Source organism: Providencia sp. PROV255, from assembly GCF_028478065.1.
In the GTDB taxonomy this organism is placed as follows: Bacteria; Pseudomonadota; Gammaproteobacteria; order Enterobacterales; family Enterobacteriaceae; genus Providencia; species Providencia rettgeri.
Map to the genome: position 1 here is coordinate 1 of NZ_JAMPMI010000022.1, position 51073 is coordinate 51073.

General features: G+C 40.8%; 39 protein-coding genes and 1 pseudogene. 20 read left to right on the forward strand and 20 right to left on the reverse strand.

Going from position 1 to position 51073, the window contains the following annotated elements; genetic code table 11:
* Nucleotides 1-179 precede the first annotated feature (179 nt).
* The 3 genes from PR725_RS18410 to PR725_RS18420 are packed head-to-tail and all read left to right on the forward strand — an operon-like array spanning nucleotide 180 to nucleotide 3952.
* Nucleotides 180-1598: an MBOAT family O-acyltransferase gene (locus PR725_RS18410; RefSeq protein WP_109912626.1), complete on the forward strand. Its 1419-nt coding sequence runs from the start codon at nucleotides 180-182 to the stop codon at nucleotides 1596-1598.
* Nucleotides 1585-2754: an SGNH/GDSL hydrolase family protein gene (locus tag PR725_RS18415; RefSeq protein WP_272569953.1), complete on the forward strand. Its 1170-nt coding sequence runs from the start codon at nucleotides 1585-1587 to the stop codon at nucleotides 2752-2754. Before PR725_RS18410 ends, PR725_RS18415 begins: the two co-directional genes overlap by 14 nt.
* Nucleotides 2726-3952 (forward strand): SGNH/GDSL hydrolase family protein, encoded by a 1227-nt coding sequence (locus PR725_RS18420; RefSeq protein WP_115166486.1) that lies wholly within the window; start codon nucleotides 2726-2728, stop codon nucleotides 3950-3952. The genes PR725_RS18415 and PR725_RS18420 overlap by 29 nt, the downstream gene beginning before the upstream one ends.
* A 584-nt stretch (nucleotides 3953-4536) precedes the next feature.
* On the opposite strand, the gene PR725_RS18425 is transcribed toward PR725_RS18420, so the two are convergent.
* Together PR725_RS18425 and PR725_RS21895 are read right to left on the reverse strand one after the other, a co-directional pair.
* Complete coding sequence (locus PR725_RS18425; protein WP_196719080.1) at nucleotides 4537-4983, reverse strand: Ig-like domain-containing protein; 447 nt, start codon at nucleotides 4981-4983, stop codon at nucleotides 4537-4539.
* Between the two features lie 275 nt (nucleotides 4984-5258).
* A pseudogene (locus tag PR725_RS21895) lies at nucleotides 5259-5441 on the reverse strand (Ig-like domain-containing protein); the annotation flags it as partial.
* Here PR725_RS21895 and PR725_RS18435 point away from each other — a divergent pair.
* Entirely contained in the window at nucleotides 5393-5971 is a 579-nt protein-coding gene (locus PR725_RS18435) for an ATP-binding cassette domain-containing protein (RefSeq protein ID WP_231137024.1), read from the forward strand. The pseudogene PR725_RS21895 and the gene PR725_RS18435 overlap by 49 nt on opposite strands.
* A gap of 94 nt (nucleotides 5972-6065) precedes the next feature.
* Here PR725_RS18435 and gntU read toward each other — a convergent pair whose 3' ends face one another.
* The 3 genes from gntU to gntR form a co-directional block, all read right to left on the reverse strand.
* On the reverse strand, nucleotides 6066-7421 hold the full coding sequence (gene gntU / locus PR725_RS18440; protein ID WP_004915184.1) for a gluconate transporter: 1356 nt from the start codon (nucleotides 7419-7421) through the stop codon (nucleotides 6066-6068).
* Nucleotides 7421-7960, reverse strand: coding sequence for a gluconokinase (gene gntK / locus PR725_RS18445; protein ID WP_004915186.1), 540 nt, complete (start codon nucleotides 7958-7960; stop codon nucleotides 7421-7423). Before gntK ends, gntU begins: the two co-directional genes overlap by 1 nt.
* Nucleotides 7961-8390: 430 nt before the next feature.
* Nucleotides 8391-9386 (reverse strand): gluconate operon transcriptional repressor GntR, encoded by a 996-nt coding sequence (gntR, locus tag PR725_RS18450; RefSeq protein ID WP_109913062.1) that lies wholly within the window; start codon nucleotides 9384-9386, stop codon nucleotides 8391-8393.
* Between the two features lie 200 nt (nucleotides 9387-9586).
* Here gntR and PR725_RS18455 point away from each other — a divergent pair, with 200 nt between their 5' ends.
* The 7 genes from PR725_RS18455 to zur all read left to right on the forward strand — a co-directional run bounded on the left by PR725_RS18455 (nucleotide 9587) and on the right by zur (nucleotide 17157).
* Nucleotides 9587-10624, forward strand: a complete 1038-nt coding sequence (locus tag PR725_RS18455; RefSeq protein ID WP_196719078.1) for an ABC transporter substrate-binding protein — start codon at nucleotides 9587-9589, stop codon at nucleotides 10622-10624.
* Nucleotides 10621-11637, forward strand: coding sequence for a FecCD family ABC transporter permease (locus PR725_RS18460; protein WP_109913064.1), 1017 nt, complete (start codon nucleotides 10621-10623; stop codon nucleotides 11635-11637). Before PR725_RS18455 ends, PR725_RS18460 begins: the two co-directional genes overlap by 4 nt.
* Nucleotides 11634-12401: an ABC transporter ATP-binding protein gene (locus tag PR725_RS18465; protein ID WP_164528321.1), complete on the forward strand. Its 768-nt coding sequence runs from the start codon at nucleotides 11634-11636 to the stop codon at nucleotides 12399-12401. Before PR725_RS18460 ends, PR725_RS18465 begins: the two co-directional genes overlap by 4 nt.
* A gap of 11 nt (nucleotides 12402-12412) precedes the next feature.
* Entirely contained in the window at nucleotides 12413-13231 is an 819-nt protein-coding gene (locus PR725_RS18470; RefSeq protein ID WP_115166476.1) for a class I SAM-dependent methyltransferase, read from the forward strand.
* Complete coding sequence (gene modD, locus PR725_RS18475; protein ID WP_109913067.1) at nucleotides 13228-14073, forward strand: ModD protein; 846 nt, start codon at nucleotides 13228-13230, stop codon at nucleotides 14071-14073. Before PR725_RS18470 ends, modD begins: the two co-directional genes overlap by 4 nt.
* A gap of 132 nt (nucleotides 14074-14205) precedes the next feature.
* Nucleotides 14206-16200 carry a TonB-dependent receptor plug domain-containing protein gene (locus PR725_RS18480; RefSeq protein ID WP_196724043.1) on the forward strand — a complete coding sequence of 665 codons (1995 nt, stop codon included), beginning with the start codon at nucleotides 14206-14208 and terminating at the stop codon, nucleotides 16198-16200.
* Between the two features lie 441 nt (nucleotides 16201-16641).
* Nucleotides 16642-17157 (forward strand): zinc uptake transcriptional repressor Zur, encoded by a 516-nt coding sequence (gene zur, locus PR725_RS18485; protein ID WP_004915213.1) that lies wholly within the window; start codon nucleotides 16642-16644, stop codon nucleotides 17155-17157.
* Between the two features lie 158 nt (nucleotides 17158-17315).
* On the opposite strand, the gene lexA is transcribed toward zur, so the two are convergent.
* Both lexA and PR725_RS18495 read right to left on the reverse strand, forming a co-directional pair.
* Nucleotides 17316-17933 carry a transcriptional repressor LexA gene (gene lexA, locus PR725_RS18490; protein ID WP_004915217.1) on the reverse strand — a complete coding sequence of 206 codons (618 nt, stop codon included), beginning with the start codon at nucleotides 17931-17933 and terminating at the stop codon, nucleotides 17316-17318.
* A gap of 136 nt (nucleotides 17934-18069) precedes the next feature.
* A complete protein-coding gene (locus PR725_RS18495; protein WP_004915220.1) occupies nucleotides 18070-18444 on the reverse strand; it encodes a diacylglycerol kinase in 375 nt (124 codons plus the stop codon).
* Between the two features lie 126 nt (nucleotides 18445-18570).
* Between PR725_RS18495 and plsB the strand changes: the two genes are divergently transcribed.
* The 5 genes from plsB to PR725_RS18520 all read left to right on the forward strand — a co-directional run bounded on the left by plsB (nucleotide 18571) and on the right by PR725_RS18520 (nucleotide 25915).
* Nucleotides 18571-21054, forward strand: coding sequence for a glycerol-3-phosphate 1-O-acyltransferase PlsB (gene plsB / locus PR725_RS18500; protein WP_109913070.1), 2484 nt, complete (start codon nucleotides 18571-18573; stop codon nucleotides 21052-21054).
* 157 nt (nucleotides 21055-21211) lie between these two features.
* On the forward strand, nucleotides 21212-21364 hold the full coding sequence (locus tag PR725_RS18505; protein ID WP_162617350.1) for a transposase: 153 nt from the start codon (nucleotides 21212-21214) through the stop codon (nucleotides 21362-21364).
* A 605-nt stretch (nucleotides 21365-21969) separates the two neighbouring features.
* On the forward strand, nucleotides 21970-23937 hold the full coding sequence (locus PR725_RS18510; protein WP_198635390.1) for an inverse autotransporter beta domain-containing protein: 1968 nt from the start codon (nucleotides 21970-21972) through the stop codon (nucleotides 23935-23937).
* 50 nt (nucleotides 23938-23987) lie between these two features.
* Complete coding sequence (locus tag PR725_RS18515) at nucleotides 23988-24758, forward strand: ZirU family protein (RefSeq protein ID WP_272569959.1); 771 nt, start codon at nucleotides 23988-23990, stop codon at nucleotides 24756-24758.
* Nucleotides 24759-24850: 92 nt separating this feature from the next.
* On the forward strand, nucleotides 24851-25915 hold the full coding sequence (locus PR725_RS18520) for a hypothetical protein (protein ID WP_196719076.1): 1065 nt from the start codon (nucleotides 24851-24853) through the stop codon (nucleotides 25913-25915).
* 100 nt (nucleotides 25916-26015) lie between these two features.
* Here the strand turns inward: PR725_RS18520 and ubiA are convergent, their stop codons facing one another.
* The 3 genes from ubiA to pgi all read right to left on the reverse strand — a co-directional run bounded on the left by ubiA (nucleotide 26016) and on the right by pgi (nucleotide 29507).
* The gene (gene ubiA / locus PR725_RS18525; RefSeq protein ID WP_196719075.1) at nucleotides 26016-26870 is read right to left on the reverse strand and encodes a 4-hydroxybenzoate octaprenyltransferase; all 855 of its coding nucleotides are present in this window, start codon (nucleotides 26868-26870) and stop codon (nucleotides 26016-26018) included.
* 151 nt (nucleotides 26871-27021) lie between these two features.
* On the reverse strand, nucleotides 27022-27525 hold the full coding sequence (gene ubiC / locus PR725_RS18530) for a chorismate lyase (RefSeq protein WP_004915228.1): 504 nt from the start codon (nucleotides 27523-27525) through the stop codon (nucleotides 27022-27024).
* A gap of 335 nt (nucleotides 27526-27860) precedes the next feature.
* Nucleotides 27861-29507, reverse strand: coding sequence for a glucose-6-phosphate isomerase (pgi, locus tag PR725_RS18535; protein WP_004915231.1), 1647 nt, complete (start codon nucleotides 29505-29507; stop codon nucleotides 27861-27863).
* A gap of 369 nt (nucleotides 29508-29876) precedes the next feature.
* On the opposite strand from pgi, the gene lysC reads away from it, so the two are divergent.
* On the forward strand, nucleotides 29877-31253 hold the full coding sequence (gene lysC / locus PR725_RS18540; RefSeq protein WP_109913078.1) for a lysine-sensitive aspartokinase 3: 1377 nt from the start codon (nucleotides 29877-29879) through the stop codon (nucleotides 31251-31253).
* 61 nt (nucleotides 31254-31314) lie between these two features.
* On the opposite strand, the gene PR725_RS18545 is transcribed toward lysC, so the two are convergent.
* From PR725_RS18545 to metH, 3 genes are all read right to left on the reverse strand, one after another.
* The gene (locus PR725_RS18545) at nucleotides 31315-32790 is read right to left on the reverse strand and encodes a tetratricopeptide repeat protein (RefSeq protein WP_109913079.1); all 1476 of its coding nucleotides are present in this window, start codon (nucleotides 32788-32790) and stop codon (nucleotides 31315-31317) included.
* 163 nt (nucleotides 32791-32953) lie between these two features.
* Nucleotides 32954-33544, reverse strand: coding sequence for a hypothetical protein (locus PR725_RS18550; RefSeq protein ID WP_181937095.1), 591 nt, complete (start codon nucleotides 33542-33544; stop codon nucleotides 32954-32956).
* Nucleotides 33545-33613: 69 nt separating this feature from the next.
* Nucleotides 33614-37297 (reverse strand): methionine synthase, encoded by a 3684-nt coding sequence (gene metH / locus PR725_RS18555; protein WP_117163063.1) that lies wholly within the window; start codon nucleotides 37295-37297, stop codon nucleotides 33614-33616.
* A gap of 203 nt (nucleotides 37298-37500) precedes the next feature.
* Here metH and iclR point away from each other — a divergent pair, with 203 nt between their 5' ends.
* Nucleotides 37501-38331, forward strand: coding sequence for a glyoxylate bypass operon transcriptional repressor IclR (iclR, locus tag PR725_RS18560; RefSeq protein WP_004915246.1), 831 nt, complete (start codon nucleotides 37501-37503; stop codon nucleotides 38329-38331).
* A gap of 76 nt (nucleotides 38332-38407) precedes the next feature.
* On the opposite strand, the gene PR725_RS18565 is transcribed toward iclR, so the two are convergent.
* The 3 genes from PR725_RS18565 to PR725_RS18575 all read right to left on the reverse strand — a co-directional run bounded on the left by PR725_RS18565 (nucleotide 38408) and on the right by PR725_RS18575 (nucleotide 41325).
* On the reverse strand, nucleotides 38408-39295 hold the full coding sequence (locus tag PR725_RS18565; protein WP_109913082.1) for an N-acetylmuramoyl-L-alanine amidase: 888 nt from the start codon (nucleotides 39293-39295) through the stop codon (nucleotides 38408-38410).
* A 536-nt stretch (nucleotides 39296-39831) separates the two neighbouring features.
* Complete coding sequence (locus PR725_RS18570) at nucleotides 39832-40089, reverse strand: helix-turn-helix domain-containing protein (RefSeq protein ID WP_004915254.1); 258 nt, start codon at nucleotides 40087-40089, stop codon at nucleotides 39832-39834.
* 444 nt (nucleotides 40090-40533) lie between these two features.
* Nucleotides 40534-41325, reverse strand: coding sequence for an N-acetylmuramoyl-L-alanine amidase-like domain-containing protein (locus tag PR725_RS18575; protein ID WP_109913083.1), 792 nt, complete (start codon nucleotides 41323-41325; stop codon nucleotides 40534-40536).
* Between the two features lie 313 nt (nucleotides 41326-41638).
* Between PR725_RS18575 and edd the strand changes: the two genes are divergently transcribed.
* Entirely contained in the window at nucleotides 41639-43489 is a 1851-nt protein-coding gene (edd, locus tag PR725_RS18580; protein ID WP_184957495.1) for a phosphogluconate dehydratase, read from the forward strand.
* 27 nt (nucleotides 43490-43516) lie between these two features.
* On the forward strand, nucleotides 43517-44158 hold the full coding sequence (locus PR725_RS18585; protein ID WP_109913084.1) for a bifunctional 4-hydroxy-2-oxoglutarate aldolase/2-dehydro-3-deoxy-phosphogluconate aldolase: 642 nt from the start codon (nucleotides 43517-43519) through the stop codon (nucleotides 44156-44158).
* A gap of 67 nt (nucleotides 44159-44225) precedes the next feature.
* Here the strand turns inward: PR725_RS18585 and aceK are convergent, their stop codons facing one another.
* From aceK to metA, 4 genes are all read right to left on the reverse strand, one after another.
* Nucleotides 44226-45959, reverse strand: a complete 1734-nt coding sequence (gene aceK, locus PR725_RS18590; protein WP_196719072.1) for a bifunctional isocitrate dehydrogenase kinase/phosphatase — start codon at nucleotides 45957-45959, stop codon at nucleotides 44226-44228.
* Nucleotides 45960-46086: 127 nt separating this feature from the next.
* The gene (gene aceA, locus PR725_RS18595; RefSeq protein WP_004915268.1) at nucleotides 46087-47394 is read right to left on the reverse strand and encodes an isocitrate lyase; all 1308 of its coding nucleotides are present in this window, start codon (nucleotides 47392-47394) and stop codon (nucleotides 46087-46089) included.
* A gap of 56 nt (nucleotides 47395-47450) precedes the next feature.
* A complete protein-coding gene (gene aceB / locus PR725_RS18600) occupies nucleotides 47451-49049 on the reverse strand; it encodes a malate synthase A (RefSeq protein ID WP_110731448.1) in 1599 nt (532 codons plus the stop codon).
* Between the two features lie 364 nt (nucleotides 49050-49413).
* Complete coding sequence (gene metA / locus PR725_RS18605; RefSeq protein WP_004915271.1) at nucleotides 49414-50343, reverse strand: homoserine O-acetyltransferase MetA; 930 nt, start codon at nucleotides 50341-50343, stop codon at nucleotides 49414-49416.
* Nucleotides 50344-51073: the final 730 nt, after the last annotated feature.

Sequence of the window (51073 nt, forward strand, 5' to 3'; positions counted from 1 at the left end):
AGGCGGCAAGAGAGGCTATCCCTAGGAGCATACATAAGTATGTGACTAGGGTAGCTGAACGTAGCCAACAAAGTCACCGCTCGAAATATGACGAGCAATATTCTGATTGCATAGAAAAAGAGATCAAATATCATATACCCTCACCTTCTAACAAAATAATTAACATCTTTGAGTCTAATATGAATTTCTTCTCTTTTGAGTTTCTTGGCTCTTTCTTAATTTTTTTTCTTATTTATTGGGGTTGTCAGCCCAGTGCAAAACTACAGAATGGCTTATTAATCACTGCTAGCTATTTTTTTGTTTATTCATTTAGCCCTGACTTTGCTTATATTTTATTTAGCTACACACTGATCATTTATTTGCTTACCAATGTCGCAACTAATTGGCTCTCTAGTCGATGGATATACGGTATTCTTACCGCCGTCATTATTGGTTTCTTTACCACCTTTAAATATTACTCATTCTTTCAAGAGACTATCCAACAAACACTCGACAAATTTGGTTTTAGTGTTGGTCTTCCTATATTGGAAATACTCGCACCTCTTGGCCTCTCCTTTTATGTATTCCACTCGGTAAGCTATACGGTATCGGTTTGTCGCAAAGAAATTCCCAAAGCCGATTTCTTTGACGTGACACTATACCTTGCATTTTTTCCCAGCATCGTTGCGGGGCCAATCAATCGTGCGAAGAACTTTCTTCCTCAAATACAAGCTGAAAGCCGTGAGGTTTTAGATCCTCGAAAAGCCATATTGCTTATCTCATTAGCACTGGTGAAATTGTTTTTATTTAGCTCTTACTTATCTGAAAATTTTGTAAACCCTGTCTTTGATGCCCCTGTGGGTTACAGTGCGGGAGAGATTCTAATAGCAACCTATGCGTATGCTTGGAATATTTACTTTAACTTCTCTGGTTATACCAATCTGGTGACAGGCATCGCGTTATTATTAGGGTTTAGAGTTCCTGTTAACTTTAATGCGCCTTATTTAGCTGCAAATTTAAAAGAGTTTTGGGCTCGCTGGCATATCAGCTTATCAACCTTTATTCGCGACTACATTTATATTCCCCTTGGCGGTAACCGCAAAGGTTTTAGTCGTATGAATACTAATGTATTCCTTGCTATGGTCATTTCAGGGTTATGGCACGGTGCTGCAATGACATTTGTGGTATGGGGAGCCATTCATGGATTAGGGATTGTATTGCTCAATCTTAAGAATTTATGCATGGAAAAATTAGGATGGACCCAAGTGATCCCTAATAAAACATTATCAGTTTGGGTGTCGCGCATTATTACTTTCCATTTTGTCTGCTTTGCGTGGATTTTCTTCCGTAGTGCCTCATTTGATGATGCACTGCTAATAGTAAATCAAATCACTGCACCTGGTTTTATCGCTTCTATTAATGCAAGCTTGGGGCTATTAGTCGCATTTTGGCTACTACTGATTACCTACCCTTATTTTGTACAAGCCTACCATTATGTAGCGAAAAAATACCAAACTATTCCTTGGTATTATTATCCTATTCCGCTCGCGATTATTCTAACCATTATGTTTATGCTTTCTCCTTCAGGTATGCCGGGGTTTATTTATGCTAACTTCTGAGTTTAAAAATACCCTCATCAAGGTTGGTCAGATTTTATTTATTGTCCTCGTTGCCGGCCTATTATTAATTTGGTTGAATCAAAGCTCACTAGAACGATTTTGGCAGCAGAAATATCACCAAGATACCCCATGGGCAAAAATAGCGGGGAATCCTATCTGGGATTATGGAGCTTATTTACATGATGGTGCACTTGAAGCGGGAAGCCTATTTACTTACTACGCATCAGGGCAAAAAGCGCAAGAAGACAAGCAAGCGGCAGAAATCGCATTGGCCAATAAAGACAAAACACTCAGTTTTCCCACCGAGTTTCAAGTTGGCCTTCATTTTGTGAATGGCTATATTTATCCAGCTGAAAGCTTATCGATTACCTTCCCTGAACGCCTGAAACGACCACAAGCTAGGGAGAAAAACCCCAAAATTAACTTTGGTGGTTTTACTATCAAAAAAGATCAGCCAATCGTGCCAAAACATGTAGCCAATATTGAAAAAGGCCAACAAGTCCTGTTTGCGGGGGACTCCATGATGCAAGGTGTTGCTCCACATGTTAAAAACATGCTCTTGAAAAAATATAATATTGATAGCATTAATCTAAGCAAACAAAGTACAGGATTAGCATATCCACGCTTTTTCAATTGGCCACAAACCATTGCCAAGGCATTGAATGATAACCCGAACATTAAGGTTCTCGTCGTTTTTTTAGGACCTAATGACCCTTGGGATATGCCACCACAAACGGGTTATAAATACGTCAAATTTAAAAGTGAAGATTGGGAAAAAGTGTACCGTGAACGGATTAGTGATATAATATCGACCGCTCGCCAGCACAATGTTGATGTTATTTGGGTTGGCCCCCCTAATATGCGTAAAAATACGCTCTCCGATGGTATGAAATTCTTGAGTAGCCTCTACCAATCTGAAGTTGAGGATAACGGCGAAATTTACTTTTCTGTCAATGATGTCTTTAAATATAAAGGCGATACCTATTCTGACTATATCGGTGATGCAAGCAGTACAATTAAATTGCGAAGTGGTGACGGGATCCATTTCAGCGGAAAAGGCCAACAATTGATTGCTGAAAAAGTATTCTCACTCATTCATTTCGAAGAAGAGGAAGAAAAGGAACCTCATGAAACTGAACAAACTGTGTCAAGCTAAGTCCAAAATATTGGCGGGTAGCGTGATTGCGCTTTTATCGCTGGGCTTATTGTCTTGCCAGAACACATCAGACAAAACACGTACGACTAGCCTACCTAAAGGCCAGTCCGCGGTTGCACAAGGGCAGTTGATCAATAACGCAGAGCCTAATTTGCCACTGCTGGCGAAAAAGCTACGCCAAGGCAGCCAACAAGTGCATATCGTCCAAATTGGTGATTCACACACCGCGGCTGACTTTTTCAGTGGCAATTTGAGAACCTTGTTCCAGCAACGCTATGGGGATGCGGGCCCAGGCTTCATTCCACCTATTTCAGTACCGGGACAACGTACCGCAACCATTAACCGTATGAGTGAAAAGAAAGAATGGTCTCTGGCTTCAAGTCGTAAAGATGAGCGCTTTGATTACCCACTTGGTGGGCTAATTGCCGAACCACAAGCTGCCAACAGCAAAGTGGTGCTTAAGCCTTTACAGCCGGCGCTAGGGGCTTACCAGCTACAAACTCTCTATCAAAGCGCAGGAGATTCACAAATGCGTGTCGCTCCAGCTGTTTCCCCCAGCGTTGCATTACCCGCCACGGGGAACCAGTGGGTCTTTTCATCCCCTGTAAATACCCAACTTCCTGCTCAGGTTACTGTTAATAAAGGTAATGGGTTAAAAATCGGTGGGTGGTTAGTGCGTTCGCAAAAACCAGGGGTGATGCTTTCAGCGCTTGGGCTCAATGGTGCAACATTGAGTATGGCTGATAAATGGCAGCCACAGTGGAGCGAAACTTTAGCGCAAATGTCGCCTGATATGGTGATTCTAGCTTATGGAACCAATGAAGCGTTTAATGATACGTTAGATTTAGCCGCTTATGAGCAAAATTTACGTGCCAAAATCCGCTTAATTCGCCAACAAATGCCCAACAGCGTTATTTTACTTATCGGCCCGAATGATTCACTTAAATTTAATAATGCAGCGAGTTGCCAAGCACAAATGCCAGTAAATTTAACGAGTGTGATTCAAATTCAAAAGACGGTTGCTGCTCAGGAAAATACGTTATTTTGGGACTGGCAAGCCTTTATGGGTGGCCCTTGTTCAATTCGCACATGGGCAGCGCAAGATTTAGCCCGCCCAGATAATGTTCACCTTTCTGTTGAAGGGTACAAAAAGAGTGCTCAAGGTTTATATAGTCAGTTAAGCCAAATATTGAATTAATTACTGACTCAATGCACGATAAGGCAGAGGTATTTTCAACGTACCCTGCCTTTTTATTGACTACTATTTTTAATATTTATCGCCTAATAGTGGCTATTTCACTTTAGCTTTTTTCTTACTTATCTTTTTGTCACTCTAAAAATCCAATTCCAATTTTAAAGCTAAAATAATTATTTCAAATAAAAACAACAAATTAAAAACGTCACTCTCGGAATACTACTGACTAATTTCGAATTTATTTTTCCTTCTAAAAAACATAAAAAATCGTGACCATTAATTAAATCAATATACACCGCATAAAATTAGTATCCCTGCGTCCCTTCTAGTAAACCACATCGCATACGCTGAGGTTTATAAAGCAAGGAGGTAATGACAAACCGCTTTTCATCTTATGCAAGCTCAGGGTTTGTTGTTAAAAAATGGAAACCGTGAACAATTCTTTGACACAACCAGAATAATTTTACGGTAGTAATCGTAGGTAATATTTATTTAGGTTCAAAAATGTCGACTAATTTCTGTGTAAAATCGTTTCATACCTATATTGAAACCCTATCAAATAAAATAAAAAATAGCTTTTATCTAACTCACTCCCTACTCTTTAAAGTTAGCTCGGGTGAAATTGACATGCGAATACCGCTGTCGCTGATTTCCTCTAAGCCCACTGACAGGCTCTCTACCTCGGTATCAACGGTGAAAGTGCCCTTGGATGTCGCCTGATTACCGGCTTTATCGGTCACGCTGACGGTATAAGTGTGTTCACCCTCGGTAAATTCCGTGGGCAGCGCTTGTGTCCACTCCCCGTTAGCATTCGCGGTGGTCTCATAGCTTCCGTTTTCGTTTTCAATCGAGATCGTCACTGCCGCGTGCGGTTTGGTTTTGCCGGTCAAGGCTGGCGATTTATGGTGGGTAATATTATCGCCTGGAACCCCGCTATCACTGCCCTCGGTGAACGTCGCCGCTGTCGAGGGTAATTGCGTATCAATTTGTAATATATCGCTAAATTCATTTTTATTGCCAGCCAAATCTGTCACTATGACTCGGTATGTATAGACGTTATCTGCCAACTCGTTAAGCTGAATAGACCATTCACCATTTTCACCTGATTTAGCTTCGTATTTTTTTGGCCTACAACCGCATTAACTGTTGAGTATGGGTCTGTTGTACCCATGAACGTCGGCTTATTTTGGTTGGTGACAAATCCTTGAATATCTTTTAATTGCGCCGTCGCATCCGGCAACGTCGTTTTGATGGTCACTGTCTCCGCGACAGTTTTTGTGTTGCCGGCCACATCCACCGCCGTCACTGTGTAACTATGTTGTTTATCGGCCAGCGGTTTTTCAACCGTGACGCGCCAACGGCCTTGTGCATTCGCCGTTGTCACCAATTCTTGTTCCGCAATCTGGAGGGTCACGGTGCTGTTGGCCTCGGTTTGACCGGCGAATGTCGGGGGGTTGTGCTTGGTCAGCTTGTCATCCAGAATACGCCTCAGGGAATATTACAATCAATGGTATTAGTATCGATGAAATTTCCCAGTGCTTTTTAACAGAAAAGATTGCCTACCATAATGGTGTTTCAACATTCGTTCATGGCAGTATTCGCGATAATTTTAATTTCTATGGTGTATTCGATAACGACATAATTGTTCGTCTTACTAAACTCTGCTGCCCGAGCTTACTGATTAGCAAAGAAACATTAGATGATACTCTCGTCACCGATATCGCTGCATCTACAGGGGAAAAGCAAAAATTACAGCTTGCTCTTATACTGATGAAACAACCTGACATGATCTTGTTAGACGAATCAACATCATTTATGGCGACCTCTGATGCACTCCCATTCTTACAATTAATGAAACAAGAGTTTGAATTAGATAAATCAATTATTTTCTTGTCTACTCATGACTTAGGGTTAGCCTCATTTTTTACTACACATATTGAATTATCACCGGGTCACGCTAAACGCATTAGCTCCCCACAGCATCACAATGAAATTGTTATTCCTAAAATTAATTTAAGCTAATTAAGCTAATAAAGAAAAACGCCCACTTGATTGTGGGCGCTTTGATGACGTTTAATTCAATGAATTTAACTTTGGTGTGTTTTTATGAACCGTATTACAAGAACATAAAGAACACCATACCAACAATTGCCCCTGTCGTGCCAAGAATAGTTTCCATTACCGTCCATGTTTTTAACGTTTGTGCTTCTGTCGCACCCGTAAACTTGCCATATAGCCAGAAACCGGAGTCATTCACATGGCTTAAGATCAATGAACCGCCAGAGATACAAATTGCTAAAGCCGCCAGCTGTGCTCCTGAGTAACCTAACTCACTGATAACAGGGAGTACCAAGCCTACTGCAGTTAAACATGCAACAGTGGCAGAACCTTGAATAACTCGTACTGCACCAGCTAATACAAAACAAGCAACCGCAATCGGTAAGCCAGCACCAATTAAAGAGTCACCTAACGCAGGGCCGACACCTGAATCCACTAAAATTTGTTTAAATACGCCACCAGCACCCGTTACCAGTAAAATGATCCCAGCGGGTTGAATCGCTGCAGAACAAATCGCCATGACTTTTTCTTTATCCATACCATAACGGAAACCTAGGCCATAAATCGCCAGTAAACACGCTAACAGTAATGCGGTGAAAGGGTGACCGATAAACTCTAACCAATGCTCAAGCGTGGTTCCTTTTTCAACTAAATGTGTTCCGATGGTTTTTAAACCCACTAATACCAATGGGAAAAGCACTAAACACAAGCTAAATCCAAAGCTTGGCATTCTGCCATGTTCTGTATTTGGCGCTTGATAATCCGCTGGAATATCAATATGAACAAAGTTACTGATAAATTTACCAAATAAAGGTCCCGCTAAAATCATGCCAGGGATAGCAGCACATAGCCCAATTAAAATCATCCAGCCATAGTCTGCACCCATTTGTGATGCAACCAACATTGGTGTTGGCCCCGGTAATAAGAACGCAGCCGCAGCGGCAACCCCTGCAAATAATGGGATAGCAAGGCGAACAACGTTATGGCCAGTGCGGTTCGCTACCGCAAACACCACACCGATTAACAAAACAATCGCTACATCAAAGAAGAGTGGTAGAGCACAAATCAACCCTGCGACACCCACTGCATAATGCGCATTTTTTTCACCAAACAGATTCAGTAGCTTATTCGCAATCTGATCTAAAGCACCTGTTTCATGCAGAATTTTACCGAACATTGCTCCGAGAGCGACTACGATAGCAAGGAATCCTAAGGTTCCCGCCATTCCTTTTTGCATGGTTTCAGTGATCTGTTGTACTGGCATACCTGAAAACAAACCCGCACCAATAGAAACGATCATGAGTGCGACAAATGCGTGTAAACGAGCATACATCACTAAAAAGAGCAGTAAAACGACCGAGCCAACCGCCGTCAGCACGAGCGTTAACGTGCTTAATGTTTCTGGGGTATTCATTAGTTATCTCCAGCGACAATCTTACGAATAGTAGAACACGTATTTTCAATCACGTTTTCTAAGGATGGGCGAATATCAACAACCTGCACATCAGGTTCATCCGCGCCAGGTTCTTGCAAGGCATCAAATTGCGATTTCAGCATTTCAGGTTTAAAGAAATGCCCTTTACGTGCTTTCAATCTTTCTTCAATAACAACCGCATCACCTTTTAGGTAAATAAAATAGAGGTTGTGGTTCCCCTCTCTTAAGATATCTCGATAGCTTTTTTTCAATGCGGAGCTCACCACCAGAGATACCCTATTTGTTCTTTGCATTGCAAAAATGGCATTGTTCAATGCAACTAACCAAGGTTTACGGTCATCATCATTTAATGCATGACCCGATGCCATTTTTAAAATATTTGATTTAGGGTGAAGAAAGTCACCATCAAGGAAGGCAGCTTGCAGTTGCTGTGCGACACCTGTGGCAACAGCAGACTTACCACTACCCGATACCCCCATTAGTACAAATGTATAGTTTTGTTTTTGGGTATCATTCATAGGAAACTCCTCAGATATTCACTATTGTCCTGGCTTTAGTTAAAAACCGGCATTTGTTACCGGTAACAAGTTACGGGTAACATTATCATCAGTGAGGATTTATTTAGCAATAAAATTGGCCAAGAAAAAAACAGAACTGTGATAGTTATCGCAATAATATAGAGGGTGCCAAGATATGAGTTTTTAATAATTTGAAGTTCAACAAATAAAGCTATCGTAAATAATTCACACTACGGCGCGAAGTATGACGGATAAAGCTACCCGAAATAATTTGAATTAATAACTCGCATTATAGCTTGCTCTTTATCCTAAATAATTCGTGTTGTAGCTAGACGCCAATCGAGCTAACCTCTGGGAGCATACACAAGTATGTGACTAGAGTTAGCAAGTGCGGGCAACGACGCTACGGCGCGAAGTATGACGGATAAAATTAGATACTTTCGCCAGTGAGGAGACTAAACCCCACATCAAAATGCGTCTCGACAAGCTTCTTACCAGACATTCTCGCCAACAAAACTTCCGCCGCCTTGCGCCCCATTTGGTCCCTTGGCGTCAAAATACTTGCCAGTTTTGGCGTCATCACTTGCCCTACGTCATGGCCATGAAAACCTGAAATAGCAAGGTCTTGTGGGATTTGAATCCCTAGACGTTGACACTCAAAAATCGCCCCTATCGCCAAGTCATCATTGGTACAAAATAAACCGTCGGTATCTGGGTATTTAGCGCGGCAATCGTGCAGTAGTTGGGCACCTAGCGAATATGACGAGCTCGCTTGTGTCATCACATTACGAGGCTCAAGATTTGCATCGAGCATGGCCTGCTCATAACCCTTTAAACGAATAAAAGTACGCTCATCATGCCTTGCCCCTAAATACACAACTTTACGGCAGCCACGCTCAATCATCGCTTGGGTCATTTGGCGGGAAGCTTCAAAGTTATCGATACCCACTGCGATATCTAGGCAAGGTGAAACGCTATCCATAATCTCAACAACGGGGATCCCCGCAGTTTTCAGCATACGTAACGTGCGTTCAGTATGTGTTCGTTCGGCTAAAATCACACCATCAATATTATAAGAAAGTAGCGAGGTCAGCCGCTCTTCTTCTTTTTCTGCTAAATAACCATAGTGAGCGAGCATGGTTTGGTAACCATGACGGTCCGTCACTGCTTCAATTCCACGGATGACTTCGGCAAAAACTTGGTTAGTTAAAGATGGGAGCAATACCCCAATGGCATGGCTGGTTGAATTCGATAAAATATCGGGCGCCTTATTTGGAATATACCCGGAAGCCTCCACCGCCTGAGCAATTTTATCGCGCAAAGCTTCTGAAACCTGCTCTGGGTTTCGTAAAAAACGGCTCACCGTCATTTTTGTGACGCCAACTTGGTCGGCAACATCCTGCAGAGAAGGTCTTTTTTTCTTCATAAGTTCAAAGCGATATCCAATTCGTTAACGATAACTATGTTCTGCTATCTATTAATGGATAGCAATCTTTGTTACTGATTTACATCACATAAACATCGAATTTTCTGAGCACGGCAACTTTTATAGTTGACTCTCTATCATGACTCCGCTAATTTTCGCGTTATATAATTATTATCATAACGAAGCAATAAAATTAGATTATGGCAATCAATCGTAGGCAGTTCCTTAAATCCAGTGCAGCACTGGCTATTTTTTACAGCTTGCCGAGTGTTGCACAAACTCGCCTAGCCGTCGAAGCGGCCATATTTGGAAAACTCCCAGCACCAGAAAATATTCACCGAGTCATCAGTTCAGGTCCTCCTTCCGACTTACTGATGTTCGCATTAGCTCCTGAAAAGATGGTGGGTTTCGCCTCTATTTCGCTGAAAAAAGGGCAAACCGGCCTTTTTGCACCACAATGGCTTGAGCTGCCTGTTTATGGCCGCTTAGCAGGCCGTGGGAGCACCCTTTCTCTTGAGCAACTGCTGTCTTATAGTCCAGATTTGATCATTGATACCGGAAACATTGACGAAACTTATCGCTCACAAGCGGAAAAGGTCGCCAAACAAACTCATGTACCTTATTTATTAATCGCCGGCGGGTTAAAAGATTCACCTCAACAACTTACACAACTAGGTGAAATATTAGGCGTTATCCCGCAGGCTCAAACATTGAGCCAACTCGCTCAACGCTATATTAATGATGCCACTTTATTTGCCAATCAAAACCAACAAAAATCGCTGAGTTTTTACCTTGCAAGAGGAGCAAAAGGTTTAGAAACTGGCGCTAAAGGCTCAATTCATACTGAAGCGATTGAAATACTCGGGTTACGTAATGTGGTTGATATTCCTAATTTCCATGGTCTGACTACGGTTTCTATGGAGCAATTATATCAATGGAACCCTGACATCATTATAACTCAATATGACGAATCCATTGAATTAATGACAAATTCCGCATTATGGAGAGGCCTTGATGCCATTGCCAACAACCAATTATTACTATTTAGTGGCATGCCATTTGGTTGGTTAGATGGGCCTCCAGGGGTTAACCGCCTATTGGGAATGAGACGCCTACAAAGCCATTTTGATAAAAATATTGCTGCGAATATTAAGCATGATATCGCTGAGTTTTTTACTCATTTCTACCATTCATCATTAACGGCACAGCAAGTTGAGTTGCTCATGGAAAAATCATGAATGATGTACTGAGACAAGGGAGAAGATCCTTTTTATTAATCATCATTTTATTAATAAGTTTTATTATCGCCTTAATAAGTGGTAAGTACTCACTTACATTCAATGAGCTTTATCATCTATTTGTCAGCCAGTTATCTTCTCATAGCGAGTTGAGCAACCCGCGCCATGAAACTATTTTCTGGCAAATACGATTTCCTCGCACGTTAGCCGCTATTGTCATTGGTGGAGGTCTAGCTATTGCAGGAGCGGCTTACCAAGGTATGTTCCGTAACCCATTAGTTTCCCCTGATATTTTAGGCGTTTCCGCCGGTGCTGGCGTGGGTGCTGTTATCGGTATTTTCTTTGGCCAATCCTTATTTTACATTCAACTGAGCGCATTTATTGGTGGGCTAATCACCGTCTCCTTAGTCTGTTTTATTGCTCGATTAGCGCGGCAGCATGATCCTGTTTTATCCTTGGTGCTGGTCGGTGTTGCCATCAGTGCACTATGTGGTTCTGCCATCTCCTTAATGAAAATTCTTGCCGATCCCTACACTCAACTGCCTTCCATCACATTTTGGTTGTTAGGTGGATTGTCATCGATTACCCAAGCTGACCTAGTCTCCGTGTTACCGATGATGGTTATCGGTATTATTCCGTTATTATTATTACGCTGGCGAATGAATTTACTCAGTTTATCGGATGAAGAAGCCAAAAGCCTTGGGATCAATGTCAGTTTAACTCGTGCTATCTTCATTGTTTGTGCCACTTTACTCACGGCAAGTGCGGTTTCTATTGCGGGAATTATTGGCTGGATAGGCTTGATTGTGCCACATATCACTCGAATGATAGTGGGCGCTAACTTTCGCTATCAGCTCCCTGCATCACTGGCAATTGGTGCTATTTTATTACTCATTACAGATACCTTAGCACGGACTATTGCGGCAATTGAATTACCCATAGGCATTTTAACCTCCGCAATTGGCGCCCCCTTCTTTTTGGCTATTTTGTTACAGACAAGGCGGGTGAAATGAGTATTTTGTCTTTGCAAGAGGTCGCTATTGGTTATCATGACATATCAATCATTGATGGTATTAATCTTTCGTTACCTAAAGGTGAGATTAGCTGCTTATTAGGCGCCAACGGCTGCGGTAAAACCACGTTAATGAAAACTTTACTGGGACTATTACCGGCAATTAAAGGTAAGGTATGGCTCAATGGGCAAGAGATTAAGAACCTTAAACCACGCGAAATCGCCAAAACTGTCGCCTATGTTCCCCAAGCTCATGATACCCCCTTTACCTTCACGGTACTTGATATGGTTATGATGGGCTTAACACCGCATATTTCATTATTTTCGGTTCCTAAAGAAACAGAAAAAAATTTAGCCTATCAACAACTCAAGCATCTGAATATCTCACATTTAGCATCACGCCTATACAGCACGCTTAGTGGAGGAGAAAAGCAATTAGTATTGATAGCAAGGGCTTTAATACAAAAACCATTACTTCTAATTATGGATGAACCTGCCGCTAGCCTTGATTTTGGTAATCAAATTCGCCTACTTGAGCAAATAGAAAAATTAAAATCTCGCGGTATGACAATTTTGATGTCAACTCACCATCCACAGCATGCCGCTGCTATCGCTGATAATGTTATTTTGCTCGATAAGCACCACAAAGCAAGGCAAGGATTATCTAAATGTATGTTAACACTTACTAACTTAGCAGCCCTCTATAATGTGGATAAACATAGCATTCAATCTCACTTTCAGTTTCCATCAGCGTTTTCTAGTTAAGGTCAGAAGCCATGTTAATCAATCAAATCGATTTTGCAAAAATGTACCAGCAACATATGCAACAAGCTCAACGAAGCCGTAAAGAACCGGAACATTGGGATAAAAAAGCACAACAAATGGCGCAAACTTGCGCTAACCCCAATGACCCATATTTAGTCCAGTTTCGCAAATTAATGGATTTAACAGGTGCTGAAACACTGCTTGATGTGGGCTGCGGCCCTGGCTCCATCAGTCTGTGTCTTGCGAATGAATTCAAAGATGTTATTGGTATTGATTATAGTCGTGGCATGCTTGAGATGGCTGAACTGCGCGCAAAAGAACTCGCTATTCACCATGCACGCTTTGAAGTACTCGCATGGGAAGATGATTGGAGTTCATTGCCAAAAGTGGATATTTCAGTGGCATCGCGTTCAACACTCGTTGATGATTTAAAAGCCGCTTTACTCAAGCTCAATCGCCAAACAAAATTACGGGTTTACACCACTCATACCATCAACCCAACATTTATTGATGAACACATTATTCGCAAGATAGGCCGCGAAGTTATTCGTTTGCCAACCTACATTTACGCCGTGAATATTTTGCATCAAATGGGCATTAATGCGCGCGTTGATTTTATCAAAAGTCCTAAGAAAGGTGGGTTTGATAGCTTTGACACTTTCGCTGACAGCGTCAATTGGTCTCTTAAAAATATCACACCAGAAGAAACCGCTATCTTACGTAAGTACTATGATGAACAAACGGCTTTAGGTAAAACAATTCCTTATCCATCCAGAGATTGGGCGATGGTATCTTGGGATGTGGTTGATGAATCGGAACTGACATTATGATTTACCTACCCGATACATTAATCGACCAACTACTGCTAGATGACATTCAATACGGTGACCTCACCACACGGGCACTCGGCTTGCACTCTCAAATGGGTGTAATAACCTTTACATCCAAATTCGGAGGTTGTATCAGTGGGCTGATTATCGCCAAACGCATGCTAGAGAAACTGGGGATCACTTGTGATTGCCACTTTCAAGATGGCCAACTTGTTGAGCCGCAAAGTGTTTTAATTTCTGCCACTGGGCCGATTGAAGCCTTGCATCAAGGCTGGAAAGCAGTGCAAAACGTGCTTGAATGGTGTAGTGGTGTCAGCCACTACACCCAGCAAATGGTCAGTATTTTGCGCCAATATCAACCGGATGGGCAGCTTGCGTGTACTCGAAAAACTATTCCTTATACCAAGCCTCTTGCCTTAACTGCGATTTTGGCAGGGGGCGCTATTATTCATCGAGCGGGTAGCGCAGAAAGCATTTTACTGTTCACCAACCATCGTCAATGCCTTGAAAATCCAGATGATTGGGCAAGCCATATAAAAACACTGCGCCAAGCAGCCCCAGAAAAAATGATTATTGTCGAGGCCGATGATTACGAACAGGCCATTCTTGCAATCAATGCGCAAGCCGATATTGTACAACTCGATAAACTGCCTATTGAACAAATTCAGCAACTACAAGAACTCACCAAGCAGCAAAACCGGCCTTGCCAGCTATCGATTGCAGGTGGAATTAATTTAAAAACAATAGAAGCATTCGCGCAAACTGGTGTATCACTCTTAGTTACATCCGCGCCTTACTACGCAGCACCCCGAGATATAAAAGTGAAGATCTTTAAGCAGTAAGCTAAGAAGTTAGCGTCAGAAAAACCGTTCGTAAAAACAGCCTACCCCGTAGGCTGCATCCACCTATGGTTAATGACGCATATCGTTGTATAAAAAATAATATATCGTTATTTACAAAACTGGAAAGACATAATGAAAATAAAACAAATTACCTATTGGATTGGGATGGCTTTATTCACGACACAGGGCTACGCAGCCTCACCTAACACTGAAAAAAATACCGATGTGATGTCCGTTTGGAGCACCCCGCTTGCCGCTGATGCTAACATCATCACAGAAAACCAAATGAAGCAGTTGAATAAAACAAACGTCGCACAGGCGCTGAGTACCATGCCAGGAGTTTCTATTCAAAAATCAGGAAACCGCAATGAAACTCAAGTCAATGTACGTGGTTTTGATAGCCGCCAAGTACCTATTTTCTTTGATGGTATTCCAACTTACGTGCCTTATGACGGTACGCTAGACCTTGGCCGCTTTATGACTAGCGAGCTAGCCAGCGTAGAGCTATCTACCGGCTATACCTCTCTATTACAAGGCCCGAACCTGATGGGCGGGGCTATCAACTTAACCACCGCCACGCCTCAAAAACCCTTTGAAGCCAATATTAGCTTAAACCAAGGTTTTGCTCGCGGTGCAGATAACGCCCACAATATCAGCGCACGTTTAGGGGGGCGTAACGATCTCGGCTTTATTCAAGTCAGTGGCAGTCAATATAAGCAGCGCTTTATGGGAATACCGGGCTCAGAAAATAATAACCCATTAGCGGGTAATAATGGCCGTCGCCCGAATTCAGCAACTGATGACAAACGTATGATGGTGAAAGTAGGCTGGACACCACGAGAAGCAGATGAATACGTCGTGACTTATTTAAAACAAGAGGGTGATAAAAATAGTCCACCTAGCGTAACGAATAAAAAACAACAAATTTGGCAGTGGCCTGCTTATGATAAAGAAAGCATTTATTTCAACGGTACAACCCAAGTCACCGACGATATCGCCTTACAGAGTCGCCTATACCACGATACGTTCAAAAATACGCTTCATCAGTATAAATCTGTCAAAGATTACGAAAAAGGCCTTTATAACTACAGCCGTTACGATGATTACAGTAACGGTGCTGACATGCGTGTTGACTTCACCGTGCGTGAATTAGATATGCTGTCATTTGCTGCACACTGGAAAGAAGACGTCCACCGTGCACGCGCCAAAAGAGATGTCCCATTCGACCGCTATAAAGATAATACCTATTCTATTGCTACCGAATATCAATGGGTTGCCATGGATAACTTAGATATTATTGGTGGTATTGGCTATGACTGGCGCAAAAGTGCTGATGGTAAGCGCTATGATTACAAATCTGGTGATTTTGAAAAATACGATGGCAATAGCCAACATGCGTTCAACTGGGAAGTCATGGCTCGCTATCATTTAGAAAATAAAGATACCGTTCAATTTTCTATATCAGAAAGAAGCCGTTTCCCAACGCAAAAAGAGCGTTATACCAAAGAAAAAATGAAAAGTGACGACACATTCGTCATTAACCCACATATCGATACTGAGCGTGCTCTTACCTATGATTTGACTTATAAGGGACATATCTCACCCACTTGGTCATATACTTCAAGTCTCTATTATAACCATGTAACTGATGCCATTATGGCGCATCGTGTCGGTACTAATCAGGATGGAGGTTATATACTCGAAAATCGTAACAGCGGCAAAGTTGACTACTTTGGCATTGATTTAGGGACTAACGGGCAAATTACCGATTGGTTGGAAGCGGGTTTAAGTTACGGCTACATTCATGCTGATCCAAAACACTACAGCGTTAAACATGTTGCTGAATTACCTATCCACAAAGCCTTCGCTTGGGTGAAATTTACCCCTTATGAGCCATTCAGCATCACTGTAACCGAAGAAGCAAGAAGCTGGGCCTTTAATTATGTCGATGCAGATAGCAAAGTGCGTGGATATGCCAAAACTGACCTACGTTTAGATTATGACTTTGGACAAGGAATATCTGTTAATACATCAGTTAATAACTTATTCGATAAATCATATGAATATACTAATGGGTATATCGAAGAGGGTCGTAATTATTGGTTAGGTATTGAATATAAATACTAATCTAAATATATTAGGCAATGACTTTAATCATTGCCTAATATTATATAAATAAAATAAGATTAATCTGTGCTCCTGCAAAAATAATAAACATAAACCCCATAAAGTAAGCTTTAGAGGGTGAGAAAAGAAGGTTGTAAATTAAAGGCAAGATAAGTCTTAATTGAAATTACATCAAATTAAAACTAAATCTTTCAATTAATTATTCATCATGAGTTATGAATTTATAATAAATTTGTTTAATATATGTTTCATTTTATCTGTTTATTTTTAAATAAAATTAAATATCATTTTTTATATTTTATTTATTAGTCAAAAAAACTCAGCAAAGCTAAAATTTTTTGATAGCACCGCATTCATCTCTTGATTCTCAATAGTTCAAGAAACTGTGATAAACTTGTGTGCAGTAAACATTTGCATTTTTCAACGGGTGGGGTCAATAAAATGGAAAAGATGAGTGAAAAAAAAGTTCTTGCGATGGCAGAACATATTTGCCAATCAAGAGGCGTCAGGTTGACACCACAGAGAGAAACGGTATTGAGCCTAATAGCACAACAGCATGGTGCGATCAGTGCTTATGATTTACTCGACTTACTACGTGAAATTGAACCTCAGGCTAAGCCACCTACCGTTTATCGTGGCCTTGAGTTCTTAATGGAGCAAGGTTTTATCCATAAAATCGAATCAACCAACAGCTATGTTGTTTGTCACCATTTTGATAACCCAAGCCATATCTCTGTTATGTTAATTTGCGACCAGTGCGGAAGCGTAACGGAAAGTGATTGCACAACGATAGAAGCCGCAATTATTAATTTGGCAGATGAACACCAATTCCGCTTAAGGCATACCGTAGTGGAAAACCATGGTTTATGTAAAAATTGCGACGAAGTGAATAGCTGCCAAGATCATGAACATTGTCATCATAACCACGAACAACCTGTAACCCCTAAGAAAAAGTAAATAGCCGGACTGCTAGATCGTTTGATGAAATGCAAAGAGAAAATAGAGAAGAGAAAAATATAAGAAAGGAAACAAAACAGGCAGACTTCAGAATAAAACCATGAAATCTGCCTGCAATCGTCTTCACCGTCTGTAACACAGCTGGTTGCTAACGAAAATTAATACCAATCACTGTTACGAATAACCCCAACCGCTAAACCTTCAATAGTGAAATTTTGCTGACGCAAGTCAACAACAATAGGTTCGAATTCTGGGTTTTCTGCTATTAACTCAACACGGTTACCCTGTTGCTTAAAACGTTTAACAGTGACTTCATCTTCGATACGTGCAACCACTACTTGCCCGTTATGTACATTTTGTGTTTTATGCACAGCTAATAAATCGCCATCCATAATACCAATATCTTTCATGGACATCCCATTCACACGCAATAAGAAATCTGCATGTGGTTTAAACAGCTCAGGGTCAACTTGATAGTGGCTCTCAATATGTTCCTGTGCTAATAATGGTTCGCCAGCGGCTACACGTCCAATCAGAGGTAACCCCTGATCTTCGGTTTCTTCTTCAAGAAGCAGACGAATACCTCGAGATGCACCTGAGACGATTTCAATAACCCCTTTACGCGCTAAGGCCTTTAAATGCTCTTCTGCCGCATTAGGCGAACGAAAACCAAGGCTTGCTGCTATCTCAGCGCGTGTAGGAGGCATACCCGTCTGCGAAATGTGGTCACGCACTAGATCGTAAACCTGCTGTTGTCGAGCCGTCAGTGCTTTCATTCCGTTCCCCTGTTTGTTTATACAGTCAAGCTGTGAGTATATACAGGTAAATGAAGATTTGGAACAGTTAAATCGCTCAATTTAAGCATTTGTTATCGATTTATTTTCTTTTTACCTGATTAAGTAACCAAACACCTTAACCAGGGAAATAGCGCTGCCATAATACGAGTACCCAAATAAACAACGCTAAACCGATACTCACAAATACCGCGGCAGAACCAATATCTTTAGCTCTCCCTGAAAGTTCATGATATTCACTTCCGATACGGTCAACTACGGCTTCTATCGCGCTATTCAGTAATTCGACTATTGCCACCAGAACAACAGAACTCACTAACAAAATCCTATCTATATAGCTGATATCTAAATAAAATGCGATAAAAATCGCGATAATTGCAGCAACAGATTCTTGCCTAAATGCGGCTTCATTAACCCAAGCTGCCTTCAAACCTTTAAGGGAATACCCCGCAGCTTTAATCACTCGCGTGAAGCCCTTAACTTGACTCGCCATATTTATTCCTTAAAAAATACAAACAATAATCGATTTTTACGGTCAAAGTGAATTGTCAGTAACAGATCTAACCATGTATTTCTGGTATGATTGCGCAGCATTGTTAACAAGAGGCTATAATCATTTATGTCACTATGGCGTAAAATATATTACAACACGTTGAATTTACCACTTAAATTATTGGTAAAAAGTAAACTAATTCCTTCGGATCCCATCACTGAGTTGCAGCTTGATGTCAACAGGCCAACCCTATACGTATTACCTTATCATTCGAAGTCTGACCTCCTCACGCTACGGCACCAATGCTTAGCTATTGGTCTGCCAGACCCGCTGGTCGACAATGATATCAATGGAACGAAGCTTCCGGCCTACGTTTTTATCGATGATGGCCCACGTGTTTTTCGCTATTATTCACCGAATCCACGTAAGGATTCAGTAAAAACATTCCATGCTTATTTAGATTTGCATAAAAACAACCCAAATCTAGATATTCAAATGCTACCGGCATCCGTGATGTTTGGGCGCTCACCTGGTCGTGAAGGCCATACCCCAGCACCACCACTGAAACTGTTAAATGGCATCCAAAAATTCTTCGCCGTTTTATGGTTAGGACGTGACAGCTTCGTACGTTTATCTCCGATTGTCTCAATTGGGAAAATGGCACAAGACCACGGTACAGACACCATTATTGCCAACAAACTTGCTCGTGTCGCACGTATTCACTATTCGCGCCAACGTCTCGCAGCAGTTGGGCCTAAACTCCCTGCACGTTATGAGCTGTTTAATAAGTTATTGACGTCAAAAGCAATTGAAAAAGCCGTTGAAGACGAAGCGCGCAGTAAAAAAATTCCACTCAAAAAAGCTCAGCAAAATGCCGTTGGGATGATGGAAGAAATCGCAGCCAATTTCTCTTATGAAGCAGTACGTTTAACGGATAGGGTTCTTAGTTGGACTTGGAATCGCCTTTATCAAGGCATTAATGTTCAGCACGCTGAACGAGTCCGCCAGCTAGCACAAGACGGCCATGAAATCGTTTATGTGCCATCCCACCGTAGCCATATGGACTACTTACTGCTCTCATATGTGCTATACCATCAAGGGCTAGTTCCACCCCATATTGCCGCGGGGATCAACCTCAATTTCTGGCCTGCTGGGCCTATTTTCCGTCGTTTAGGGGCCTTTTTTATTCGCCGAACGTTCAAAGGCAATAAACTGTATTCGACCGTTTTCCGTGAATATTTAAGTGAGCTATTTGCCCGAGGTTACTCCATCGAGTACTTTGTGGAAGGTGGGCGCTCACGTACCGGTCGTTTGTTACAGCCTAAGACGGGTACTCTCTCCATGACGTTACAAGCGATGTTGCGCGGTGACTCACGCCCTATCACCATTGTTCCTATCTACATCGGGTATGAGCATGTGATGGAAGTGGGTACTTACGCCAAAGAACTGCGCGGTGCAGAAAAAGAGAAAGAAGGCTTTTTCTCTATGGTTCGCGGCTTGCGTAAATTGCGCAACCTAGGCCAAGGCTATGTTAACTTTGGCCAGCCAATTTCGCTTCCACACTATCTCAACCAGCGTGTACCTGATTGGCGCGACTCTATCGACCCTATCGAACCACAAAGACCAACTTGGCTAAACCCAACAGTCAGTTCGTTAGCCGATAACATTATGGTCAATATTAATAATGCAGCTGCAGCCAATGCGATTAACCTGTGTGCGACTGCGTTACTGGCTTCTCGTCAACGCTCACTGACTCGTGAGCAACTAGTTGAACAAGTCGACTGTTACCTGCAATTATTGCGCAATGTGCCATACACCGCAGATGCTACAACGCCAAATAAAACGGCCGAGCAATTGTTAGAACATGCTTTGCACATGGATAAATTTGAAGTCGAAAAAGACAGCATGGGGGATATTATCATTCTTCCTCGCGAAAATGCCGTCTTGATGACCTATTACCGTAACAATATCCATCATTTATTAGTATTACCATCGCTAATAACTAGCATTGTGTTACACCATGAACGCATAAGCCGCCAAGACATTCACTATCAAGTAGGCCAAATTTACCCGTTCTTAAAAGCAGAACTGTTTATGCGTTATAACAGTGATGAGCTACATGAGACGGTAGATACACTAATTGATGAACTGAATAACCAAAAGCTAATTTGCTTAAAAGAAGATGATGTGGTGGTGCTAAATCCTCGCCGTATTCGCCCATTACAGCTCTTAGCAGCAGGCGTTCGTGAGACTTTGCAACGTTATGCAATCACATTGTCATTACTCAATGCGAGTCCAGAAATCAGCCGTAATACACTGGAAAAACAAAGTCGTATCCTTGCGCAACGCCTTTCTGTTTTACACGGTATTAACGCTCCTGAATTCTTTGATAAAGCGGTATTCTCGACATTGGTCGATACCCTTAGGGAGGAAGGCTACATTGATAATAATGAAAATGATATCTTTGTTACCAATGCACAGAAACTGTATGCCGTTCTGGCTCGCTTGATGTCACCTGAGATCCGTTTAACTATTGAAAGTGTTAGCCAAGACGATGAGTTTTCCACTGCGATAGAGAAGAATACAGAAACTGAAACAAATGCAGACTAGAAATCTTGGAGCTAAATAAGTAAAAGGGGTAATGTTATTCACATTACCCCTTTTATTTAATAGAGCTAGCGCTAACAATAATCTATGTCCTAAATAATTCGAAGTGCCGCACCAATGATGAATTGTTTTTTGAAACCACTGAGTTCGATTAATCAAGGTGATGTTGCTGAATTATTTATCTGGTATTATCTCTGAGCATCGCTTCGTTAAAGAAATCCAAACCAATGGCGCTTACTTTTGGTTCCTATATATAGGACTCACTGAAAAAGTATCGAATTCCACCACACTAACCAAAACAGCCAATACCTAATATTGATAGCTAGAAGGATAGGCGATTTTTATGTGTATTCAATATTATTTTAATAAAAGAAAAGCCGCCAAAACCCAACATAAAAAATTGATAAATAACAAATAAATTCAAAAAAACACACAGTTTGAAATATGGTAAATATCAAAAAATAATTTCAATTCATAATAAATTATCATTTCTTAATTAATCCCACTCTCTATGACTTCTTATTTAGTCCAAACAAGTACGTTCACATTATCAATCTAAATATATAAATTTCACCGCAAGACGAAATGCAATCATTGAGTCGAGTATTAACATCCACCACCAAAATGAGGCATTAGATTACATAACTGAAATTTATAACAGCAACTCAATATCTGCTTATCTCACTCTATTATTGGTGTTTAGCACCTTTGATAGTTCATTTATTCACAATGGAAATATCCTAATTATGGAAACAACGACTTAAAGGAAGGAATAAAAGGAATAAATAAATGATTTTTGGTATTAACCGTTACAGTATCAAATCATCTCAGATGCCCTTATTGATTCCCGTTTTACTGTCCGTATCCATCATACCAACTGGTTCAGTCTTTGCTACTGGGTTTGTAGATGGAATCAAAGTGAAGCCTTACCACCTGCAGACAGGAGAGACCGTTCACAGTGTGGCTCATCAATACAATCTGACGGTGGAGGAATTAAAAACATTAAATCAAAAACGCAATTTCGCCCGCGCTTTTGAACAACTTTCAGCTGGAGATCAAATCGATGTACCAAGCACTTACATCGCCAATACGACAGATAAAACGACGAAGAAAGGTGTACAAGTAAACGACTCAGATAGTGAAATTGAGAACTGGTTGGCCCAAACTGCCCCTAACTTTTTCCAAGCGATGAACACACAAAGTGCAGAGGAGTACCTGACTAAACAGGCCAAGGATATGGCGGTGAGCACAGCGTCATCAACCATGGAGAGTTGGTTAAATCAATATGGTACCGCACAAATTAGTGTACAGCCGGGAGATAAACTGTCACAAAGTACGCTGTCTGCCGACATGCTGTTACCTGTATATCAAAACCCAGATTGGCTGGTGTTCACCCAGTTAGGAGGTCGGAACCTTAATGATCGCACCACCCTAAACTTAGGAGTGGGCGCTCGTCGGTTCAATGAGCAATGGATGTATGGCGTCAACACCTTTTATGACGCTGATATTACAGGTGGGAACAGCCGACTCGGTATTGGCGGAGAATTGTGGTCCGATAATCTACGCTTTTCAACCAATGGTTATCTGCGACTCAACAACTGGCATCAGTCACGGGATTTTGACGACTACGATGAACGCCCCGCCAACGGATTTGATATGACCGCCAGTGCTTGGTTGCCATCTTATCCACAACTTGGTGGCAAACTGAAATATGAACAATATTTCGGTGATGAAGTGGCAATGAAAGGTAAGGACTCTCGTAGTAAGTCGCCAAAAACAATGACTGTAGGGTTGAATTACACACCTATTCCATTAATTACCCTTGGGGCTGACTGGCGTACAGGACAAGGAACTGATGATCTGCAACTTCAGGCACAACTGACCTATTCATTCGGTGTGCCTTGGAAAGACCAAACATCATCGAGTTCAGTTGCTCGCCTGCGTTCGCTCTCAGGCAGCCTAATGGCACTGGTTGAGCGCAATAACAACATTGTACTCGAATACCGTAAACAGGATTTGATCAGTTTAATACTGCCGCAGGAAATCCGTGGTCGAGGTGCCAGCCTACAGTCACTGAGCGCTATCTTAAAAGCGAAATATGGTGCTGAACGTGTGAAATGGGGAATGCTGACAGAGTTTTCATCCAACGGTGGGAAAGTACAGTCTGTTGGCAAAAGTTTAACAGCTTGGCAAATTCGCCTACCTGCTTGGCAGGCGGGTAAAAGCAATACTTATACCCTAAGTGCTATTGCATGGGATGGAAAGGGAAATGCATCAAAACCGGCCTATATAAAAGTGATTGTCGACGCAGGGTTTTCTAACCGCTACTCAAGTTTGACTGTTGGATCAGGTGTACTGAATGTCGATCAGTCGGAGGTATTAACGCTGACGATGCGGGATGAGCAGAATGCACCGATGACTAAATTGGCTTCATCGATTCAGTTGCCGTTCGCCTTCACGACACAAAAAGGCGGGTCATCACTATCGCCTTCGCAAAGTGGCGTTAAGTTGGAGGCGTTGAAAGAAACGGCACCGGGTGTTTATACCACCACCATCACCACTGGAAAATTGCCGGGCACCCTCATTTTTAGTCCGAAGGTAGAGGGGATCAATCTAGCGTCAACAAAAATAGAAGTGATGGCAGCCCCCGTAGGATTACAAATATTTCATAACGGCAGTGTTATAAAAAAGCGCCCCGTCGTTGGGGATGTCCTAACAGCAACACCAGAGTGCCAAGTCAACTGCATTTTGCCGACAGCTTGGCAATGGGAAGTGGAGACAATACAAGGATCAGGACAGTATCAAGCGATTAATGGCGCTACAGCCATGACATATACAGTCACCGCAGACACGCAAAAACGCAGGTTGCGAGCGACCGCACAATAAATACGCCTATAGGGCAACTTAATAAATTTAAAATATAAGGTAATAATTAGATGAGCAACAAAAATCAACAAACCCCAATGATCCGCAAAAACAACCTATCTGTCCTGATTGCGGGAGCCGTGTTAGGCATGACTTTTGGTACATCGGCACTCGCTGCCACGACTCAGACTCCGATCTCGATAACCTCCCCAGCAACAACTGCGGTTATTGGTCATGCACCAGAGCTAAAAGCGGGTACCATCACGGCCACAGATAAGAACAATGACGGTGTATTAGGTGAGAATGATGAGTTGAAAGCGTCAGGTTTTGACTTCAGTGATAAAGACAACGATACACTAGTGTCTATCGTCTATGAATGGCATGACGGCAAAAATGTTATTGCAGGGCAAACGAGCAACATGCTGAAACTGATATCGGCATTGTTAGGTAAAAACATTACCGTTAAGGCCGTCGCAAAAACGGATCCAGCTAAGACGGAGCCGTCAGAGAGTGTAGCCGTAGCAGCAGCAACCTTCATCGATATCGGTGGTAAGACAATAGTGGGCGGCACTAATATCCCAACAGTGAATGGCAATATCGTGAAATCAGTAACTATTTCGGGTCTCACTGGAGCTGGGTCACGACCGCTGGTTGGTGATTCGCTGAAAGCAAATGTCACCTGTCACGGGACTTGTGATAATAACCTGACTTACAAGTGGCAGATTCAAGACTCTGTGAATTCGAGCAAATACACAGATATTTCAGGTGCAACCACAGCAACATACACGGTTAAGAGCACAGAGCAGAAACGTAAAATTCAGGTTATCGTTTCGAACAAATAATCACTATCCCCCGCAGCGAAACATTTCGCTGCGGTATTTTTGATAATAAGCACCCATAACACACTGCGATAACAGAAGAGGATATTCATAAAATGGCAGAGAGGACAAAAATTATCCCCCTTATTCGTCTGATAACGTTGGCAGCAGGATTGGTCATCGTAGGAGGCGTATCCGCTTCTGTGATCGAAGTCAATACCCAAACGCTTCCCGTTATCGGTCATGCACCTGTCGTGACTGATGTTCAATTTAATAATAAGACACCCGCCGTTAATGACACGGTCACCGCTGATCCAAAGATAACGGATGCAGATAAGGATGCATTAGAAACATCACTTTTTCAATGGAAACTCGATGGTAAAAATATTTCAGGAGCCACGCAAAATAGCTATAAACTCGTCCCCGGCGATGGCAATGGAAAACAACTGTCGGTCGAGGTCACGCCACAAACCGACCCTAAAATCACAGAACCAGCAACTGGCGCTATATTCACTTCATCAACTCTCACTACTAGAGGGCTGGCACCAGAAGCTCATGATGTGAAAATTGATGGTCAGCCAGAGCCTGGTAGATTACTGACCGGAAATTATCGCTACCTTGATGGGGACAGCCCGAGCGATCCTGAGAGTGGAACCAGTTTCGAGTGGTTCTGTTTTCGTAACAATAATCATCAGGCGATATCAACAAGCAGAACTTATCACATACAAGATGCAGATATAGGGTGTGAAATTTATTTCAATGTCATCCCTCGCTCATCAAGCGGAACACCGAGTACAGGTGCGCAAGTTCAATCGAATAAGGTCACTGTAGCTAAAGCAATACCATCACATCTAGTAGAAATATATAACGGCAACCAAATAGGGAATCGCTCCGGATATGGGTACAATATGGTGATAAATTATTCGCACCTCGGTTATGGCAAACCGATATCAATAATCATCAGTGAATACAAGAACGAAAATATTAATGTGACAAGAAAGTATCAGGTTGGTAAGAAGACTTACAGTGGTTCAATTGTTACTGACGACGGAAACACTATAAAGTTTGGAAACAATGCAGTATCCAGTATCGGGGAAACTATTTATCTTGTGGTCCGCGTTGATTTTCCAAACGGCAAATTTGCCCACGCGACATCGTCTAAAATAGTACTGCAGCGTTAGTAATTTGCTCACTCAAAACCCTAGCCATTTGGTTAGGGTTTTTCCAGCCATTGAGAGGAAAAGCTGAAAAGCATGCTCCTGTTAATCGTCAACAACCTGTTTACCAATAACTCAAAAAAATTCCGACAAATAAGATAAAACCAACATAGTTATTATTCATAAAAGCTTTAAAACAGGGAGCACGCTCTCTATTGACCATCAGTTTTTGCTGATAAGCAAATAACCCCACAACCAGCGCCAGAGAAAAATAGTAAATGCTCCCCAGAGCAGCCAATGATCCCACAGCCACCAGCAAGCCGACCATCAGTAATTGCAGTAACCCAATAATTAATTTGTCATACTGGCCAAATAAAATGGCTGTTGATTTCACGCCGATTTTTAAATCATCGTCACGGTCAACCATGGCATATTGCGTGTCGTAAATCACTGACCAAATAATATTTATGAAAAACAATACCCAGCATACTAACGGGAGTGTTTCACCCACCGCAGAGAAAGCCATTGGAATCGACCAGCCAAATGCTGCGCCCAGTACAACCTGAGGTAAATGACTGACTCTTTTAACAAAAGGGTAAATCCATGCCAAAGCAAGCGCCGCAATGGACAACCAAATTGTCATTAAATTTAAAGTTAAAACCAGCAAGAAGGACACACCCACTAAACTTGCAAACAATATTTTTGCTTCTTTTTCTGTCACGTCACCACTCGGGAGTGGGCGGTGTTTAGTCCGCTCTACGTGGCCATCAAAATGACGGTCAGCAAAGTCATTAATAACACAACCAGCTGCACGCATAAAAAATACGCCGGCAGTAAATACAATTAAAAGATGTAAACTTGGCGTACCTTGAGCCGCAATCCATAATGCCCAATACGTCGGCCACAATAGCAACAGTGAACCAATGGGTCTATCAATACGCATTAAACGGCTGTATGCATGCCATTTACTGAGCGTCATACTTCCCTCCACTTTGTCGTGCTCCTTTTCGAATTCCATCATACTTCAAATTGGGTATATTTTAATACCACCAACCTCTGCAACTTACTGATTTATATTTGTTGGCATAGTGTCATTGCAGAAACCTGAAAATTCAAAATACTTAGGATAGTTAACGATATGCAGGTGATTCAGGTAAAAATATTTCGGTTAATAATAAGGGTTTATCCGATAATCTTAACCGAGAACAACGTACCCAACGGTTTGCGCAAGAACCAATATGAATATAATCTCGAGTTAAGCTGTCACGGCTAAATAAATAACGCCCTAACGGCATTCTCCCAATATCCACCAGCTGCTGATCATCATCAGTCAGTGTTTCTTCAGGGATTACCGTTCGGCCCAGTAACCAAGGGATACCATCTCCATACATGACAACTTCTCTGACCCAATAACGCTGGCTTTCAGGTAAAGACTGCACTTCATCCGCACTTAGCTTATCTTGCGATACATAGCGCTCTAAATAAGGTATCACGGTAACTTGCTGGCTATGTTGCTCAAAACGTTTTGTCATGGAGCCAAGCTCTAATAGCCAATCTAATACATTGGCAGGCACTATTTTATCGTTCTCCGCCAGCCAGTGAATCGGCTGAGAAGTAAAAAGCGTTTCATCCATTACTTAAAATTCCACCATGAATAACATGGTTATGATTTACTGTATTTCTTACACAATAGGATATCACGTTGTTTTACGACAAGGTTAAAGTTAGCTAACAATTTATATAAAAAGTCACATTTTCAACACAAAATGTAAAAATATAGTGAAAAGTTTTTTAAATACTAGCTAGTTATCGATAATAATAAAATTCATTAATATCGTAACAAAATAGATTTAGTTGCTTGAAAAATAGTCGATTAAACAATCGTTCAATTAAACAAAATGTCGACTAAACAATATAAGGCAGGAAGCTCCTACCTTATATTGAAGTATTTAAATAATACGTTAGTAATTTATCGCCAAGCTTTATAGCTATTAATCAAACCATTGGTCGAACTATCATGACTACTCACGGTATCACTATTTTCTAATTCAGGCAGGATACGGCTTGCGAGCTGTTTACCTAATTCAACCCCCCATTGGTCGAAAGTAAAGATGTTTAAAATCGCCCCTTGGGTGAAAATTTTGTGCTCATACATGGCAATCAATGCACCTAACGAATATGGTGTAATTGATTTCAATAAAATAGAGTTAGTTGGACGGTTGCCTTCAAACACTTTATAAGGCGCAACATATTCCATATCTGCTACATTTTTACCTTGTGCAGCAAATTCAGCATCGACCACTTCACGAGTTTTACCAAATGCTAGTGCTTCGGTTTGCGCAAAGAAATTCGATAACAATTTTTCATGGTGATCCCCTAACGGGTTATGAGTTACCGCAGGTGCGATAAAATCACATGGGATCATCTTCGTTCCTTGGTGGATCAACTGATAAAACGCATGTTGGCCATTGGTTCCTGGCTCCCCCCAAATAATTGGACCAGTTTGATAAGTAACAGGTTTTCCATCACGACCAATATATTTACCGTTCGACTCCATATTGCCTTGTTGGAAGTATGCGGCAAAGCGATGCATGTATTGGTCGTATGGCAGAATCGCTTCAGTTTCTGCTTCAAAAAAATTGTTGTACCAAATGCCAATCAAACCCAACAACACCGGGATGTTTTTTTCTAATGGAGTTTGGGTAAAATGTTTATCCATCGCATGGGCGCCGCTCAATAATTGAACGAAATTATCAAAGCCAACCGATAAAATAATCGATAAACCAATTGCTGACCATAATGAATAGCGGCCACCAACCCAATCCCAGAATTCAAACATATTGTTGGTATCAATACCAAACTTCGCAACTTCTTCGCTATTCGTTGAAAGCGCCACAAAATGCTTAGCAACTTGGCTTTCATCTTTTGCCGCAGCCAAGAACCAATCACGAGCAGAATGCGCATTAGTCATGGTTTCTTGCGTTGTAAAGGTTTTTGACGCAATTAAGAACAATGTCGTTTCTGGATTCAGTGTTTTCAACGTTTCAGCGATTTGCGTGCCATCCACATTAGAAACAAAGTGCATATTTAGGTGGTTTTTGTATGGTCGTAGTGCTTCTGTCACCATAAATGGACCAAGGTCAGAACCACCAATACCGATGTTCACCACATCAGTAATCGCTTTACCGGTGTACCCTTTCCAATCACCGCTGATAATGCGCTGACTAAATTGCTGCATTTTATCCAATACCGCATTCACTTCAGGCATGACATCTTTGCCATCGACATAAACAGGGGTGTTATCGCGGTTGCGCAAAGCAGTATGTAATACCGCACGGTCTTCAGTACGGTTAATTTTCTCACCTTGGAACATGCTGTTGATAGCGCTTTCTAGCTCTGTTTCTTTTGCTAAGGCTAATAAATGTTCCAATGTTTCTTGTGTAATTCTATTTTTGGAGAAATCCACTAAGATTTGACCATCGAACGTCGCCGAAAAATGAGTAAAGCGGTCTTTATCCTGTGCAAACAAATCGCGCATATGAACATTTTTCATTTGCGCAAAATGTTGCTCTAGCGCCCGCCATGCAGCCGTTTGGCTTGGATTAATACTTCTCATGGATAACACTCTCCAAATAATATTAAATAGAAATAGATTGTACCCCGTCACGAAAACGAGACTTATCGGTTTTCTGCGTTATATTGATATTCCCCAATTCTGCCGCACTTTTCCAGACTTAATTACCCCTTTTATTGAAATACGCACTTTCAATGCATACCACTTAAAAAATAGCAGGTATATGCTCTCAATAATTCAATGAACGCAGTCAACACCCACACAGCTTGAAGTATGACGAGTATATTGAGAAAACCGATAATAAATTACCTATCATTAGAATTACTGATTTACTTCGATTCTTGATTGACGCAATCCCATTTACCCGATAAATCTATATAAAGATTAGGTTTAACCAAAGGGATTGACACCATGAATACCGCAGCGCCTTCAACAGACAACCATCAGTATGTTATCGCCAAATTTGGCGGCACCAGCGTCGCTAACTTTGAAGCGATGAACAACAGCGCCAATATCGTTCTTTCCAACCCAAATGTGCGAGTTGTGGTACTTTCAGCTTCTGCTGGCATTACCAATTTATTAATCGAACTGGCTGAAGGCTGCGATGCGGATAAACGCAATGAACTGCTGAAAAAAGTGAAAGATATTCAATATGCAATTATTGATAATCTACAAACAGCTGATGTTATTCGTGAAGAAATCAATCGGTTACTTGATAATATTGCACATTTAGCTGATTCGGCTGCTTTAGCCACTTCCGATGCATTAACGGATGAAATGGTCAGCCATGGCGAATTAATGTCAACCTTACTATTTGTTGAAGTACTACGCCAACGTAATGCTAATTCCCAATGGTTTGATGTACGCAAAGTAATGAGAACAAATGACAGCTTTGGTCGTGCTGAGCCAGAGTTGACTCAACTAAAAGCATTGTCAGAACAACAACTCATGCCGCGCCTTGCCGAGTCGGTTGTGATCACTCAAGGGTTTATTGGCCGTGATGAAAAAGGCCGCACGACAACGCTTGGCCGTGGTGGAAGTGACTACACTGCCGCTCTGTTAGCTGAAGTACTTAATTTATCACGTGTCGATATTTGGACTGATGTTCCTGGAATTTACACCACAGACCCTCGCGTCGTACCGAGTGCCCAACGGATTGATGAAATTGCTTTCGATGAAGCCGCTGAAATGGCGACTTTTGGTGCAAAAATTTTGCATCCAGCGACACTCCTTCCTGCAGTACGTGCCGGGATCCCTGTTTTTGTTGGTTCAAGTAAAGCTCCCGAAGCTGGCGGTACCATTGTGTGTGATAAAACCACTAATCCACCACAATTTAGGGCATTAGCACTGCGCCGCAAACAAACGCTACTCACCTTACACAGCCTAAAAATGCTGCATGCGCGAGGCTTCTTAGCGGAAATTTTCACCATTTTACTGCGCCACAATATTTCAGTGGATTTAATTACAACGTCAGAAGTCAGTGTTGCACTAACCTTAGATACAACGGGTTCAACGGGAACTAACGGCAGCTTACTCACCAATGCGCTGATGACAGAGTTATCCGCATTATGTCGTGTCGAAGTAGAAGAGAATTTAGCGCTCGTCGCAATCATTGGTAATGAGCTGTCGCAAGTGAATGGCCTAGGAAGGCAAATTTTTGGCGCACTTGAGTCATTCAATATTCGCATGATCAGCTATGGCGCAAGTAGCCACAATATTTGTTTATTGGTTCCTGGGAATGATGCTGAAGAGATCGTTCGTACCTTGCACAGTAACTTATTTGAATAGTGTCGAAGTTTGATCAAAATACCAAAAGGCGATCATCACGATCGCCTTCTCTATTATAAAATTAATCCCTTCCCGTATTTTTACTGGGTTGCGCAACACTGTTGGTGTATTGCAACATTTTGCCCGTCACACCTTTATTCTGTGTTAAAAGCGCTAAATTTCCTTTTGCTGTTTCATTACCGAGTTCTACTGCTCGCTCAAACCACATTACCGAACGGAAAATATTTTTTTCGCCCCCCTCGCCTCGTGCATACATCACCGCAAGGTTATTTTGTGCATCGCTGTTCTTTTTAAATGCCGCTTTTTCCAGCAATTGCCGAGCTTTCTGTGAGTTTTTCGCTACACCCGTTCCCGTTAAATAAAAGATAGCTAACTGGTTTTGAGCTTCGATGCTATCTTCTTGTGCCAGTTGCAGCCAACTCACAATTTTATTGACATCCACATTTTTCAACTCACCAGACACATACATCTTCGCTAACTTAATTTGAGCTGCATTACCATCACTGTTAGCAAGTGACATATACCATTCAATGGCCTTTTCAGGGTCTTTTTTAACGCCACCTAACCCTTTTTCATAGAATTCAGCCACTTTCATTCCTGCATCTTGGGATTTGTTTTGTGCCGCACGTTCATACCAGATAAAGGCTTCAGCGAGGTCTTTTCCAACGCCATCACCTTGTTCATAGGCTTTCGCAATCGCCAGTTGGGCTGCAATACTATTTTGTTGCGCAGCGCGTTTATACCAGTACATCGCTTGGTAGCTATTCTTTTCTATTGCACTATGGCCTTCTTGATAAAAGTCACCCATATTCACTTGTGCTGTCGCAGAGCCCATATTGGCGGCTTGGCGATATAAGTAAATCGCCATTTCGTCGTCCGGCTCTACACCTTCGCCATTTTCATACATCACCGCTAAATTATTCACAGCGGCAGCAATATTATTTCCCGCACTTCTTTCATACCATTCTCTCGCCTTTTGGTAATCGGTATCACCACCTAGCCCATCATGATAAAACAGTCCCATCGCAAACTGTGCGTTAGCGTGTTCTTGCTCTGCGGCCTCTGTATACCATGCTTTCGCTTGTTTTAAATTTCGCTCTACCCCAATACCATGTTCATATAAGTAACCCATCGCATATTGGCAATAAGCATCACCTTTTTCGGCACCTCGGCGATACCATTGTTCCGCTTGTTGGTACTTTTCCTGATTGTGCAACAACATTCCAAGGTAGTAATCGCCATCTGTATTATCTCGGTCAGCTACCTTTTTAAACCAACGATAAGCCTCTTGCTCATTGGCAGCTAAAAACTCAGTCCCATCCATATAAGCAAGCCCAACATCCACCATTGCTTCTTCATCTCCGGCATTTGCTAGTTGCAATTTTGCTTTGAATTCATCAGGAATTGGCGTACTTTTAGGCTGCGCCTGTAGCGCATTTGGCTTATCTTTCGCAGAAGGTGCTTCAACGGTATTGCCAGCTTGCGCAAGGGAAATACCGCTAACATAGAGAACTAACAGAAAAGAACGTAATTTCATCACCATGACCTATTTATTGGCGTTATCTCATTAACATATCATTCCAATAAATAATTCATAAGGGATGTTAGCTGAAAAAGTAGAATAATAGGGAAATTATTCAGAAAATGGAGGAGACGCCGGCTCTTGCTGAAACTTTTGTCTCCGAAATAAACCCCAGAGCTTAATTAACGCGGTAACCACCATGTTTACTGGCAAATAAATTAAATTTACCCCACTCAATTAACAGAGCTTCCAATGTGCGGTGGCTGATCTTACACAGTTCAGAGATCTGAGAAACAACAAAGTGATTTTCGCTCACCAGTTCTGGTGAAAACACTTCCGCAATCCACTCACACTCTTTCGTGGTCACCAGCCAACCGTCATTGGTCGAAAATTTATGTACGGGTACCATGCCGTCTTTAGGGCTTTCTTGGGATAACAGTTTATTTTCATCAACTTGGGCTTGATGAAAAGCAGCGATTTCTTCCTCTGAAGGGACGGGTTCTACCGCTAAATTCTCTTCTAAAAACAGGTAAATTTCTTCTGCTCTTGCCGGTGTAAGCTCGCTTTTTAACCAGATTTGATTAAAACAGTGCTCATTCAGTGAATCATCGGTATCAAGCTTATCCATGATCTGTAAAACACTCATCATGGCGCTCACCGCGTCTTCACTCATCATAAACGTTTCAGGCGCAGCACTGTTTTGGATCTGATAAGGAAAAACCGCCGAGCGTGGCAGTTCTTCTTCAATAATAAATTCATAGCTCATCATTGGACCCCTCTAATGTATTACCTATAAGATGGTGCCGAATACATGAAAAATCAATGTATTGATCTGGTTTTAATCTTCAGGGTCATAAGCTAAGTTTGGTGCTAACCAACGCTCCAACTCCGTTACCGACATCCCTTTACGTTTTGCGTAGTCCTCAATTTGGTCTTTTTGTAGCTGAGCTACGGCAAAATATTTACTTTCCGGGTGGCTAAAATACCAGCCTGATACCGAAGCGCCTGGCCACATCGCATAGGAACTGGTGAGTTTCATGCCAATTTGCGTTTCTACATCCAATAACTGCCAAATTTTGGCCTTTTCTGTGTGCTCAGGACAAGCCGGATACCCCGGTGCAGGGCGGATACCTTGGTAATTTTCACGAATAAGCTCTTCATTACTCAAGTTTTCATCAGCTGCATAGCCCCAATATTGCCTACGGACTTGTTGGTGTAGATATTCAGCAAATGCCTCCGCTAGCCTATCCGCCAGCGCTTTAACCATAATTTTATTATAATCATCATGCTGTTGTTCATATTCATCAGCAAGCGCGTCTTCTTCTAAGCCCCCTGTCACTGCGAAAGCCCCAATATAATCGGCTTTACCGCTGTTTTTTGGCGCGACAAAGTCAGATAAACAATAGTTTGGAAACTCAGTTTTTAAGGTTTGCTGGCGTAAATTCAGCCCCATCACTTGTACATGGCTTCTTGACTCATCGGTATAAATTTCTACATCATCGCCAACTCGGTTTGCAGGGAATAAGCCAAAAATACCTTTTGGCGTTAGTAAACTTTCTTTATCAAGCTTATCTAACATATTATTGGCATCTTTCAATAGCTTACGTGCTTCAGAACCAACCACTTCATCTTCTAAGATCCGCGGGTATTTCCCCGCCAGCGACCAAGTCATAAAAAATGGCGTCCAATCAATATAGTCTCTCAGCGTTGAAATAGATGCTGTGACTTCTTGAATACCCTGGAATTTTGGTACAGGTGGTTGATAGTTTTGCCAGTCAATATTTACCGCATTCGCACGTGCCACATCCAGTGCCACCGGTGGTGTTTTTGGCCTTCTTCGACCATGCTGCTGGCGTACGGTGTCGTATTCACGGCGCGTACGCGCAACAAAATCTGCTTTTTGTGTTGCTGACAATAACGCCGAGACAACCCCCACTGTTCGGGAAGCATTTTGCACGTAAGTTGTTGGCCCACTGTAATTTGGCTCAATTTTCACAGCGGTATGTGCTTTTGATGTCGTCGCCCCACCAATCAGTAATGGTAAGGTAAATCCTTGTCTTTCCATCTCTTTAGCGACATGCACCATTTCATCAAGAGATGGCGTAATCAAACCAGATAACCCAATAATATCGACGTTTTCTTCACGCGCGGTTTTTAGAATAGTTTCACATGGGACCATCACACCTAAATCAATGATTTCATAGTTATTACACTGTAAAACAACACCAACAATATTTTTACCAATATCATGGACATCGCCTTTTACCGTAGCGAGTAAGATTTTTCCTGCACTGCTACCTGATTGTTTAAGCTCTTGAATATAAGGCTCTAAATAGGCGACTGCTTGTTTCATTACACGGGCGGATTTCACCACTTGAGGTAAGAACATTTTGCCTTCCCCAAACAGGTCTCCAACCACATTCATACCGTTCATCAAGGGGCCTTCAATCACTTCGATTGGGCTAGAAGCACGTTGGCGAGTTTCTTCAGTATCTTCAATAATAAATTCGGTAATACCTTTCACTAGTGCATATTCAAGGCGCTTTTCAACTTCCCAACTACGCCATTCCGCTTGTTGAACTTGCTGCTCTCCTGCCCCGGCTCCACGGTATTTTTCTGCCAGTTCAAGTAAGCGTTCCGTACTGTCATCACGACGATTTAAAATCACATCTTCAACAGCGTCTTTTAATTCAGAAGGTAAGTCATCATAGATAGCGAGCTGCCCCGCATTAACGATCCCCATATCCATTCCATTACGAATGGCGTAGTACAAGAAAACAGCATGAATCGCTTCGCGTACAGGGTCGTTCCCTCTAAATGAAAAAGAGACGTTGGAAACTCCGCCAGAAATCATCGCATGAGGTAATTGAGCCTTGATATCCTTACAGACCTCAATAAAATCAACTGCATAGTTATTGTGCTCTTCAATTCCTGTGGCTACGGCAAAAATATTTGGGTCAAAAATAATATCTTCAGGAGGGAAGCCCACCTCTTCGGTCAGGATCTGATAAGCACGGCGACAAATTTCAATTTTCCGTTCACGTGTATCTGCTTGGCCAACTTCATCAAATGCCATGACGACCACGGCAGCACCATATTTGCGCAATAGTTTAGCGTGCTCAATAAATGCCTCAACCCCCTCTTTCATTGAGATTGAATTGACGATCCCCTTACCTTGTATGCACTTAAGCCCCGCCTCGATGACCTCCCACTTTGAGGAGTCAATCATAATCGGCACGCGCGCAATATCAGGTTCGCCAGCAATGAGATTCAAGAAACGTACCATCGCCGCATGGGAGTCCAACATCCCTTCATCCATATTGATGTCGATGATTTGTGCGCCATTTTCAACTTGCTGACGAGCCACATCTAAGGCTTCTTGGTAATTTTCTTCTTTAATCAGCCGCTTAAATTTTGCTGAACCTGTCACGTTGGTTCTTTCCCCGACGTTCACAAATAATGATTTTTTGCCAATATTTAGCGGTTCTAAACCAGATAAACGGCATTCAACAGGCAGTGACGGTAATTGGCGTGGAGTGATGCCTTTTACTGCATCTGCCATTTTTTTGATATGTAATGGCGTCGTTCCACAACATCCACCAACAATATTTAAGAACCCTGCGGTTGCCCATTCATGAATTTGTTCGGCCATATTTTGCGCATCAAGGTCATACTCACCAAACGCATTGGGTAGCCCTGCATTGGGGTGCGCACTGACATAACATTCAGCAATTCTTGATAATTCAGCAATATACTGGCGTAACTCATTAGGACCTAATGCACAATTCAAGCCAAATGATATCGGCTGAGCATGGCGTAATGAGTTATAAAATGCTTCTGTTGTTTGCCCTGATAATGTTCGACCGGAGGCATCCGTGATCGTCCCCGAGATCATAATCGGTAAAGAAACGCCCAAAGCTTCCAATTCGGTTTCTACCGCAAAGATCGCGGCCTTCGCATTTAATGTATCAAAAATGGTTTCGATCATGATCAGATCGACCCCACCTTTTACTAAAGATCGGGTAGATTCTCGGTAAGCTTCAACGAGTTGATCAAAGGTGATATTGCGATAAGCGGGATCATTAACATCCGGAGAAATAGAAGCGGTGCGGTTTGTCGGGCCTAAGACTCCAGCAACATAACGCGGTTGCTCTGGCGTTTTACGTGTCCACTCATCAGCACATTCACGAGCAAGACGTGCAGCAACTTCATTAATTTCAGCGGAAAGAGATTCCATTTTATAATCAGCCATCGCAATGGATGTTGAGTTAAAAGTATTGGTTTCAACAATATCAGCACCAGCTTCAAAGTATTGAGAATGGATATCTCGAATGATATCTGGCTGAGTTAAGACTAATAGGTCATTATTTCCCTTTAAATCACTCGGCCAATCTGCAAATCGCTCTCCGCGAAACTGGGCTTCCGACAACTTATGTTGTTGGATCATTGTTCCCATTGCACCATCTAATACCAATATACGTTTTTTTAATTCTTGTTCTAATTGATTAACTTTTGCGGACACTGCACTGCCCTCCTGAAATGGAACACTGAGAAATAAGTCAAATTTTTACTTTTAACATCCTATCACAACTTCTCTCGTGAAAATTCGCTGTTATGATGAGAGTTTTTCAAGGTTGCACAAGAGCACACTTTTCACTGATCCGATGAGTATTTTCAAGTGAAATAGTTCATAATAGAAGCTAAATGACAGTCAGGAGAGACTTAATGGCAACGGCACCAATTACTAAGAAACTTAAAAAAGCAAAAGGGCCGGCGAGTGGCGCAGCTGCAGCAGGACAAGTTCAATCATTAAGTCGTGGATTAACACTGTTGGAATATATTTCCGAATCAACAGGGGGAATCGCCCTCACTGACCTTGCGATGCAAGCTGGCTTACCCAACTCAACAACACATCGCCTATTAATGACGTTGGAACAGCATGGATTTGTTCGGCAAACTGGCGATTTAGGCCTATGGGTTATTGCTTCCCATGCTTTTATCATTGGTAGTAGCTTCTTAGAGAGTCGTAATTTGTTAGCTCTCGTTCACCCGATACTGCGCCGCTTAATGGATGAATCTGGGGAAACCGTCAATTTAGCTATCCTAGACCATACAGAGTACGATGCCGTCATTGTTGACCAAGTACAATGCAATGCGCTAATGAGAATGTCAGCACCGATCGGTGGAAAACTGCCATTACACGCTTCGGGTGCAGGCAAAGCGTTCATTGCTAATTTAACAGAAGACAAACTGGTTCCACTTTTAAGCCGTAAAGGTTTACATGCTTATACGCCTTATACACTAACTAACCCATCCGCCTTAAAAGAGAATTTACAACAGGCTAAAAAGCAAGGTTTTTCTTATGATGATGAAGAGCATGCTTTAGGGTTACGTTGTATTGGAGCTTGTATTTATGATGAGCACAAAGAAGCGTTTGCAGCTATTTCTATTTCAGGCCCATTATCACGTATCACTGATGACCGTATTACTGAATTAGGCGCTATGGTTATCAAGGCCGCAAAAGAAATAAGCCATGAATATGGTGCAAACCGCTAACTCAATAGTAAAGAGTGAAATACAAAGCAACCTGTATTTCACTTTAGCTTAATCTCACAAAGTTTTTTACTGCCCTCTAATCACCTTGTTGGTTTGTTGATACATTAGGCAACTGCGAGGTCTTTTCAAATAACTTAAATTTTTGCATATCACGGTACTTTTCAATAAGTGCCAACGCGATAGCCTCTGTTTCAGCATCCGCTTGTCCTTCAATATCTCTCGGCCGGAAATGCAGTTGGAAAGCACGTAATGTTTCTTTCGTCTGTGAATCTAACTGACCTGATAGAGGAATTGTTGAATAGCCGTAAAAATGAAGGGCTTTTTGAATGCGTAACACGTTTGCAGGCTCATTGGCATTACGCCCCGCCAGAAATTTAGCCACGGTTTTAGGATCTGGCCAAGCCCCTATACCATGTTGAGCAAGACGCTGCCATGGAAATGCCTTGCCTGGATCTTGCTTACGCAGTGGTGCGATATCACTGTGACCAATAATATTTTCTGGAGGAATGTTATAACGCTGCATAATATCTTGGAGGAGAGGGATCAACGCAACAATTTGTGCTTCATTATAAGGAGCCCAATATCGTTTTCCTTTTACATCTTTTTGTAATCCAGCATTGACGATTTCAATCCCAATAGAAGTATCATTCAAACCATTATGGTGTAACCAATAACTTTCACCTGCATGCCATGATTTTAACGACTCAGGAACGAGTTGTAATACAACAGGCCGGCCATTTTTAGTTTCAGGTACACTTGGAATGAGATAGTGAGAACTCACTTGACCTTGTGTTAGTGTGGCTATAGAACGCACATCATCAGAAACGGTGTAGTGAATAATGACATATTGAATACGTTGACTACTATTTTTTGATGGATAACGGTTATCGAGATAGTACCCCTTGTTCGAGGCTGAACAGCCTAATAGTAAAAAGGCAAATAATATCCCTATATATTTGAACATCGAACCATAACCTTACTCTATTGTTGATTAAGCTTTATTTAAGCATTCTGTAGTCATCAATACTATCAACTTTCATACATTAACGACAAAACGATGCTTATTATTCATAAGAATATAGTCAAAACGGTGAAATAACTGTTCAAATACATAGTGTTAACACCTTCTTAGTTCATATTAGAAACAAAAAGTTTTCATTATTCTGTAGAAAGTTCCTCTTGCATTAAAAAGTAGGAGATATCACAAAAACAGAAGCAAGTACTAGAAAAATTATCATTATGAGTTCCAACAAATTCATCGACCATTAAAATAAAGATAAATTGATTATTTTTATTTCTAGAAGCTGATTTTAAATTATTTTCAATTTTAAGTAGTTATCATAAAAATGATTTTCCATCGACTATGCTAAATTAATCGTTTAGTTCTCTGTAACGTATAAGTTATAAAATATTTTCTTATACTAGCGATTTCTAAAAAGAATAAGGTAATTCATAAAATTTTATAAAGAGAAATAAAAAATAACCTTACTTAAATTACTGCTAGCTCATTTTTTCATACTCAACCTGCTTAGCAATTATTTTAGTAACTTCATTAATATCAATATCTAAAAAAATGACAATTTCAATTAGTTTATCTAAGCTCAATTTATTAATACCTAATTCATACCGTGATACCTGCTGTTGACTCAAATGAATAATTGAGCCTAACTCATTTCCTGACAATCCCTTACTCACTCTAGCCTTACGTAAATGATTACCTAATAATGCATAAACATTTTTCTTTTTAGCTATATGCATAACCATCTCCTAAATTTAAATAAGAAAAATAATTTAGCTAGTATTATTCATTATAAAATTAACCATAACTATTTAAAATAGTTACGAGTAATCAAAAAGCACAAGATTGATAGGCAAACATCATTTTTATATACAAAAGAAAAAGAACTAAGTAATATTTATAAAGTAATCCATTGCTTTATAACAGTTTTTTCATTTTTTTAATAAAATTATATTCCTATATGTTTATTTTTACCAAATCGATAATTTAATATATTTTTACATTTTAAATGCTATTAGTAATAATTAGTAACTAATAAAAATAATTATATGTTTTTTATTATTAAATAATTTCCACTTTATATGTTAAATTTATACATACATAAAAACTGGATTTACTCATTTTTTATATCAAAAAAATAGATTAATAATTTATTTTATTATTAATAAATTCAAAAAATCAGGCTAATAATCTGATTTAGGTCTAAAAATAACAATCCCAGCCTTCCCTTTTAAATAAATATTCAGTTCAATATCAATGACCTGAAAATTTCTACGCAATGAGGACGCATTTCTAAATATTGTTTTCTTCCCTTTACGTATTACAACCCCAACATGGCTCACATCTAACCCATTATTTCCTGAATAAATACCAATGTAATCCCCCGTTTTTAATCTTAATAATAAATCATCATCCACATACTTAGCTGGAATATAGTTAATTGACCTATTCTTGATGGGTAATCCCGATATATATCTCTGATCATGATATTTTAAATTAAGTTGTTTATTTACCTTAACAGCATGTGAACTTATTTCACTGGTAATATCTGCCACAATAGCTTCAGGTTCTTGCGCCCAATCAGAAAAAAAATGCCGACGATGTTTAAAGGTGATATTTTGGTTGATATACCTAATATTGGTTAAATTTAACACAAACTGTTCATAGTTTTTCGAACGCTTAAAAGCCTCGATGTACTCTATGAATGTCATACAGTCCATCTCTTTCAAATTAATCACTAATTCTTCGGCTAAGAGTGGGCTCATATTCAATGTTTGTTTATTGTAAGGTGTGGCTAAAAAGTATTGAGTCAATGCATCAATTTTTTCTGCCTGTGAGGCATTGTGTAATTGCATTTCAGTTTGCTTATTAAAAACTTCAGTTAAAATGTTATATGACCCGGAAGCTAAAACAACCTCAGCCTTAACAAAATTTGCCAACAACAATATAAATGCAGCTGTAGCTAGCCTTAACATTCTGCCACTCTTCTCATTAATACAGCCTAACCTTCGACAATTATCTAATTGAATTTTGATGATAAAATAACCAAAAAAGCCACTATAGCATGCTTATTTGCCTATTTCCTACCCTATCCATACCATATTACAAATTTGATTCAGATCACAGATAGCTTCGAATATTCATTTTCTATATTGCAACGCCTTCGCTTTCATTGAACAATGTTACCGGTAACATTGATGCTATAGTACTAGAGTAAATAACGATAGGCACAACCCAAATTGACTTGCAGTTTGATTCATCTTTTTACTGCACTATGGAGCAATTATCATGAGCGTGACCACCTCTAAAGAGACAAATCCTTCGGTGATCAATAAAGAACTTGATCGCATCACTCAACGTATCATCTCTCGTTCAGTGAAGACTCGAGCTGCTTATCTCAAAAAAATAGAGCAGGCTCGTAGTATGACCGTCCATCGAGCATCACTCGCTTGTGGTAACCTTGCCCATGGCTTTGCAGCATGCCAAAGTGAAGAAAAACAAATTCTTAAAAGCATGACTCGCTCTGATATTGCTATCATCAACTCCTACAATGATATGCTTTCAGCGCATCGCCCCTATGACAAGTACCCAGAACAACTCAAAAAAGCATTATTAGAAGCAGGCTCAATTGGCCAAGTCGCTGCAGGTGTTCCCGCAATGTGCGATGGTGTAACACAAGGTCAAGATGGGATGGAGCTATCGATGCTAAGTCGAGATGTCATTGCAATGTCAACCGCCATTGGCCTATCCCATAATATGTTTGATGGCGCACTCTATTTAGGTATTTGCGACAAAATTGTTCCAGGTTTAATGCTTGGCGCACTTTCATTTGGCCACCTTCCTGCGATATTTGTCCCAGCAGGCCCAATGGCAACAGGCTTACCAAATAAAGAAAAGGTTCGCATTCGCCAGCTGTATGCTGAAGGCAAAGTTGATAGACTCGCCTTATTAGAAGCGGAAGCTGCGTCTTATCATGGTATCGGCACTTGTACTTTTTATGGTACTGCCAACTCAAATCAAATGATGATGGAAGTGATGGGATTACATCTCCCCGGCGCATCATTTGTACCACCTGATTCTCCACTACGAGATGCATTAACAGAAGCTGCCGCACGACAAATTACGCGTTTAACTGAACAATCAGGTCAGTACTTACCTATCGGTCAACTGGTTAACGAAAAAGTGATTGTCAACGGCATCGTCGCATTACTTGCAACAGGCGGCTCAACTAACTTGACCATGCATCTTGTGGCTATAGCTAGAGCTGCTGGGATCATTATCAATTGGGATGATTTCTCCGATATTTCTGCCATTGTTCCACTTATTTGCCGTATCTATCCTAATGGCCAAGCGGATATCAACCAATTCCAAGCCGCAGGTGGCGTCGCTTTGCTTATCCACCAGCTATTGCAAAAAGGTTTATTGCATAATGATGTTCATACCGTCTCAGGATTTGGGCTGGCACGTTATACTATGGAACCATGGCTAAATAATGGTCAACTAGAATGGCGAGAAGGCCCTAAAACCTCATTCAATCCTGAAGTTATTGCTGAAATAGACCGCCCTTTCTCACCTCATGGCGGTACAAAATTACTCTCAGGGAATTTAGGACGCGCTGTGATGAAAACATCAGCAGTTCCTGAAGAAAATCAAATCATTGAAGCTCCAGCAGTCGTATTTAATAACCAAAATGAGATCGCAGCGCACTTTGAAGCTGGCGAACTCAATAAAGATTGTATCATCGTTGTCCGCTTCCAAGGACCATCTGCAAATGGTATGCCTGAGCTTCACAAGCTAATGCCACCTCTTGGTGTCCTTATGGATAAAGGCTACAAGGTCGCGCTAGTCACTGATGGTCGCTTATCCGGTGCATCCGGCAAAGTACCATCCGCAATTCATGTCACACCTGAAGCTTACAATGGCGGATTGTTAGCAAAAGTAAAAAATGGCGATATTATTAGGGTAAATGCATTGACTGGGGAATTACAATTACTGGTTGATGAAGAAGAACTCAATAAGCGCCAACCCTTTGAAGCTGATTTAACTGCTGAACATAGTGGGTGTGGAAGGGAACTTTTCGGTGCGTTAAGAAGACACTTATCAGGTGCCGAAGAAGGCGCTTGTAGCATTGATTTTTAATCTATTTTCATTGAATAGGAATAAAAAATGAATAATTGGAAAATAACCGCTGAAAGCGTATTAAAACAAGGCCCTGTCGTCCCTGTTATTGTTATAAAAAAATTAGAACAAGCGGTTCCTCTTGCAAAAGCACTAGTCAAAGGTGGCATTAAAGTTTTAGAAGTCACTTTACGTACTGAATGTGCTATTGATGCTATTCGCCTCATTGCCAAAGAAGTACCTGAGGCGATTATTGGCGCGGGTACTGTTATCAATGCAAAACAACTCGCTGAAGTCACTGAAGCGGGAGCACAATTTGCAATTAGCCCCGGCTTGACGGATGAATTACTCAATGCCGCTACCAAAGGAAATATTCCTTTAATCCCTGGTATTTCAACTGTTTCTGAGCTTATGCTTGGTATGCAATATGGCTTAAAAGAGTTTAAATTTTTCCCAGCGGAAGCCAACGGTGGCGTTAAGGCGCTAAAAGCTATTGCCGGCCCTTTCTCACAAGTCAAATTTTGCCCAACGGGTGGAATATCACTCGCTAATTACCTTAGTTATTTAGAGCTAGATAGTGTTCTGTGCATTGGCGGCTCTTGGTTAGTTCCTGAAGAGGCTTTGAATTCAGGTAATTACGAAAAAATCACCCAACTTGCACAAGAGGCTGTACAAGGCGCAAAAAAATAACGACACGAAAAACGACTCAGTCCCTTGCTGGGTCGTTTTTAACTGCCTTTAATGAATACTATTATAATTATACAACCTCATTGAAGTTATGACAAAAACGTAATTCTTCACGGTAGGCATAAACATCTTCTACGTGCCCCGCTAAAATCCTATTTTGTAACTTTTGCCAATAATCTGCTGAAAATAAATCTGCGTGATATTGTTGCAAGTAATGACGAATTTTCTCATTTTGGCAAATAAAAGAAGCAAACTCTTCGGGGAAAACATCTTGCTCCCCAATGCTATACCATGGCTCACCAGATAACTCTTGCTCAGGGTATAATGGCTCCGGAATTTTACGAAAATTCACTTCAGTCATATAACAGATTTCATCATAATCGTAAAAAACAACACGCCCATGCCGCGTTACCCCAAAGTTTTTAAATAACATATCTCCAGGAAAAATATTTGCAGCCGCTAATTGCTTAATCGCCCAGCCATATTCATTTAATGCATTATGCAATTGTGTATCAGAGGCATTATCCATATAAATATTCAATGGAATCATCTTTCTTTCCATATACAGATGACGAATCAATATGTTATCACCTAAATCTTCAATTTGAGATGGAGCCTCTTTCAATAACTCCGCCATTAATTCATCACTGATGGAGGATTTACTAATCACAAAATTTTCAAATTCTTGGGTATCCGCCATACGGCCAACTCTATCGTGCTCTTTAACCAAACGATAGCATTCTAAGACCCGTTCTCGTGTTACCTGTTTTTGTGGTGCAAATCGGTCCTTAATAATTTTAAAAACCCGATCGAAAGAAGGCGATGTAAAAACCAGCATCACCATTCCTTTCACACCTGGTGCAACCGTAAATTGCTCTCGTGAAAAATTAATATAGGCGAGATACTCTCTGTAATACTCTGTTTTTCCATGCTTTTGACAGCCAATTGCCATATATAATTCAGCAATTGACTTACTGGGTAAGATCTCCCTCAACCAAAAAACCAGTGCTGCAGGAAAAGGAGCATACACCATAAAATAGGAACGAGCGAAACCAAACACAATACTGGCTTCATCAAACTCGGTTAAACACGTATCAATATAAATGTGCTGACAATCATCATGATGAATAGGAAGTAAGAATGGATAGACCTCATCATTAATATAAATTTTACCAATCAGCCAAGCTGCCTTATTACGATAAAATAGCTCATTTGCGATATGAAAGCTGACTTTCTGGCTTTCAATATCGGAAAATTTTGTTTTTAATACATTGATAATACAATGAATATCTAAATTTAAATTCCGCCATTTTAACCTTAGCGGTAACCCACTTAATATAGTAAACAATAACTCATCTAAATTATTATTAACAAAGTATTCGCGAGCTAGAGGCCTAGGAGCAATAGAAAAGCGTCTCGCAGGCTGAGACGTAAAAATAAATAGGTTATCTTGTGTCAGCTCCCGATGCCGAAATAACCGACAGTAAACAGAATTAAAAAAGCTTTCCGCTATTTCAAACCTTGGGTAATCCGGTAATAAGGTTTTATAAATATTTTTTATCTGTGCCAGTTTATCGGGTGTTAAAGATTGAACTAACCCCATAAACTGTAGCTGAGCGACAACTAAGCCAACATGGTGGTCATACAGTTGAATTCGTCTTTTCATCGCATGCTGAATTGCATGCCAATCTGCTTGTTCAAACCGTTCTTGTGCACCTGAGGTTATTTCAAGAAAACGACCATATTGTGCATCAAACCCTTGTAAAATGGTCTGCGCTATTATCTGTTCTGTCGTCAATATCATAACCACTCCTATTAGAATACAGACTCATTTTGAATAAAAAACAGGCACTAAACGTGCCTGAAAAATTAACAGATATAGCTAACCAACAAAGACACCAGAAACACCGATCAAAAGGAAAATAATCTAACTAGAATTGCTCTTCTTCAGTCGACCCAGTTAAAGCCGTCACTGATGAAGCACCACCTTGAATAACGGTTGTTACTTTATCAAAATAACCTGTTCCCACCTCTTGTTGATGCGAAGAGAAGGTGTAGCCCTTATTCATTGCGGCAAATTCACATTCTTGAACTTTTTCAACATAATGCTTCATGCCTTCACCTTGTGCATAGGAGTGGGCTAAATCAAACATGTTGAACCACATACTGTGAATACCTGCTAGCGTAATAAATTGGAAGCGATAGCCCATTGCTGAAAGTTCATCTTGGAAACGCGCGATCGTGCTGTCATCTAAATTCTTTTTCCAATTAAATGATGGAGAGCAGTTATAAGCTAATAATTTACCAGGAAATTTAGCATGAATAGCCTCAGCGAACTGCCTTGCTGCTTCAAGGTCAGGTTTTGACGTTTCACACCAAACAAGATCTGCATATGGTGCATACGCTAGCCCGCGGCTAATCGCTTGCTCAATTCCTGCTTTGGTACGGAAAAAACCTTCAGAGGTGCGTTCTCCAGTAACAAAAGCCGCATCATAAGCATCGCAGTCTGATGTTAGAAGATCGGCTGCATCGGCATCTGTTCTAGCAACCAAAATAGTTGGTACACCTGAAACATCCGCCGCTAAACGAGCAGCAACCAGCTTCTGAATCGCTTCTTGAGTAGGTACAAGGACTTTCCCACCCATATGACCACACTTCTTAACCGCGGCTAATTGATCTTCAAAATGGACAGCCGCAGCCCCTGCCTCTATCATATTTTTCATAAGTTCGAAGGCATTTAATACGCCACCAAACCCAGCTTCCGCATCCGCGATAATAGGTAAAAAATAATCAATATACTCTTTGTTGTCAGGGCCAATACCATTCGCCCACTGAATTTGGTCTGCACGACGGAAAGTATTATTAATTTTCTTAACGACCGATGGTACTGAATCAACAGGGTAAAGTGATTGGTCTGGATACATACTTGATGAAGTATTTGCATCCGCGGCTACCTGCCAACCTGACAAATAAATAGCTTCAATACCGGCTTTCGCTTGTTGTAACGCTTGCCCACCGGTTAAAGCTCCCAGTGCATTTACATAACCTTTCTTTGAACCACCATGTAATTGCTCCCAAAAGCGTTCTGCACCTTTGCGTGCTAAAGAGTGTTCGATATTCACAGAACCACGTAATTTCACTACTTCTTCCGCAGTATATGGGCGAGTAATACCTTTCCAACGTGGTTTTTTCCATTCACTTTCTAATTGGGCAATTTGTTCTAAGCGCGATGTAGTCATGATCCACTTCCTTTATAAGAATATGTAGGGTTTATCGAATTTTCTATTTACTATGCTTAATCTAATAATTGGTATCCGGGGATAGTTAGGAATTCTATCAGCTCATCCTGCGTTGTTATGCGCCTCATTAATTCCGCAGCCTCACGAAAGCGGCCGCTTTGAAAGCGCTTATCACCAAGTTCTTTTTGGATAACCTGTAACTCTTCATCCAGCATTTCTTCAAATAATGCCTTAGTGACTTTTTCACCGGTAGACAATGTTTTACCGTGGCGGATCCATTGCCAAATTGAAGTACGTGAAATTTCTGCTGTCGCAGCATCTTCCATCAAACCATAGATAGGTACACAGCCATTCCCTGAAATCCATGATTCAATATATTGCACTGCAACACGAATATTAGCCCGCATCCCCACCTCGGTTCGTTCGCCCTCACAAGGCTCTAATAGCTGGTCAGCCGTAATTTCTTCATCGAAATCACGAGATACATGTAGCTGGTTTTGGTGCCGACCAAGTGCTTGATCAAACACATTCATAACGGTATCCGCTAAGCCCGGATGTGCAACCCAAGAGCCATCGTGCCCATTTTTCGCTTCTAATTCTTTGTCCGCTTTTACTTTCGCTAAAATAGTTTCATTTTCTTGAGGATCTTTGCTCGGTATAAAAGCAGACATTCCTCCCATAGCAAATGCGCCACGGCGATGGCACGTTTTAATTAATAAGCGCGAATAAGCACTTAAAAATGATTGTGTCATTGTGACAACTTGGCGGTCAGGCAATACTCGGTCTGCATGCTCTTTCAGTGTTTTGATATAACTGAATATGTAGTCCCAGCGCCCACAATTCAGCCCCACGATGTGGTGACGCATGTGATACAAGATTTCATCCATTTGGAACACTGCGGGTAATGTTTCAATCAGCACGGTGGCTTTAATCGTTCCCCGAGGTATACCCACTAGATCCTCTGCCATACTAAAGACATCGCTCCACCATTTAGCTTCTTGCCAAGACTCAAGTTTTGGGATGTAAAAATAAGGGCCACTTCCTTTTTCTAATAACGCTTGGTAGTTATTAAAAAAGTAAATAGCGAAATCAAATAGCCCACCAGGAATCGGTTTATTTCCTGATAAAACGTGTTTTTCATCTAAATGAAGACCACGAACACGCGCAATCAAAACAGCAGGGTTTGATTTTAATTGGTAGACTTTTCCATTTTCATTGGTATAAGAAATATCGCCGCGAACTGCATCCCTTAAATTGACTTGTCCATCGATCAATTTTTCCCATGAAGGTGAGAGGGAATCTTCAAAATCTGCCATAAATACTTTTACATTGGCATTCAAAGCATTAATAACCATTTTACGTTCAACCGGCCCCGTAATTTCGACACGGCGATCTTGTAAATCCTCAGGAATACCTTGTATTTTCCAATCTGATTTTTTTATGGAATCAAATTCCGAAATAAAATCAGGTAAAGAACCTGCATCTATCTTTTGCTGTCTGAGCACTCTATCTTTTAATAGTTTTTCTCTATGAGGAAGAAACTCTTCAACCAATCTAGAAAGAAATGCAATAGAATCAGTATGTAATACTTGATTATCAAGCTGTTTAATATTCTTTGTGAATGTTAATTCCGATATAGATAATTGCTGCTCCATCGACCAAACCCTCATTCATCGTTGATTATGAATTAAGCATAAGATCAAAATAGAAATAAATCAAAAACGATTTCCATTTTATTTAAATGCAACTTCATTATATTGATAAATATGAGTTTTTAATAAAATTAAAAATTGATTACCCATTCCTTTAACTAGATTAAAATGTTAAATAGTCGTTAAATCAACTAATTATAGAAAACTGCATTTTTAAAATTTTTCTTTGGAAACAAAAAAAGCAGCTAAAAATAGCTGCTTTCAGACTAACTGTGGCTCAACTTTTTACTATATAAGCTTGATTTAAACTGGTAGAACCAGTAAAAAAACTTATTTTATTGCAATTCTTAAATTTATATTTCTTTTTTTAATCTAACGTTGGTTCCATATTCGTAAGATCAAAAGGTGTGATCTGGTACACATAATAATTCAACCAATTTGAGAACAACAAGTGCCCATGACTACGCCAACTCACGATCGGGGGGTTGTTGGGATCATCATTTTTGAAATAATTGCATGGGATCTGAGGAGAAATACCAGCATCTAGATCACGCCAATATTCTTGTGCAAGAGTATCTCCATCATATTCAGGATGGCCTGTCACAAATGCTAAGCGTTTGTCTTTTGACCCAAACAAATAAGCACCAGCCTCCTGTGAACTTGCTAAAATCTCTAGGTCAGTATGCTGTCGGATAAGATCTTCAGGAAAATCAGCGTATCGAGAGTGAGGCGCATAAAATGAGCCATCAAACCCTCTAGTTAATAAAGCGTACGGCTCTAACGTATCATGCTGATAAATACCTGATAATTTTTCTTCTCTTGTCCATTTTGGTAAGTCATACAATACCTTTAAAGCCGCTTGTACAGCCCAACACACAAAAAGGGTTGATGTCACATGTTGCTTCGCCCAAGCTATCACCTTTTCTATTTGCTGCCAGTATAATACGTCATTAAACTCAACTAGGCCTAACGGAGCTCCCGTTACAATTAACCCATCAAAATTTTGATCCTGTATCTCTTCAAAATCACAATAAAAAGTATCCAAGTGCTTTGTTGGAGTATTTTTTGATTCTCGTTGATCAATTCGTAATAGTTGAATATCAACCTGTAATGGTGTGTTTGACAATAAACGGAGAAACTGATTTTCAGTTTCTATTTTTTTTGGCATCAAATTGAGTATTAATACTTTCAAGGGACGGATCTCCTGATGACTTGCTCTTGTTGTTGTCATAACAAAAACATTTTCTTCTCTCAAGAAATTAACTGCCGGTAATTCATCTGGTAAACGAATAGGCATCATTCATCCCCTTTTATCTGTTTATACGTTTAGACTTCTAGAATGCTAAATAATCTAACCAATGTTTTTCATCTTGTCGAGCGTTTCAAGGTTAAATGAAATAATTTCAAGCACTGTAACTTATAGCTTATTTCTAATGATTATATACAACCATTAATCTTTTTATTTTCAATATATTGTATTAGTGACTACTATTTTTATTTACCATAAGCTATTTAAATTTTTCGATAAATTATATCTAAGATACCGTTATTTGATTAGCCTATCAGGTTAGCTTCTATACCACCGACCAAGTTATGGTGATGATTTAATTTCCATTACAAATATGAAATCGGAGTTGTTACTCACTACTGTTGCTCAAGCAATCGAATTCATCGTGGCAATAGGAAAACATCAAAATCATCATATCCATTTGATTTAATTTAAAAATCCCCGCCACATCAACAATATGTGAGCTGTTACTCACTACTTTGTATCTCTAATTAGCATTCACCCTCTAAATACATTGAAGATACAATTTAATTTTTCCCAACTACAACTACACTTCTTATTTCTCCATCGCTTTATATCTAGGTTTTTTATCACCCCATACTCCTTTTCTAACCAAATAGAGGTGAGCTGTTACTCACTACTTTGCCTCAATTAATTCCATTCATTTCGGTGATAAGTAAATCACTAACCCACGATATCCATGGGTTTTACTAAAACTCCGCTCCCCACCAAACAACTT

Bases quoted from the DNA above. Each gene is read 5' to 3' on its own strand.
- PR725_RS18410 (WP_109912626.1), top strand. From the start codon at position 180: ATGAATTTCTTCTCTTTTGAGTTTCTTGGCTCTTTCTTAATTTTTTTT.
- PR725_RS18415 (WP_272569953.1), top strand. From the start codon at position 1,585: ATGCTAACTTCTGAGTTTAAAAATACCCTCATCAAGGTTGGTCAGATT.
- PR725_RS18420 (WP_115166486.1), top strand. From the start codon at position 2,726: ATGAAACTGAACAAACTGTGTCAAGCTAAGTCCAAAATATTGGCGGGT.
- PR725_RS18435 (WP_231137024.1), top strand. From the start codon at position 5,393: ATGTCGGGGGGTTGTGCTTGGTCAGCTTGTCATCCAGAATACGCCTCA.
- gntU (WP_004915184.1), bottom strand. From the start codon at position 7,421: ATGAATACCCCAGAAACATTAAGCACGTTAACGCTCGTGCTGACGGCG.
- gntK (WP_004915186.1), bottom strand. From the start codon at position 7,960: ATGAATGATACCCAAAAACAAAACTATACATTTGTACTAATGGGGGTA.
- gntR (WP_109913062.1), bottom strand. From the start codon at position 9,386: ATGAAGAAAAAAAGACCTTCTCTGCAGGATGTTGCCGACCAAGTTGGC.
- PR725_RS18455 (WP_196719078.1), top strand. From the start codon at position 9,587: ATGGCAATCAATCGTAGGCAGTTCCTTAAATCCAGTGCAGCACTGGCT.
- PR725_RS18460 (WP_109913064.1), top strand. From the start codon at position 10,621: ATGAATGATGTACTGAGACAAGGGAGAAGATCCTTTTTATTAATCATC.
- PR725_RS18465 (WP_164528321.1), top strand. From the start codon at position 11,634: ATGAGTATTTTGTCTTTGCAAGAGGTCGCTATTGGTTATCATGACATA.
- PR725_RS18470 (WP_115166476.1), top strand. From the start codon at position 12,413: ATGTTAATCAATCAAATCGATTTTGCAAAAATGTACCAGCAACATATG.
- modD (WP_109913067.1), top strand. From the start codon at position 13,228: ATGATTTACCTACCCGATACATTAATCGACCAACTACTGCTAGATGAC.
- PR725_RS18480 (WP_196724043.1), top strand. From the start codon at position 14,206: ATGAAAATAAAACAAATTACCTATTGGATTGGGATGGCTTTATTCACG.
- zur (WP_004915213.1), top strand. From the start codon at position 16,642: ATGGAAAAGATGAGTGAAAAAAAAGTTCTTGCGATGGCAGAACATATT.
- lexA (WP_004915217.1), bottom strand. From the start codon at position 17,933: ATGAAAGCACTGACGGCTCGACAACAGCAGGTTTACGATCTAGTGCGT.
- PR725_RS18495 (WP_004915220.1), bottom strand. From the start codon at position 18,444: ATGGCGAGTCAAGTTAAGGGCTTCACGCGAGTGATTAAAGCTGCGGGG.
- plsB (WP_109913070.1), top strand. From the start codon at position 18,571: ATGTCACTATGGCGTAAAATATATTACAACACGTTGAATTTACCACTT.
- PR725_RS18515 (WP_272569959.1), top strand. From the start codon at position 23,988: ATGAGCAACAAAAATCAACAAACCCCAATGATCCGCAAAAACAACCTA.
- PR725_RS18520 (WP_196719076.1), top strand. From the start codon at position 24,851: ATGGCAGAGAGGACAAAAATTATCCCCCTTATTCGTCTGATAACGTTG.
- ubiA (WP_196719075.1), bottom strand. From the start codon at position 26,870: ATGACGCTCAGTAAATGGCATGCATACAGCCGTTTAATGCGTATTGAT.
- ubiC (WP_004915228.1), bottom strand. From the start codon at position 27,525: ATGGATGAAACGCTTTTTACTTCTCAGCCGATTCACTGGCTGGCGGAG.
- pgi (WP_004915231.1), bottom strand. From the start codon at position 29,507: ATGAGAAGTATTAATCCAAGCCAAACGGCTGCATGGCGGGCGCTAGAG.
- lysC (WP_109913078.1), top strand. From the start codon at position 29,877: ATGAATACCGCAGCGCCTTCAACAGACAACCATCAGTATGTTATCGCC.
- PR725_RS18545 (WP_109913079.1), bottom strand. From the start codon at position 32,790: ATGAAATTACGTTCTTTTCTGTTAGTTCTCTATGTTAGCGGTATTTCC.
- PR725_RS18550 (WP_181937095.1), bottom strand. From the start codon at position 33,544: ATGATGAGCTATGAATTTATTATTGAAGAAGAACTGCCACGCTCGGCG.
- iclR (WP_004915246.1), top strand. From the start codon at position 37,501: ATGGCAACGGCACCAATTACTAAGAAACTTAAAAAAGCAAAAGGGCCG.
- PR725_RS18565 (WP_109913082.1), bottom strand. From the start codon at position 39,295: ATGTTCAAATATATAGGGATATTATTTGCCTTTTTACTATTAGGCTGT.
- PR725_RS18570 (WP_004915254.1), bottom strand. From the start codon at position 40,089: ATGCATATAGCTAAAAAGAAAAATGTTTATGCATTATTAGGTAATCAT.
- PR725_RS18575 (WP_109913083.1), bottom strand. From the start codon at position 41,325: ATGTTAAGGCTAGCTACAGCTGCATTTATATTGTTGTTGGCAAATTTT.
- edd (WP_184957495.1), top strand. From the start codon at position 41,639: ATGAGCGTGACCACCTCTAAAGAGACAAATCCTTCGGTGATCAATAAA.
- PR725_RS18585 (WP_109913084.1), top strand. From the start codon at position 43,517: ATGAATAATTGGAAAATAACCGCTGAAAGCGTATTAAAACAAGGCCCT.
- aceK (WP_196719072.1), bottom strand. From the start codon at position 45,959: ATGATATTGACGACAGAACAGATAATAGCGCAGACCATTTTACAAGGG.
- aceA (WP_004915268.1), bottom strand. From the start codon at position 47,394: ATGACTACATCGCGCTTAGAACAAATTGCCCAATTAGAAAGTGAATGG.
- aceB (WP_110731448.1), bottom strand. From the start codon at position 49,049: ATGGAGCAGCAATTATCTATATCGGAATTAACATTCACAAAGAATATT.
- metA (WP_004915271.1), bottom strand. From the start codon at position 50,343: ATGCCTATTCGTTTACCAGATGAATTACCGGCAGTTAATTTCTTGAGA.